The sequence below is a fragment of the Dyella sp. genome (genome assembly GCF_051954575.1).
Taxonomy (GTDB): domain Bacteria; phylum Pseudomonadota; class Gammaproteobacteria; order Xanthomonadales; family Rhodanobacteraceae; genus Dyella_B.
In genome coordinates, this window is record NZ_JBQCHP010000183.1 from 1 (window position 1) to 57,671 (window position 57,671).

The 57,671-nt window shown below is 62.9% G+C and carries 47 protein-coding genes and 1 pseudogene (1 of these 48 running past the window's edge); 32 read left to right on the forward strand and 16 right to left on the reverse strand.

The window, feature by feature from the left end; genetic code table 11:
* From ACTHNE_RS21320 to ACTHNE_RS21340, 5 genes and pseudogenes are all read left to right on the forward strand, one after another.
* Positions 1–339 (forward strand): annotated as a pseudogene (locus ACTHNE_RS21320) (FecR family protein); the annotation flags it as partial.
* Positions 340–539: 200 nt separating this feature from the next.
* A complete protein-coding gene (locus tag ACTHNE_RS21325) occupies positions 540–3,341 on the forward strand; it encodes a TonB-dependent receptor (RefSeq protein ID WP_324940020.1) in 2,802 nt (933 codons plus the stop codon).
* 224 nt (positions 3,342–3,565) lie between these two features.
* Positions 3,566–5,110, forward strand: a complete 1,545-nt coding sequence (locus tag ACTHNE_RS21330; RefSeq protein WP_324940017.1) for a CehA/McbA family metallohydrolase — start codon at positions 3,566–3,568, stop codon at positions 5,108–5,110.
* A gap of 161 nt (positions 5,111–5,271) precedes the next feature.
* On the forward strand, positions 5,272–7,512 hold the full coding sequence (locus ACTHNE_RS21335) for a sensor domain-containing diguanylate cyclase (protein WP_324940014.1): 2,241 nt from the start codon (positions 5,272–5,274) through the stop codon (positions 7,510–7,512).
* A gap of 183 nt (positions 7,513–7,695) precedes the next feature.
* Complete coding sequence (locus tag ACTHNE_RS21340; protein WP_324940011.1) at positions 7,696–7,875, forward strand: CsbD family protein; 180 nt, start codon at positions 7,696–7,698, stop codon at positions 7,873–7,875.
* A gap of 239 nt (positions 7,876–8,114) precedes the next feature.
* On the opposite strand, the gene ACTHNE_RS21345 is transcribed toward ACTHNE_RS21340, so the two are convergent.
* The 3 genes from ACTHNE_RS21345 to ACTHNE_RS21355 form a co-directional block, all read right to left on the reverse strand.
* On the reverse strand, positions 8,115–9,584 hold the full coding sequence (locus ACTHNE_RS21345; RefSeq protein WP_440270270.1) for a multicopper oxidase family protein: 1,470 nt from the start codon (positions 9,582–9,584) through the stop codon (positions 8,115–8,117).
* A gap of 15 nt (positions 9,585–9,599) precedes the next feature.
* Positions 9,600–10,220, reverse strand: a complete 621-nt coding sequence (locus ACTHNE_RS21350) for a methyltransferase (RefSeq protein WP_440270271.1) — start codon at positions 10,218–10,220, stop codon at positions 9,600–9,602.
* A 63-nt stretch (positions 10,221–10,283) separates the two neighbouring features.
* Entirely contained in the window at positions 10,284–11,066 is a 783-nt protein-coding gene (locus ACTHNE_RS21355) for a hypothetical protein (RefSeq protein ID WP_440270272.1), read from the reverse strand.
* A gap of 203 nt (positions 11,067–11,269) precedes the next feature.
* Between ACTHNE_RS21355 and ACTHNE_RS21360 the strand changes: the two genes are divergently transcribed.
* The gene (locus ACTHNE_RS21360; protein WP_440270273.1) at positions 11,270–11,896 is read left to right on the forward strand and encodes a phosphatase PAP2 family protein; all 627 of its coding nucleotides are present in this window, start codon (positions 11,270–11,272) and stop codon (positions 11,894–11,896) included.
* A 62-nt stretch (positions 11,897–11,958) separates the two neighbouring features.
* On the opposite strand, the gene ACTHNE_RS21365 is transcribed toward ACTHNE_RS21360, so the two are convergent.
* Both ACTHNE_RS21365 and ACTHNE_RS21370 read right to left on the reverse strand, forming a co-directional pair.
* Positions 11,959–13,368: a sensor histidine kinase gene (locus tag ACTHNE_RS21365; protein WP_440270274.1), complete on the reverse strand. Its 1,410-nt coding sequence runs from the start codon at positions 13,366–13,368 to the stop codon at positions 11,959–11,961.
* Between the two features lie 4 nt (positions 13,369–13,372).
* Positions 13,373–14,068 (reverse strand): response regulator transcription factor, encoded by a 696-nt coding sequence (locus tag ACTHNE_RS21370; protein WP_440270293.1) that lies wholly within the window; start codon positions 14,066–14,068, stop codon positions 13,373–13,375.
* Positions 14,069–14,296: 228 nt separating this feature from the next.
* Here ACTHNE_RS21370 and ACTHNE_RS21375 point away from each other — a divergent pair, with 228 nt between their 5' ends.
* The 3 genes from ACTHNE_RS21375 to asnB all read left to right on the forward strand — a co-directional run bounded on the left by ACTHNE_RS21375 (position 14,297) and on the right by asnB (position 19,245).
* Complete coding sequence (locus ACTHNE_RS21375; RefSeq protein ID WP_440270275.1) at positions 14,297–15,364, forward strand: glycosyltransferase family 9 protein; 1,068 nt, start codon at positions 14,297–14,299, stop codon at positions 15,362–15,364.
* A gap of 185 nt (positions 15,365–15,549) precedes the next feature.
* Positions 15,550–17,070, forward strand: a complete 1,521-nt coding sequence (locus tag ACTHNE_RS21380; RefSeq protein ID WP_440270276.1) for an ArnT family glycosyltransferase — start codon at positions 15,550–15,552, stop codon at positions 17,068–17,070.
* A gap of 279 nt (positions 17,071–17,349) precedes the next feature.
* Positions 17,350–19,245: an asparagine synthase (glutamine-hydrolyzing) gene (asnB, locus tag ACTHNE_RS21385; protein ID WP_440270277.1), complete on the forward strand. Its 1,896-nt coding sequence runs from the start codon at positions 17,350–17,352 to the stop codon at positions 19,243–19,245.
* 686 nt (positions 19,246–19,931) lie between these two features.
* Here the strand turns inward: asnB and ACTHNE_RS21390 are convergent.
* From ACTHNE_RS21390 to ACTHNE_RS21415, 6 genes are all read right to left on the reverse strand, one after another.
* A complete protein-coding gene (locus ACTHNE_RS21390) occupies positions 19,932–20,333 on the reverse strand; it encodes an RcnB family protein (RefSeq protein ID WP_324938043.1) in 402 nt (133 codons plus the stop codon).
* 189 nt (positions 20,334–20,522) lie between these two features.
* Entirely contained in the window at positions 20,523–21,611 is a 1,089-nt protein-coding gene (locus ACTHNE_RS21395) for a hypothetical protein (protein ID WP_324938046.1), read from the reverse strand.
* Between the two features lie 120 nt (positions 21,612–21,731).
* A complete protein-coding gene (locus tag ACTHNE_RS21400; RefSeq protein WP_324938048.1) occupies positions 21,732–22,409 on the reverse strand; it encodes a TorF family putative porin in 678 nt (225 codons plus the stop codon).
* 24 nt (positions 22,410–22,433) lie between these two features.
* Positions 22,434–23,672 carry a S8 family peptidase gene (locus ACTHNE_RS21405; protein WP_440270278.1) on the reverse strand — a complete coding sequence of 413 codons (1,239 nt, stop codon included), beginning with the start codon at positions 23,670–23,672 and terminating at the stop codon, positions 22,434–22,436.
* Entirely contained in the window at positions 23,669–24,292 is a 624-nt protein-coding gene (locus ACTHNE_RS21410) for a zf-HC2 domain-containing protein (RefSeq protein WP_324938052.1), read from the reverse strand. Before ACTHNE_RS21410 ends, ACTHNE_RS21405 begins: the two co-directional genes overlap by 4 nt.
* On the reverse strand, positions 24,289–24,873 hold the full coding sequence (locus ACTHNE_RS21415; RefSeq protein WP_324938054.1) for an RNA polymerase sigma factor: 585 nt from the start codon (positions 24,871–24,873) through the stop codon (positions 24,289–24,291). Before ACTHNE_RS21415 ends, ACTHNE_RS21410 begins: the two co-directional genes overlap by 4 nt.
* Positions 24,874–25,063: 190 nt before the next feature.
* On the opposite strand from ACTHNE_RS21415, the gene ACTHNE_RS21420 reads away from it, so the two are divergent.
* The 10 genes from ACTHNE_RS21420 to ACTHNE_RS21465 all read left to right on the forward strand — a co-directional run bounded on the left by ACTHNE_RS21420 (position 25,064) and on the right by ACTHNE_RS21465 (position 38,599).
* Entirely contained in the window at positions 25,064–25,516 is a 453-nt protein-coding gene (locus ACTHNE_RS21420; protein WP_324938056.1) for a helix-turn-helix transcriptional regulator, read from the forward strand.
* Positions 25,517–25,546: 30 nt separating this feature from the next.
* Positions 25,547–25,957: a VOC family protein gene (locus ACTHNE_RS21425; RefSeq protein WP_324938059.1), complete on the forward strand. Its 411-nt coding sequence runs from the start codon at positions 25,547–25,549 to the stop codon at positions 25,955–25,957.
* 181 nt (positions 25,958–26,138) lie between these two features.
* Complete coding sequence (locus ACTHNE_RS21430; protein ID WP_440270279.1) at positions 26,139–28,541, forward strand: ATP-binding cassette domain-containing protein; 2,403 nt, start codon at positions 26,139–26,141, stop codon at positions 28,539–28,541.
* A gap of 362 nt (positions 28,542–28,903) precedes the next feature.
* Positions 28,904–31,561, forward strand: coding sequence for a TonB-dependent receptor (locus tag ACTHNE_RS21435; RefSeq protein WP_440270280.1), 2,658 nt, complete (start codon positions 28,904–28,906; stop codon positions 31,559–31,561).
* Positions 31,562–31,612: 51 nt separating this feature from the next.
* Positions 31,613–32,296, forward strand: coding sequence for a response regulator transcription factor (locus ACTHNE_RS21440; RefSeq protein WP_324937020.1), 684 nt, complete (start codon positions 31,613–31,615; stop codon positions 32,294–32,296).
* The gene (locus ACTHNE_RS21445; protein WP_440270281.1) at positions 32,297–33,661 is read left to right on the forward strand and encodes a sensor histidine kinase; all 1,365 of its coding nucleotides are present in this window, start codon (positions 32,297–32,299) and stop codon (positions 33,659–33,661) included. It abuts the gene before it with no gap.
* A gap of 70 nt (positions 33,662–33,731) precedes the next feature.
* Positions 33,732–34,730 carry a YncE family protein gene (locus tag ACTHNE_RS21450; RefSeq protein WP_440270282.1) on the forward strand — a complete coding sequence of 333 codons (999 nt, stop codon included), beginning with the start codon at positions 33,732–33,734 and terminating at the stop codon, positions 34,728–34,730.
* 152 nt (positions 34,731–34,882) lie between these two features.
* Complete coding sequence (locus ACTHNE_RS21455; RefSeq protein ID WP_324937026.1) at positions 34,883–35,668, forward strand: M15 family metallopeptidase; 786 nt, start codon at positions 34,883–34,885, stop codon at positions 35,666–35,668.
* 94 nt (positions 35,669–35,762) lie between these two features.
* Positions 35,763–36,062, forward strand: coding sequence for a hypothetical protein (locus tag ACTHNE_RS21460; RefSeq protein WP_324937028.1), 300 nt, complete (start codon positions 35,763–35,765; stop codon positions 36,060–36,062).
* 542 nt (positions 36,063–36,604) lie between these two features.
* Positions 36,605–38,599, forward strand: a complete 1,995-nt coding sequence (locus ACTHNE_RS21465) for an SPFH domain-containing protein (RefSeq protein ID WP_324937030.1) — start codon at positions 36,605–36,607, stop codon at positions 38,597–38,599.
* Positions 38,600–38,640: 41 nt separating this feature from the next.
* Here ACTHNE_RS21465 and ACTHNE_RS21470 read toward each other — a convergent pair whose 3' ends face one another.
* On the reverse strand, positions 38,641–38,994 hold the full coding sequence (locus ACTHNE_RS21470) for a hypothetical protein (protein WP_324937032.1): 354 nt from the start codon (positions 38,992–38,994) through the stop codon (positions 38,641–38,643).
* Positions 38,995–39,190: 196 nt separating this feature from the next.
* Between ACTHNE_RS21470 and ACTHNE_RS21475 the strand changes: the two genes are divergently transcribed.
* Positions 39,191–42,238 (forward strand): triple tyrosine motif-containing protein, encoded by a 3,048-nt coding sequence (locus ACTHNE_RS21475; protein ID WP_324937034.1) that lies wholly within the window; start codon positions 39,191–39,193, stop codon positions 42,236–42,238.
* Positions 42,239–42,251: 13 nt separating this feature from the next.
* On the opposite strand, the gene ACTHNE_RS21480 is transcribed toward ACTHNE_RS21475, so the two are convergent.
* Positions 42,252–42,884, reverse strand: coding sequence for a response regulator transcription factor (locus tag ACTHNE_RS21480; protein ID WP_324937036.1), 633 nt, complete (start codon positions 42,882–42,884; stop codon positions 42,252–42,254).
* A 374-nt stretch (positions 42,885–43,258) separates the two neighbouring features.
* Here ACTHNE_RS21480 and ACTHNE_RS21485 point away from each other — a divergent pair, with 374 nt between their 5' ends.
* The 8 genes from ACTHNE_RS21485 to ACTHNE_RS21520 all read left to right on the forward strand — a co-directional run bounded on the left by ACTHNE_RS21485 (position 43,259) and on the right by ACTHNE_RS21520 (position 50,759).
* Positions 43,259–44,080 (forward strand): alpha/beta fold hydrolase, encoded by an 822-nt coding sequence (locus ACTHNE_RS21485; protein ID WP_440270294.1) that lies wholly within the window; start codon positions 43,259–43,261, stop codon positions 44,078–44,080.
* Positions 44,081–44,151: 71 nt separating this feature from the next.
* Positions 44,152–44,805, forward strand: a complete 654-nt coding sequence (locus tag ACTHNE_RS21490; RefSeq protein WP_440270283.1) for a hydrolase — start codon at positions 44,152–44,154, stop codon at positions 44,803–44,805.
* 34 nt (positions 44,806–44,839) lie between these two features.
* Positions 44,840–45,115 carry a XapX domain-containing protein gene (locus ACTHNE_RS21495; RefSeq protein ID WP_440270284.1) on the forward strand — a complete coding sequence of 92 codons (276 nt, stop codon included), beginning with the start codon at positions 44,840–44,842 and terminating at the stop codon, positions 45,113–45,115.
* Positions 45,112–46,995, forward strand: a complete 1,884-nt coding sequence (locus ACTHNE_RS21500) for an amidohydrolase (RefSeq protein ID WP_440270285.1) — start codon at positions 45,112–45,114, stop codon at positions 46,993–46,995. The genes ACTHNE_RS21495 and ACTHNE_RS21500 overlap by 4 nt, the downstream gene beginning before the upstream one ends.
* Before the next feature lie 2 nt (positions 46,996–46,997).
* Positions 46,998–47,450 (forward strand): DoxX family protein, encoded by a 453-nt coding sequence (locus ACTHNE_RS21505; RefSeq protein ID WP_440270286.1) that lies wholly within the window; start codon positions 46,998–47,000, stop codon positions 47,448–47,450.
* Between the two features lie 17 nt (positions 47,451–47,467).
* Entirely contained in the window at positions 47,468–48,376 is a 909-nt protein-coding gene (locus ACTHNE_RS21510) for a glyoxalase (RefSeq protein ID WP_440270287.1), read from the forward strand.
* Positions 48,377–48,694: 318 nt separating this feature from the next.
* Positions 48,695–50,071, forward strand: a complete 1,377-nt coding sequence (locus ACTHNE_RS21515) for an alginate export family protein (protein WP_440270288.1) — start codon at positions 48,695–48,697, stop codon at positions 50,069–50,071.
* A gap of 13 nt (positions 50,072–50,084) precedes the next feature.
* Positions 50,085–50,759 (forward strand): YoaK family protein, encoded by a 675-nt coding sequence (locus tag ACTHNE_RS21520; protein ID WP_324942099.1) that lies wholly within the window; start codon positions 50,085–50,087, stop codon positions 50,757–50,759.
* A 62-nt stretch (positions 50,760–50,821) separates the two neighbouring features.
* Here the strand turns inward: ACTHNE_RS21520 and ACTHNE_RS21525 are convergent, their stop codons facing one another.
* Together ACTHNE_RS21525 and ACTHNE_RS21530 are read right to left on the reverse strand one after the other, a co-directional pair.
* Complete coding sequence (locus ACTHNE_RS21525) at positions 50,822–51,025, reverse strand: hypothetical protein (protein ID WP_324942102.1); 204 nt, start codon at positions 51,023–51,025, stop codon at positions 50,822–50,824.
* A gap of 25 nt (positions 51,026–51,050) precedes the next feature.
* Complete coding sequence (locus ACTHNE_RS21530; RefSeq protein ID WP_324942105.1) at positions 51,051–51,347, reverse strand: antibiotic biosynthesis monooxygenase family protein; 297 nt, start codon at positions 51,345–51,347, stop codon at positions 51,051–51,053.
* A gap of 127 nt (positions 51,348–51,474) precedes the next feature.
* On the opposite strand from ACTHNE_RS21530, the gene ACTHNE_RS21535 reads away from it, so the two are divergent.
* The 4 genes from ACTHNE_RS21535 to ACTHNE_RS21550 all read left to right on the forward strand — a co-directional run bounded on the left by ACTHNE_RS21535 (position 51,475) and on the right by ACTHNE_RS21550 (position 56,608).
* On the forward strand, positions 51,475–52,443 hold the full coding sequence (locus ACTHNE_RS21535; protein WP_324942107.1) for a LysR family transcriptional regulator: 969 nt from the start codon (positions 51,475–51,477) through the stop codon (positions 52,441–52,443).
* Between the two features lie 214 nt (positions 52,444–52,657).
* Entirely contained in the window at positions 52,658–53,740 is a 1,083-nt protein-coding gene (locus tag ACTHNE_RS21540; protein ID WP_440270289.1) for an MBL fold metallo-hydrolase, read from the forward strand.
* Between the two features lie 155 nt (positions 53,741–53,895).
* Positions 53,896–56,226, forward strand: a complete 2,331-nt coding sequence (locus tag ACTHNE_RS21545; RefSeq protein ID WP_440270290.1) for a SpoIIE family protein phosphatase — start codon at positions 53,896–53,898, stop codon at positions 56,224–56,226.
* Positions 56,216–56,608, forward strand: coding sequence for an STAS domain-containing protein (locus ACTHNE_RS21550; protein ID WP_440270291.1), 393 nt, complete (start codon positions 56,216–56,218; stop codon positions 56,606–56,608). Before ACTHNE_RS21545 ends, ACTHNE_RS21550 begins: the two co-directional genes overlap by 11 nt.
* A 170-nt stretch (positions 56,609–56,778) precedes the next feature.
* On the opposite strand, the gene ACTHNE_RS21555 is transcribed toward ACTHNE_RS21550, so the two are convergent.
* Positions 56,779–57,671, reverse strand: partial view of a sensor domain-containing diguanylate cyclase gene (locus tag ACTHNE_RS21555; RefSeq protein WP_324942122.1) — the 3' portion only. The gene runs 859 nt beyond the window's last position; 893 of the gene's 1,752 nt are visible here — the last part of the coding sequence; its start codon lies off the right edge, out of view; the stop codon is at positions 56,779–56,781.

Sequence of the window (57,671 nt, forward strand, 5' to 3'; positions counted from 1 at the left end):
TCGGGCACCAATGCGCTGGCCGATCTTACCGCCGGTCAACAGATTCAGTTCGGCCCCGCTGGTGTAGGCCTTGTGCATCCGGTGCAACTGCCGCAAGCCACCGCCTGGCTGCCCACCGAGATCCGCTTCCAGCGCGAAACCATCGGCGACGTGGCGCGGCGCTTCAATGCTTACACCAGCAAGCCGCTGGTGATCGATGACGAAGCGATCGCCGGCAAGCGCATCAGCGGCATTTTCCATGCGAACAATCCGCAGGCGTTCGTGGCTTATCTGTCGACTTTGCCGAAGGTGCGGGTGATCGAAGGGGCCGATCGCATTCGTGTGGTGGCCTCACGGTAGGTTGGGGTGCAAAACCCAACAAGGGTCGCAATTGTGTGGACGGCGATGTTGGGGTTTGCACCCCAACCTACAAATCCCGGCAAGCTGTAAGAAAAAATTCATCCAACCGGCGGTACCCGATTCCGCGCTGGCGGACTCTTGAATGGTAAGGGCATGCGACAACGCTTGCCGCCGTTACCTATCCAAGGCTGCTTCCCCACATGCGTAATCGTCTGGCACTTCATATCGCTCTGATACTCAGCACGAGTATTCCTTTTGCGGCGTTCGCACAAACCGATGCCGCGCACACCACCGCTATCGCGCCGATGCCGCTGGCCAAGGCGTTGGAAAATTTCTCGCACGAGGCCGGCCTGCAGATTGTCTACGGCTCGGAAATCGCCGACAGCGTCCGCAGCCCGGGCGCCGAGGCTGGCATTGCGCCGGAACAGCAACTGCGCCAGCTATTGGCGGGCACGGGCTTGGGCTATCGCTTCGTAACGCCGAACACGGTGACGATCGTGCCGGGAAACGTGGCAACCAATGCGGGCAATCCGGCCTCCGCTGCGGTAGCGACGGCCGGTAGTTCAGATCCTCAAACGGTGAATGGAGGCGCGGTACAAAGCGGGCGCGACAAGAGCGCAAAGGACCTTGCGCAAGTGGTGGTCACCGCGCGTTCCGGCGTGGATGTGCGCACCCGCGCGCAAACCAGCTACTCGATCACCACCATCGACGAAGACCGCCTGCGCATGCAGGCGCCGACCAGCGTTGCCGAAGCGGTGAAATCGGTGCCGGGCTTCTGGGTGGAAGCCTCCGGCGGCGAAGCGAGCGCCAATATCCGCGTGCGCGGCATTCCGGTCGATGGCTTCGGTTCAGTGAATCTGCTCGAAGACGGCGTGCCGGTGCAGCACGATCCAGCGTTGGGGTATCTCAATGCGGACCAGGCCTTTCGCCTGGATGAAACCATCGATCGCGTCGAAGTGGTGCGCGGTGGTCCTTCGTCGATCTTCTATTCGAACGCACCGGCCGGCGCGATCAACTTCATCCCGCGCCAGGTCGATGACATGGCCGAAGGCCTGGTCAAGTACACCGCCGGCAACTATGGTCTCGGACGCCTGGATTTCTGGTACGGCACGCCGATCGGCGATGGTTGGAAGCTCAGCACCGGCGGCTTTTTCCGTATCGACCACAACGTTCGCAATCCGGGCTTCAATGGCGACAACGGCGGCCAGCTGCGCGCCACGCTGTCCAAGCAGTTCGAGAACGGCAATTTCAGTCTCGACGTGAAGCGCCTGGATGACCGGGTCTATCTGGACCTGGGCATTCCCATGTATCGCAACGCCGGCGGCGACCTGGCAGCCATTCCCGGCTTCAACGGCAATTACGGCACCGTGGCCGGCCAGGACACGGAGCACATGCAACTGCAACAGGGCAATGGCAGCTACTACAACTTTGACAACACCGTCGGTACCGACGTGAAGCGCACCCAGCTCACGCTGAAGTTCGACTACAAGCTGTGGGACGACTGGAAGATCGCCGAAGACTTGCGCTACAGCAGCACCAATACGCAGCGCAACGGCGTGTTTCCCAATGCGATCGAGACGTCGGCCGCGTTGTACGCCTCCGCGCAGGCGCGCCTGAAGCAGTACTACCCGGGCGCCGCCGGCATGCAACTGCAGTACGCGGACTCCGGTGCGGTATTCAACAACGCCAACCAGAACGGCAACGGCCTGGTGATCCTCGGTGGCCTGCGTGGCGTCACCATGCCGGTGAACGAGATCACCAGCAACACGCGCCTGCTGCGCAAGTTCGAATTCGGCGACCAGACGCACGACGTCACGCTGGGCTACTACCACGCGCACTTCAACCAGAGCTTCGACCGTTTCTCCTCCACCGTGCTGCTGGACGCGCAGGACAACGCCAAGCTGCTCAACCTGGTGGCGGTGAACGCGGCCGGCGCGCCGCTGGGCCCTTTGACCGACGATGGCATCTACAACAACGGTTACGAATGGGCGCACGCCCATGGCGTCTCCGATACCGATGCGTTTTATGCCTCGGACGAATGGCAGATCAACGACAAGCTGCGCATCGACGGCGGCGTACGCTGGGAGCGCGTGGAAACCAGCGGCTGGACCGAATTGTCCAGCTCGAAGAACCTGGGCACGCCGTGGAGCTCGTCCATCCTCACCGGCAACGGCCAATACGCCACGTATGACCACAGCTTCCACAAGCTGGGCTGGACGCTGGGCGCGAACTACCAGTTCAGCGATCACCAGGGCGTATTCGCGCGCTACACCTCCGCCTTCCGCCTGCCGAACCTGAGTTCGTACATCACCTCGCCGACCGCCACGCCGATCACGCAGACGATGATCCTGCCCGAGGTGGGCTACAAGTTCGCCAACCGCTACGTCGAAAGCTACGCGACGTTCTTCTATACCCGCTACAACAACGTCGGCTTCAGCAACTACGTGTTCAATCCGAACACCGGCGTATCGACGCCGCAGCAAGGCTATGCGAACACCGAAACCTACGGCCTGGAGCTGGAAGGCACGATCTATCCGACGAACTGGTTCGACTTGCAATACAGCGCCACGCTGCAGGATCCGCGCTACAAGGGCCTGCGCTATACCATCGTCCAGGCCGGTGCGCCGGTATTGCTCGACTACAACGACAACTACTTGGTACGCGTACCGCGCAAGAGCTTCCGCATCGTGCCAGGCGTAAACCTGCTCGACAACAAGCTGCGTTTGCAGCTCACCTACGAATACGAAGGCAAGCGCTACTCCGATACCGCCAACTCGGTGGTGCTGCCGCAGTACAACGTGATCGGCTTCAGCGCGCGCTACCAGGCCACGCCGGCGCTGTCGTTCTTCTTCTATGCCGACAACCTCAACAATTCGCTGGGTTTGACCGAGGGCAATCCGCGTGCGGGCGAATTGAAGAGCGCCGACGCAGGGGCGACGGTGTTTATTGCACGGCCGTTGCTGGGCAGGGCGTTCAGGGCGTCGGTGATGTATCGGTTTTGAGTGGGTGATGCATTGGCTGGCCGGCATGCTTGATCTGGCCTCTTCGTCATTCCGGCGAACGCCGGAATCCAGTCAAGCATGCTGTGCGCAGCACTCAACATAAGGAACGTAACGAGTGCTGCGCACGACGTGCTTAACTGGATCCCAGCTTTCGCCGGGATGACGGTGAGGTAGTGAGGGGCAATTTGGCCAGTGCGTAACCGAGAGCGAATCCAACCAAAGCCATGAAAGCACCATTCTCCTTACGCACCCTTCTGATGCAGGCGTTGATAGCCCTGTCCGCGTGCGTTGGTTTCAGCGCGTATGCAGCCGATAACAATCCTGACCTCATCCTCAAAGGCCAGATCCACCCCGCCGACAACCACACCTACCACCCCGTCACCTTCCAGGTTCCGCCCAACGTCACTCGCATCACCGTCCAGTTCGACTACACCGGCCGCGACCAGCGCACCACCATCGACCTCGGCCTGCTCGGCCCGGATGGTTTCCGCGGGCAGGATGGATTCCGCGGCTGGAGCGGCGGCAGCAAGAAGCTTTTCACCGTCAGCGCAACGGATGCCACGCCCTCGTTCCTGCCCGGCGCGATTCGTCCGGGACGCTGGACGCTGTTGCTCGGCATTCCCAACATCCGCCGGAATGCGACTGCCGATTACACGGCGAAAATCTGGTTCAACCATGCGGGCGATCCGGCGTGGTTGCCGGCGGTATTGAATCCGCCGTTGCGCAAGGAAGCAGGTTGGTATCGCGGCGACCTGCACATGCACGGCGCGCACAGCGACGGCAGCTGCACCAGCCAGAGCGGCAGCCAGCGGGTGCCGTGCCCGCTGTTTCTCACTATCGAGGCGGCCATACAGCGCGGACTCGACTTCATTGCGCTGAGCGATCACAACTCGGTATCGCAGGCGAACGACATGCGCGAGCTGCAGCCGTATTTTGATCGCCTGCTACTGATCCCGGCGCGCGAGCTCACCACCTTCTACGGCCATGCGAACTTGTTCGGTACCAACGAGCCAATCGATTTTCGCGTGGGCAGCACCGGCGTGCCGGACTGGAACGCGCTGCTGGCCGAAGCCGCCAAAGTGCATGGATTGGTTTCGATCAACCACCCGGTCCGCCCCGACGACGAAACCTGCATGGGCTGCGGCTGGGCGCCGCAAAAACCGGTCGACATGCACCGCGTGCAGGCGATCGAGGCCGTCAACGGCATGGACGCGATGCTGCCCGATACCGGCATCCCGTTCTGGCAGCACTGGCTCGATCAGGGCTACCGCCTGACCGGCATTGGCGGCAGCGATAACCACGATGCCAAGCAGGCGCTCACCACACCCGGTGGCGGCCTGGTCGGCATGCCCACCACGGTGGTGCACGCCAGCGAGCTGTCCATGCCGGCGATCCTGGCCGGTATCCGTGCCGGGCATGTGTTCATCGACGTACAAGGTACGCGCGACCGCATGCTCGACCTCACCGCGCAGGCAGGGCGGCAGTCGGCGGAAATGGGCGATGCGCTGAGCGTGCCGGCTGGTGCAAGCGTGCATTTCACGGTCAAGGTGTCGGCGCCCGAAGGCGCCAAAGTGGAAATGCTGATTGACGGCAAACCCTGGCAACCGCGCACCGACCTGACTGTCCACGGCAGCCTGGCACAATCGTTGGAGTGGATCGGTGACGGACGGCGGCACTGGGTGCGCGCGAATGTGCGCGGCGCAGCCGGGGAGCTGCTGCTGGTGGGCAATCCGATTTATATCGATTCAGGCGGCCAAACCGCGCCGTAAGGCTGCCGTAGGCAGGGATGAAATCCCAGCTTCGTACCGCGTCCATGCCGGGATTTCACCCCAGCCTAGGTCGTGCATTTGCCATGCGATGCGGTTGGCAGAACTCTTGCATTCCCTCTTTCAAGTGGACCCGCGCAGCACCGTGCGGGACGGGGGAACCTATGTTCGATAGGCGTGCCACAGACCGGTTGTGGTCGGTTTTAGCCGCCTTCGTGCTCGCGGGCGGTCTTTCCTACTATGCGCTTGCACTGGCCAGGGCCAACCACGCGCCCGTCGCGCTGTGGCTGGCCAACGGCGCGCTGATCGGCTGGCTGGTGCAAAAACCGCTGACGCGCACGTGGCCGCTGCTGGTGGCAGCGTTCCTGGGTTATGTCGCGGCCAAGCTGTCGCTGGGCGATGCGCTGCTGCAATCCGTGCTGATCGGTCCGTGCCAGGCGCTGGAAACGGTGATCGTCAGCGAATCCATCCGCCGCCGCTTTCCGCAGCTCGGCGCACAAACGCGCTTCATGGACCTGGCGCGCGTCGGCATCGTCAGTGCCTTGGTCGGCAGCGTGCTGTGCAGCCTGGGCAAGATGAGCATCCTGGAGCTATGGACGCAGCCGAACCCGTGGGTGAGTTTCAATACCCTGTTCCGCGCGCATTTCGTCGGTATGGCGATCGGTGGCAGTGCGTCGCTGGTCGCGGCCGTTCCAGCGTTGCGGCACTTCGAGCGCAGGCGCATCTGGATCGTGGCGCGCGATCTGGTACTCATGACGGCGGTCACCCTGGGCGTGTTCGTGGAATCGCGCGTGCCGATGGCGTTCCTGATCTACCCCCCGCTGCTGTTCTTGGTGTTCCGCTATCGCTTTGTCGGTATGGTGGCCGGCATGCTGATCCTGGCGCTGGTCATCAGCCTCGCCACTACCTTGAATATCGGCCCGTTCAATCTGGTGGCCGGCGTCACGCCCGCGTTCCGCGTGGTGATGGCGCAGGTGTTCATCGGTGTGTCCTGCTTCGTAGCGCTGCCCATTGCGCTGGCGCTGGCGGACCAGGAGCGCTTGCGCAACGGCATGCACGACAGCGAACTGCGCTATCGCATGCTGGCCGAACACAGCGGCGACCTGGTGATGCGCATTCGTCCCAACGGCGACCGCGTGTATGTGTCGCCCTCGGTGAAGGAATTGCTGGGCTGGGACGTGGAGGAATTCCTGCAACCGCGGCCCGACCTGATCCATCCCGACGATCGCGAACGCATCTGCGCCGAGGTGGCGAAACTGCGCGCCCAGGGCGGCACGCTTACCGCTACCTATCGGTTGCAGCATAAAGATGGCCGTTACCTGTGGATCGAAGCCTTTGCGCGCCTGGTACCGAGCCCGGACGGCCATGGCGCGATGGACATCATCTACACCGGCCGCAACGTCACCGAGCGCATGCGCATCGAGCAGGCCTTGCTGGAAAGCCGTGCCCAGTTGCGCACCATCACCGACAACATGCCGGCGATCATCGCGCGCATCGACACCACCTGGCATTACACCTACGTCAATCGCTTCGTCGAACAGATTTCCGGCCAGACACCCGTGCAGATCGTCGGCAAGACTGTGCGCCAGGTACACGGCGACGCCGTCTACGATCGTCTGAAGCATTACCTGGAACGCGCCTGTGCGGGCGAGCCCATGTTGTTCGAATACGAAGCCAAGCACGACGACAAGCTGCTGCACTTCCAGACCCACTACGTGCCCGACCGTGACGCACAAGGCATCGTGCGCGGCGTCTACGAGCTCACCACCGAGATCACCCACATCAAGAACGTGGAGCGCGAACTGATGCGCCTGGCGCACCAGGACTCGCTGACCGGACTGGCCAACCGGCGCTATTTCAGCGAACGGGTGTCGGGCTTGCTCGAACAGGCGCAGCAACACAACGTGCCGGTGCTGCTGGCGCTGGTGGATATCGACAATTTCAAAACCATCAACGACACCTACGGCCACGCCACCGGCGACATCGTGCTGGCCGAAGTCGGGCGTTGCTTGCAGAAGCTGGTGCGCGAAGGCGAACTGGTCGCGCGCATAGGCGGCGACGAATTCGTCGTGCTCAGCTGCGACATCGGCAACGCCGACCATGCCCAGGCGTTTACGCAGTCCTTGTGGGAACGCCTGCACATGACGGTCGATGCGGGCATCGGGCAGGTGGCGGTGAAAATGAGCATCGGTGCGGTTGTGTGCAAGAACGAGCTGTCCGGCGACAACCTGATGAAGCTGGCCGACGAGGCGCTGTACCAGGCCAAGGAAGCGGGCCGCGACACCTTCCGCCTGCTGAGCCGCGGCTTCGATGGCAACGGCGACGGCAATGGCAAGTCCAAGGGAAAAGGTCCTCAGCACGGTGACGGCCACGACGAGCCAGTGCCGTTGCGCAAGGCGCAATAGCCGCCGCCGTGAGCCGGATATGCAGAACGCGTGCACGCGCCGTGATGCTGCGCGCGGTGCCGGCAAACGGACTGAACATGCAGGGCGTGCTCAGCAATATCGCGGCGTTCTTCACCTGATTTGCACCGCCTCGTGCCGAAGCGATGCGCATGATGGCCCCACTACTGAAGGCAGGAGGATGTCATGGACAAGAATCGGGTCGAAGGCACCAAGCACGAAATCAAAGGTGGTATCAAAGAAGCCGCCGGCAAAGTAACCGGCAATCCCGCGCGCGAAGCATCCGGCAATCTCGAAAAGAACGCCGGAAAAATCCAGAAAGAAGTAGGCAAGGCCAACGACGAAGCGCGCAAACAACATCGGTGATATGTAGCTGGGCTGCAGGATTCAATGGAGCGACGATACGAAGCCGTGGAGGCTTCGCAAGGGAGTGAGCCAGAAGAGGGTGCATGTGGCACCCTCTTTGTTTGTGTGTTCCGGCGAACTGCTTGAGCCTCTTTCCCGAAGCGTCACGTCTCAACTGTACGAATGATGGCTCCCCCCCCTGCTTGCAGGGGAGGGGGCGCATTCCGGCACGTTTGGATTCGACGCTAATCAGGTTTCTGCTACACACACTCGAACAACGCCATAAACCCAAAATCCATATGCAACTGCGAATGGCAATGAAATAGCGAAAGCCCGCGCTGATCGGCGGTGAAGTCGACCTCCATCGTCTGGTAGCCGCCCAGCATCGCCACGTCCTTGCGGATGCCGCCGGTAGATTGTCCAGCTACGCGCGTGATCTCGAACGTGTGCCGGTGCAGATGGATCGGGTGGATGTCATCGCTGGCGTTGTGCATGCGCAGGCGATAACGCTGGCCGTAGCGAAGCTGCAGCATGGGCTTGCGGCTGTGCATGTCGAAGGCGACGTCGTTGATCGTCCAGCGGTTGAAGCCGTGCTCGGCGGCGTTCTGCTTGGCGAAGCTGAGATCGATGATCTGGTCCGGCGTCGCCGCTTTGCTGTCCGGCTGCCCAAAAAGCCGGTAATCCCAGCTCGAAGCCTTCGGCGCGCTCCATTGCGGCCTGCCGCTGTGGCCTGCGTATTCCACCACCACGCCCATGCCATGCTGGCGATCGCCGTCATCGAGATCGCCAAGTATCCACACGCCCGGATGCGTCATCTCGACGATCGCGCTGACGCGTTCGGCAGTGCCGATCCACAGCACCGGAACCTCCGCCGGATGCGCCACCGCGTTGCCGTCCAGCGCCACCACCTTGAACCGATGGCCCGGCAAAGCCAGGCTGCGTATCTCGGTAGCGCTGGCGTTGAGCACATGGAACAGCACGCGCTCGCCGGGCTTCACGCGTATCGGTTCGCCATGGCCGAGCATGCGGCCGTTGATGGCGAATGCCTGGTAGCCCACTTCATAGCCATGCCGATGGCCTTGCGCGAGCGACGCCTTCATGGCGGACTCGCCGCGTTCTTCCAATGCATGTTCGCGTTCGGCCGGCCGCAAAAAATCCATCGCCATGTCACCGCCCTGGCTGAAGAACGGATCGAATTCCTTCAACACCAGGAACACCTCGCGATCGTAATCACCCGGCTCATGCCGGGGTTCGATATAAACCGGCCCCGCCTGCGCGCCGTATTGCCCGCGCGTAAGATCATCGCCCGCTACCGCATGCGTGTGATAGAAGCGAAAGCCCGCCGGCCCCGGCACGAACGACAGCCGGCGCATGCCGTGTGCGGGAATGAATGGCGTGCCTTCTTCTGCCGCGCCGTCGACGTCCACCGGCACGGTCTGGCCGTGCCAATGCAGTTGCTCCGGCAGGTCCGTATCGTTGTAGACATCGACGACGACGCGCTGCCCTTCGCGCAGCCGAATCAGCGGACCGGGAAACTGGCCGTTGTAGGTGGTCGTGCGGATGATGCGATCCGGCGCCAGCTCGACCAGGCTGTGCGCGATGCGCAGGCTGTAGTCGGCCTTGCCTGCCGGTGGCTCAGCCGTCTGGGCCGCGCGCAACCATGCCGGCGTCTGGCTTGCCGCGGCCATCCATGCGCCCAGTTGCAGGAATTGGCGGCGGCCGATCGGCATGGCGTATCTCCTGTTTCATTCGCGCCGGCGCAGGCGCAGATAGGTGAAGGCCTGGATCGAACCCCATGGCGTCACGTGCATGTCGCGCGCGGTCGCCATGCGCTCGAATTCGCTGCCAAATAGCGCATTCAACGTGTTCGCATCGTAACGCGTCACCTTGAGGCCGCTGCATTGCGTGGGGCCGTCGGTGGCGAAGGTGGCCACGATCACCGTGCCGCCGGGCGCGACGCTGCGGCGCAGCGCTGTCAGGTAGGCCGACCTGGCCGCCTCGTCGGTCAGGAAATGAAACACCGCGCGGTCGTGCCATAACGCGTAGGGTTGCGGCGGCACGAAGCGCGTCACGTCCTGCACCAGCCAATGCACGCGCCGTGCCCTGGCCGCACCGAGCCGCGCCTTGGCCTGCGCAAGCGCCTGCGCGGAAATATCCAGCACGCTCAGGTTCGTGTAGCCCAGGTCCAGCAGATGGTCCACGAGCGTGGACGCGCCGCCGCCGACGTCGATCACCGGCGCATCGGGCGACAATCCGCTATCGGCGATGAAGGCCAGCGAGGTGTTGGGGCGTGCCTGGAACCAGCTCACCGCATCGGCGGTTTTGGTTTCGTAGACTTGTTCCCAGTGGCGGCGGGGGTCGACCATGGCTCATGCGCTCCGATGGTGTCGCCGGCCATTATCCTCCGCAGCAGGCAGCTGGACGAGCGCTCAAATCGGTATTTCGAATATCGCCTTCACCGTCCACTTGTCGCTGGCGTCGCTCAAGCCGCGACCGATGCCGAAGTTGAACGGAACGAGCCCGCGCGTCACATCGATGGCGGCGAACAGCTGCTGGTTTTGCCTGCGGGATGGATCGAACTGGCCGATACGGCCGAAATCGTTGTAGTACTCCACGCCCACGGCGGTGCCGGCCCACACGGTCCTCGCTACCTTCAGCGCGGGCGCAAAATTGGAACTGCTGCTGCCGTAGCGCGGCCGGAATGCGGCATCCACCACCGGGTTGAACGCGATCAGCCACAGCGGGCTGCGATAGCCGATGATCGGCCGCAGCTCGATCGCCGGGCGCCCTTGCTCCAGGCGCCCGTTTACCGCCGATAGTTCCACGTTCAAGCCCAGGAACGGGCCGGCGCCGCCTTCCGCCGGCTTCAGCGGTATCCACTTCAGGCGTACGCGCGGCCCGGCGAAATAGTTGGTGCCCGCCGCATCGTGCAGAAAGGGCAGGTAAAGCCCTGCTTCCAGGGTGTCGGTGATGCCGTAGGACCATTCCATCGTGGTGCGAAAACCGCGATCCGGCGGAATTTCGCCGGGATACGCGGGTGTCGAGCGACCCTGGAGCGTGCTGTTCACATGCAGTTCCAGCCCCCACTGGCCGCGGTGATTGATGCTGTCGTCGTACACCTGGATTTCGTCGGTGAGATCGGCGTGGGCAAGCGGCGCCGCCAGCGATGCGGCCACGGACAGGGCGAACAGCAGTAGACGGCGAGGTGGCATGGGGGAAGCCGAAGCGGGATATAGGCATGAGCATCGCACTGGTCGCTGAGTATTCGCTTACGCGTCCAGCCCGCACGCTTCACTCGCGCCAGCTATGCGTCACATAGCGCAAATTTCATCTCGCACTAAGTCAAACCAAAGGCTGCGGGCTTAGTGTCGCCAGTACCTGCAAGATAAGGGCCTGCATACGCGGAAGCGGCGTGATGCGCGCGTTACGTTCCATGGTCTTAGTGCTGCTGGCATGCCTGGTTCCCGGGTATGCGCGGGCAGGCGGCGGCTTTCTCGGCATTGACCACCGCGTGGCCTACAGCAATACGGGCGTGTGGAACCGCAGCATCCAGAGCGGCCTCCTGTACGGCACCGTCGCCGGCGTCGGCCTGGGTGCACTGGCGTTCGGTGATCAGGACAGCTTCGGCAATACGCTGTGGCGTTCGGTGGATGCGATGGTCTTCACCGGCGTCACCACGCAGGCGATGAAGTACACCTTCCAGCGCGAACGACCCTCGCAGACCTCCGATCCCAACCGGTTCTTCCAGGGCACGCACGCGCAAAGTTTTCCCAGCGGTGAAGTGGCGGCGATTTCCGCCGCGGTGACGCCGTTCATGGCGCGCTACGGTGACGATCATCCGGCGGTGTACGCGCTGGCCCTGCTGCCCGCGTATGACGCCGTGGCGCGGGTGAAAACGCGCGGCCATTGGCAAAGCGACGTGCTGGTCGGCGCGGCGGTGGGCGTGGGCTTCGGCATTTATGCGGCGCGGCGGCAATCGCCATTGATCATCAGCTGGTTGCCGGGTGGATTTCAGGTGGGTTTTATCCACCATTTCAAATAGTGCGGAATGCTGCCTGTAGATGTCTCGCAAAAATACGTTGGGTTACGCTGCGCTAACCCAACCTACGAAAACCGCACGAGCACGCGCGCCAGCAAGTTTCCTTCGTGCAGCACTAGCTCCATCCGCAACGATTGCGCGCGCGCCGCCGAAGCCGCCAACGACAATCCAAGCCCCGTATGCACGCCGGCTTCCTTGCCCTTGCGCCAGAAGCGCTGCTGCATGCGTGCGATGTCTTCCGCGGTGAGGTCCGGCGCGGCATTGCTGACGGACCAGCCGTTCGCCGTGCATTGCAGCTGGATCGTGCTGCCGGCCGGCGCGTAGGCGATGGCGTTGCCCAGCAGATTGCCGAGCACCACGTCCAGCAGCGTGGGATCGGCCATCCAGGTGACCTGCGCATCGATCTGCGCCGCCAGCTTCAAGCTGCGCTCCTGCAGGCGAAGCCGATGCCGCCCGATCAGCGTTTTCGTCAGCGCGCTTACGTCCACGCGTTGCAAGGCCAATCGCTCGATGCCCGCTTCGACACGCGTGAGCAATAGCAGCGCGGTCACCATGCGTTCCATGTTCTGGCCGATCTCGCCGATATCGGCAAGCAGTTCGTTGACGTCGCGGCCGCTGGGATAGCGCATCTCCACTTCGATCGCGGTGCGCAGTTCGGACAGCGGCGTGCGCAGTTCGTGCGCCGCGCTGCTGGCGAACTGGCGTTCGCGCAGCAGGCCTTCCTCCATGCGCGAGAGCACTTCGTTGAAGTGCGTGATCAGCGGAACGAGCTCGCGGATGCGAGTGTCGGCCAGCCGCATGCTCGGCGTATCCGGACCAATCGTCTCCATCGCCCTGGCCAGGCCGGACAGCGGATGCAGGCTGCGCGTCACCAGCAGCGGCGTCAGCACGGCCACCGCCAGGAAGCCCAGCACGACCGCGCCGAACTCGATGCGGTCCATGGATTGCTGGAAATCCACCACTTCGCTGCGATCGACCGCCAGGCCGAGCACGCATTCCGGTGCGCCGAGCGCGCTGGCGACGTCGGCATTGGTGTCGCCAACGCCATGTGGCGCATTGGCGTTCGCCGAAAAGCGCAACGCAATGGCACGCAGCGCCGTGCCCTGGCGATCGGCCATGTCCACAAAGGCCATGGATTGGGCCGGTTGCAGCGCCGGCCACGCCAGCAGTGCAGCCTGGCTCGAAGACACCACGCGCCGGCCGCCGCAGTCGATCTGGAAATAAACCGTACCGTCGTCGGCCAGGAATGAAGGGATCCAATAGGAGGGCAGCGCCTGGGTCGAGGCCTGCGTCTGCGAGTTGTAGATGTCCGCCAGCGCCTGCGCACGTTCCAGCAGGTTGGTATCGGCACGCTGCGCGACTTCATTATCGACGCGGATGTCGATCGCCAGCGTGGCGGTACCCAGCACCAGCACGATCGCTGCGATCACCAGCAAGGTGGTGCGAAAGCGCAGCGAGGTGGCGCGTCCAAACATGGAGTCACTGTTTCGCAATCAGATAGCCGAAGCCGCGGCGTGTCTGCACCAGCTCGCCGATGCCGGCGTGTTCGAGCTTGCGCCGCAGGCCGAACACGAGCACTTCCACACTGCGGTCGGACGCATTGGATTCGCAACCGGCCAGCCGTTCGAGAATCTCGCCGCGCGAAAAGGCGCGACCGCGATGCCGCAACAACAGCTCCAGCAGGGAAAATTCGCGTGGCGTAAGCAGCAAGGGCTCGCCATGCACGTGCACGGAGCGCGTGACGGGATCAAGGCTCAATTCGCCGATCGTCAGCTGCGGCGTCTGCGCATCCTTGGAGCGTCGCGCGAGGGCGTGCAGCCGTGCGACCAGTTCGTCGAACGAAAACGGCTTGACCAGATAGTCGTCGGCGCCACGGTTGAGCGCATCGATGCGGTCGGCGGTCTGGTCGCGCGCCGACAGCACCAGCACGCGCGGACGCGACGTGCGGCCCTGGATATGCCGCAGTACGGACAGGCCGTCCATGCCGGGCAGTCCCAGGTCGAGCACCACCAGCTCGTACTCATAGGTGTCCAGGTGCTGGCAGGCGATGATGCCGTTGGCGGCGGTATCCACGGCGAAACCCGACGCGCCGAGGCCACGCCCGAGCGATTCGCGCAAACGCAGGGAATCTTCAACGATCAGAACGTTCAGGTCGGCCTCTCCGGTCGGGAATATGAGCTATGGACGCGCCGTGCGAGCGCGTTGCGACAGCGTGCAGCGAGCCGGCTTTCACCAGCCTGACAGATTCCTTGAACGAATGACGAAAACCTAACACGCCGGTAAGTGTGGGGTAAGGTCATCCGCACACACTCCCTGATGCGTGCCCGCCAAGGACGTGCCGTTGCGTGATGAATCCATTACGCCGAAACACGCATTCAACGCAGCCAGCCTGCCAGGTGTCCTTTGAGCGCATTGTCCGATTTCTCCAGCAATGGCATTCCACGCCAGGGCATCCATCGCATCCTGGTATGCCGGCCCAATCACCGGCTCGGCAACATGCTGTTGATGACGCCGCTGATCGCGGAGCTGGAACGGTTGTACAAGGGCGCGGAGATCGACATCGTCGCCGAAGGTCCGCTCGCCGGCGATGTGTTCGCCACGTTCTTCAGCGTGCGCAACGTGTACTGCCTGCCGCGCCGCGGTTTCAAACATCCGGGGAGCTTTCTTGCGCTGGTCGCGCGGATTCGCAAGAACCGCTACGACCTGGTGATCGATCCCTGCGTGGGTTCGGGTTTCAGCCGCACGCTGGCGCGTATTTTCCGCGGGTGCTACAAGCTCGGTTTCGGCGATGCGGAAAAACCATCGCGCGGTCTCACCCATGTGGTGCCCGCCACGCAGGCGCCACGGCACATGGCGCAGCGACCGGTGGCGCTGGTGCGCGAATGTGATGTGTCTGCGCCTGACAAAGGCGCGGGGTTTCCGCCCATGGACATCCGCCTTACCGAGGAGGAGCGCGCCAGCGGCAAGGCGGTGATCCGCGAGTTGCTCAAGGACACGCCCTCGACACGTACCGGCCTCACCATCGGCATTTTCGCCGACGCCACCGGCAACAAGTGCTATGCCACCGCATGGTGGAACGACTTCCTGACCACGCTGCAGGTGCTTTCGCCGCATTGCCGCTTCGTGGAGATCGTGCCCATGCACGGCCGCTCCATGCTCGGTGCGCGCTGGCCGAGCTATTACTCCAGCCATATCCGCCGCATGGCCGCGGTGATGTCGGCGGTGGACCTGGTGATCAGCGCCGACTGCGGCGTGATGCATCTGGCCGCCGCTTCGCAGGTACCGACGCTTGGCATGTTTTGCGTGACCGACGAGCAGGTCTACGGGCCGTATGGCACGCGCAGCGGTTCGTTGTTGACCCGCGAGCTTTCCGCCGAGGATGCCGCCCGCAGCGCGGTGAAGGCATTCCCCGATCTGTTCGACACGCCGCCGAAGGAACCTGCCGTCGTCAGAATGGTGCGGCAGCCTTGAGTTTCGGTTGGGATAAGGCGCAGCCGCATCCCAGCATCGCCATCTACATCACTGCGCTGGGGTTCGCCCCGGACCAAGTCCGGGGCTCAGCCCAACCTACGGGGAGCTTCATAGGGGCCTGGCAAAGTACAATTGCCGGCTGAGCTTGCGCCGCCTGGGCGCGGCGCCCTGCCCGGAATTTCCCCATGCCGAACGACCGCATCACGCAGCACCACTTGCGGCCCGATACCACGCACGCCACGCGCTGGTCGTTGCTGTTCGTGATCGCCTTCGGGCTGCTGCTGGGCTTTGCGTTCCAGGGCACGCGCGGCTTGTGGAGCCCGGACGAAGGGCGCTACACGGTGGCGGCGCTGCAGATGCTCGATACCGGCAACTACCTGGCTCCTGCCTACAGCCCGGACGAAGTCAATTTCTCCAAGCCGCCGACCACCTACTGGGTGATCGCCGCCTCGATGAAGGTGTTCGGCCGCAATACCTGGGCGGTGCGCATTCCCTATGCGCTGGCGTTCCTGCTGACGCTGCTGGTGCTGCATGCGATGGGGCGCCGGCTGATGCCGGAAAAACCCTGGCTGCCCAGCGTGGTGTACGGCTGCGCGGCGGCGCCGTTCCTGGCCGGCAATATCGTCAGTACCGATGCGTTTCTCACCTTGTGCGAAGCGCTGGCCATGCTGGGCTTTCTGTGCGCGGCGTTCGACGAGAACGAGCGCGGGCGCAAGCGCTACGTGATGCTGATGTGGCTGGGCTGGGGCCTGGCGTTCCTTACCAAGGGGCCGCCGGGGCTGATGCCGTTGCTGGCGGTGATTCCGTTCATCGTGCGCCGCGACGGCTGGCGTGGCCTGGGCCGTTTCTTCCCGTTGGGCGGCATCGTGCTGTTCCTGCTGGTGGGCTTGTCCTGGTACCTGGTGGTGGTGCTGCGTTACGCCGGCCTGCTGGACTACTTCCTGCACCAGGAGGTCTACAACCGCGTGTTCACCGCCGCGCACAAGCGCAACGCGGGCTGGTTCGGCTGGATCAAGATCTACCTGCCGGTGCTGGCGATCGGCCTGTTGCCGTGGTGGCCGGCGATGGGGCGGGTGATCCGTCGCTGGGCATCCGCCGAGCGGTGGAGCGCCAAGGGCAGTCCGAACGTGGAGCTGTTCCTGGCGTTGTGGTTCCTGGTGCCGTTCGTGGTGTTCTGCCTGGTGCAGTCGCGCCTACCGCTGTACATGCTGCCGCTGTTCGTGCCGTTGGCGTTGCTGCTGGCACTGGAGTTGCGCGATCGCTTCGACCTGCGCCAGCGCAAGCAGCAGCTGTTGCTGGCCGCGTGGGTAGTGGTGCTGCTGGCGGCCAAGGGCATTGCCGCATACGACTGGCATTCAGTGAACGACAACCGCCAGGCCGCCGCCGAGCTGCGCGCGGCCACGCCGGTCGAGCGCTACCAGGCGATCGTCTTCGTCGAGAACACCGCGGTGGGCTACACCATCGAAGAGGCCACGCCGTGGGGCCTGCGCCTGTACCTGGGCAAGGTGATCTACGGCATCCCCTGGCTGGCGCCGCACGGTGGCGAGGCGCTGTGCCATGCGCTGCATAACGAGGGCAGGGCGCTGGTGGTGATCGATCCGGACCTGGGGCCGAAGGCGATCGAGCCGGCGCTGGCACAGTGTCCCGGCAAGGTGACCGAGCTGGGGACGTGGCGGAAGGATGTGTTGAAGCTGGTTGAGCTTTGAAACAGGCCTTGGGTTAGCGCTCACCCACCGTTTGGCTAAAGCGGCTCCCTCCCCCGCGAAGTAGGGAGGGCTGGGGTGGGTTGCCGCGCAGCTGGAATTCACCGCGAGGTTGTTTACCCCACCCTAACCCTCCCTTACTTCGCAGGGGAGGGGACAGATGGCGGCGACGGGCGATATCGGGCCCCGGCTTCACGTCCCGTCGAGCCCCGTCTTCACCCCTTCCTTTACAATCGGCCAACTGGGCGGCCTGCCCGCCAAATCGATCAGAGCATCCTCCAAATGTGTGGAATTTGCGGAATCTTGAGTCGGGATGCAGGACATCCGCTGCCACACCTGGAACAGAAGGCGCAGGTTATGCTGCAGGCCCTGGCGCATCGCGGGCCGCACGGCGATGCGCATATTTCACGGCCGGGCCTGGCCATGGCCACCAACCGCCTGGCCATCCGCGGCGTGGACCGGCACCAGCCGCCGCTGCTGGAATATGAAGCGGGCGTGGTCGTCGCGTGCAACGGCGAAATCGACAATCATCGCGAACTGCGCCGCTCGTTCGCCGAGGCCGGGCACGACATCACCGCCACCACCGACGTCGCCGTGCTGGCGCCGCTGTATCTGGAGCAAGGCCTGTCGTTCCTGGAGCACGTGCAGGGCGTGTTCGCGCTGGCGCTGTGGGACGGCCGCCACCAGCGGCTGATCCTGGCACGCGATCGCGCCGGCGAGCGGCACCTGTACTACGCGCTGATCGGCCAGACGGTGTATTTCGCCTCCGAACTGGCCGCGCTGGTAAAAGCCTGCCAGCCGGACGTGCAAATCGATCCGGCCGGCCTCGCGCATTACCTGCGCTCGGGCTACTGCCCTGCGCCGACCAGCCCGCTCAGGCACATCCACAAGGTGGCGCCGGGCGAGATGGTCGTGATCGAGCCGGGCAGCGTCCGCCATCAGCGCTATTGGCATTTTCCAGCGGAAAAGGCCACCACCGCGCCATCGACGCAGGCATTCGATCCAATCTTCCGCGAAGCGGTGCGGCGGCAAAGCGACATCGATGTGGATTATGGCGTGCTGCTCAGCGGCGGCATCGATTCGGCGCTGATGACCGCGGTGGCGCGCAGCGTGCGCCCGGAGCAGAAGGTTTCCGCCTATTGCATCCGCTTCGCCGAAGAGTCCTTCGACGAAGGCCAGTACGCGGGGCAACTCGCGCGCGAACTGGGCTGCAATTTCGTCGAAGTGACCGTTTCCGCGCAGGACGTGCCGCGCACTCTGCGCGAACTGATCCGCGCCAACGGCGAACCGCTGGCCGATCCGGCGTGGATTCCCTTGTCGCTGGTGACCAAGCGCGCCGCGCAGGACGTGCGCCTGTTGCTGGCGGGCGAGGGCGCGGATGAATTGTTCGGCGGCTATCCCACCTATCTCGGCGCACGCTGGGCCAGCCATTACGCCAACCTGCCGCCGCCGGTGAAGGCGTTGGCGCAACGCGCGATCGAGTCGCTGCCGACCAGCGACAAGAAGGTCACGCTCTCGTTCCTGCTCAAGCGCTTCATTCGCGGGCAGGAGCTGGACGGCCTGGCGCGGCATCTGTTGTGGACAGCGAGCATTCCGCCGATATGGCAGCAGCGGCTCGGCATCGCGCCGCCCATCGATGACACGCAGCACGATGCAACACGCCTGATCGATACCATCCAGCACTACGATTTCGGCCATTCCCTGCCGGACGCGCTGATGGCCAAGGCCGATCGCGGCGCGATGCTGCACGGCGTGGAAATCCGCGCGCCGTTCCTGGACCAGAGCGTGATCGAATTCGCCGCCACGCTACCGCTGGAAGCGCGCGTGCGCGGGCTTACCACCAAGGTGTTCCTCAAGCAGTACGCGTTGAATTATCTGCCCAAGCAGGTGGTGACGCGGCGCAAACGTGGTTTGTCGGTGCCGCTGGCTTCATGGTTGCGCGGCCCCTTGCGCGACTGGGCGCAGGCGCATCTTTCAAATGGCGTGCTACAGGAAGTGGGCATCGATCTGCGCGAAACGCAGGCGCTGTTCGCCGAGCATCAGTCGCGCGTGAGCGATCATGCGCGCGCAATCTGGACGTTGGTGGTGCTGAGCGAATGGCTGCAGTGGCTGGACAGCGAGCGCGTGGCGGTGTCGGTCGCGCAGCAGGAAGAAATGCTGGCGCAGCAGTCGCTGTAGTCGCCGCGGAAGAGTCGCGTAGGTTGGGGTGCGAACCTTGACGTACCCCCACGTTTTTGCAGGTTGAGTGCAGATGATCCCGCAAGGAAGTTAGCCGCGCGTGATCGTGAACGATTGCCTGCGGCGCTTTCGATCGCCGCAGGCGCTCGAGTCACTTTTCTTTGCTGGCCCAAAGAAAAGTAACCAAAAGAAACGGCCTGAAGAGCTCATGGCGCTATGCAGGTTTCAAGCCTGAAAGCTTGAGGCATTGCGATGAGAGTTGGCCCGCCCGCTTCCATCCGGTCGCGATACCGCGAGGCGTCCTAGCGCTGAGGGCTTAAAGCGAGCCCGCCAAACGTCGAGGTCTGCTTTAAGCCCTCAGTGCCTCGACGCCTCGCGGAATAGCCGGGACGTATAACCTTGGGCGAGCAACTTTCGTATCGATGGAAAGGTTCAGGCTTGTATCCCTCCCATGCTGTGAGCCTTTGAGGCCATTTCTTTGGGTTACTTTTCTTTGGGCCAGCAAAGAAAAGTGACTCGGTCCCTTTAGGGACCGAAAGCGCCGCAGGCAATGGTCCACGTCCGCGCGCGGTTCCGTTTCTCCAGCAAATTGTGGGGATAGATCAGGGTGCGAACCCCAACATTGCCATGCGCACATACACCCTAGGTTGGGGTTTGCACCCCAACCTACGCAGGGGAGCGTGTGCTTACTGCCCCAACAACTCCTGCACGATCAACCCGGTCGCAATCGCCACCAGCACGTACTCGCCATCGTCGCTGCGATACCAGCCATAACCCGGCGGCGGCGGGCGCAGGCGGTAACGGCCGTAATCCTCGACGTAGTACTCGCGTACCCGGTAACGCTCCGGCAGGTATTCGCCGCGGCGGTAATGCTTGTCCCAGCCAAGGTGGCGGCCGTGGTCGTGATGGTCGTCGTCGTGCCAGCCGCGATCGTCGCGGTCGTGCCCGTGGCCGTGACCATGGCCGTGATCATCATCCTGCCAGCCTTGGTCGTGGTCGTGACCACGCCCTTGCGCAACGGCAGCCGTGCTAACCATCACCATGGGCACAGCGGAAAGCAAAGCCAGCGCAAGCAGATGTCGTTTCATAATGGTTTCCCTGTAGGCGCCTGATGGTTGGTGCCGTCGATACGGCCTATTGCCGTGCAGGTGAGACTAACCAAACCACCTGAACGGCATCCGTCCCGAAGCTTGCGGCGAGTGTGCGCTGTTTTGCATCCTTCAGAAAGAAGCCCCGCCATGGGGCGGGGCTTCGTTTGGCCGTCCATGCATGAACCGTCAATCCGGGTCGAACGGCGGCGTCAGGCCGGTGAAGTCGCCGATCTGCTTGGCGTCGTAAGGGCCATTCAGATCGTTGAAGCCATCGCCGGGCATGTTCAGATCACCTTGCTGGAACACGATGTGCCCCGCCTTGTCGACCTCGATCACGCGATCGTTGAACTGGTCGCTGATCAGCGTATCACCGTTGTGCAGGCGCACCGCGCGCGTCGGCGCCGGCGAAGGATTGCTGCCCGCCTGCAAGTTGGTGACGTACTGCCACACCACCTGATCGTTGCCGTTCACCTCCACGATGCGGTTGTTGTTGGAATCGCTGATCAGCGTGTCGCCGTTCGGCAGGCGACTGGCAAACGCCGCGCCGCTCACCGTGCCGCCTGCGGTGAACGTCTTGACCAATGTGCCGTTGGGCCGGATCTCGATCACGCGATCGTTGCTCTCGTCCGCAATCAGGATATGTCCGTTCTCCAGCACCTCGCCGCTGTTGGGATTATTGAGCTGGTTCGGCCCCATGCCGCTTACGCCGGTGGTGCCGTACTGCCACACGATCCGGTGATGCAGGTTGACCAGAATGACGCGCTGGTTGGCCTGGTCGGCAATCAGCACATGCGGTCCCGGATGATATGGAAAGTTGATCAGGAATAGCGCCTGCACCGGCGTATTCAACTGGTTTGGCCCCGCGCCGCTGACGCCGGCCTGGCCGTATTGCCAGATGATGGTGCCGTTGGGGTCGACGATGAACACGCGATTGTCCGGGCAGCCGTTGACCGTGTCAGAGCACCCGGGCAAGCCCGGCGGCGTGCCGGTGCCGGAGATCAGCGTGAACGGTCCGAACCGCTCGGCATCGTTCACGCCCACCACGCTGTGCGGGCCGGGCAAGTCCGAACCGTTGCCGAAATGCCACACCACCTTATGCGTCTTGCGATCCACCTCGATCACGCGGTTGTTGAACTGGTCGGCGATCAGCACGTGGCCGGTATCGCTCTGCGCCGCCGCGGCCCTGGAGTACAAAACACCCGCCGCCACCCCCGCAACGACCAGGCCTGTAACGACGGAATGAACGAGTTTGTGTTTGAACAGCATGCGTCTCATGACAGATCCCTCCTTAAGGGATGAACGTAAAATCCCCCTTGCTCCCCGTGCCGTACATGGGAAGTTCGTGCGTCGTCTTGCTTCGGTCTTCAGATCAGACGGATGCCCACGCCCATAGCATCACCACGCATACGAGAGGCTCAGCACCCAGGCGTTGCGGGTGGTGCCTGCAGCAGAGGGATAGCCAAGCACGGCATCGGAAGCGCCGCGCGTCGTCGTCCAGCTCAACTGGACATTGCAAGGCGCCAGGTTCACGCCGATGCCAGCCCGGACATCGGCACGAAAGCGACTGGCGTGATAGTCCGCCACGTCGCCGCTGCGCCGCAGATAGCCTGCATGCGCAAACACATACCATCGCCCCGACAAAACATGGTTGCCGTCGAGTTCGCCGTACCACGCCGGATAACCGGCGTTGAAGTAATTGGGCGCGTAGTAAAGACGTCCCATCAGTTGGCGATAGGCCAATCCCGTGTAAACCTCGGCATACGCATACGACTCGTGGCCGGTAAAGCGCGAGTAACGCACGCCGGCTTCCCAGCTCAGATCCGTGCGCACGCGATGCGCATAGCCCGCATCGACCAGGGCTTGCACGGCATCACGCGCATCAAGTCGTACGCTGGACATCATGCCTCCTGCATACCAGCCGCTTGCGGCCCAGTCGTAGTCGAACGCCAGTTGCGCAGCCGGACGATCATCGCTGAGCGAAGCCCCGCGAAAACGGTAGTCGGAAACCAAGGTGGCGCTGCCCGTCATCTGCGCACGGGCCTGCACGGCGAACAGGACGACAAGAACTGCCACGACGGTTCGTAACACGAGGCATGCTCATCGGCGCGGCACTCCCAGGGACGCATGCGTGGCGGCGCAGCCGCACGTGCAACGATGGCTCAGCTGCGCCACGGCGGCGCACGCGTCGATCGTCATGGGCCGCAGTGACGCGAAGCCTAGCGCAGATCTCGCATGCAAGGCGTCACGCAGCTGCGCCGGCGTGAGATCCGGTGACAGCTCATGCAACAGCGCCACCAGTCCGCTGACTTCCGCCGCCGCAAACGACGAACCGTTGACCAGGCTCCAGCGCGCGCCGGGCTGGGTAGTGGGAATGTCCTCGGCCGGCGCGAGCCATGCATCGCCGCGCCGCACATTGGCATGCTCGCCCGCCACCGCCAGCACGCCCGGGTAGGACGCCGGAAAGCCGCCGTCGGCAGCCATGTTGTCCACCGCGCCCACCACCGTGACGTGCCCGGCCAGCGCCGCATCCAGCAGGCGCCGCAGCAGGCGATCGTCCGGTCCGGTCAGGCTGAGGTTGATGATGCGTACGTGCTTTTCCAGCGCATATTGCAAGGCCTTGGCCAAGGTGAAGCTGTCGCAAGCGGCGCTGGCGCTGCCGTCCGCCAGTTGCCAGCACGCGCGCAGTGCGAGCAATCGCGCCCGCGGCGCCACGCCGACGATACCCACGCCATTGCCTTCGCGCGCGACGATGATGCCGGCCACTTCGGTGCCATGCAGTTCCGCGCGATAGGTGCCGTCGTCCACGAAATTGCGTTGTTCGACGATCTGCCCGGCCAGGTCGGGTTGCGCAGCGTCCACGCCGCTATCCACTTCAGCGATGGCGATGTTCTTGCCGGTGGCCAATGCATGCAGTTCGGCGATATGCCAATGCGTGGCGACCGGTTGCAGCGCATACAGCGGATCGTTGCTGGCCAGCGTGTGGAAGGTTTGCCTGGGTTCGGCCGATTCCACTCGCGCATCGTGTGATAGCGCCTGTGCCATATCGCTTGCCGAGCTGCCGGCGCCGACACGCATCACGAAGCAATCCACGCCCAGCGCCGGCATCGGCCAGTTGTCGATCAATTGCAAACCGTACTGCCGGGCAAGTTCGCGCGCGACGTGCATGCGCGCCGTTTCATCGGGCGATGCGACATAAGCCGCCGCGTAGCCGTCCGCGGCATGCAGATGAGGCGGCGCAGCGCGCAACATCACCAGCACCTGCGGCGGCGCTTGTGCGTGAGCTGCGGCGCAAAGCCCCGCCGCCAGCGCAACGATAAGCGCGTGCAGTCGCTTCATGGATGGCCGCCCGCACTCAGGTCTTCCACCAGGGTCACCTGCGGCGAACCGAGCAACATCTTGCGCGTGGCTGCGCTGCGCGCCTCGGGCACGCGCAGCACGTAAGCACCCGTTTCGGTAGGTCCACCGACAATGCGTGCATGACTGCTGCGCACCAGCTCGCGCATCTGCGCTTCGCGTGTGTGCGGATCGAACATCACCACCAGCAGGGCATCCTGGCTGCCCGCTGCGCTCAGCGTGCGATAGCTGTCGTGCTGCGGATGAAGCACGATCACGCTCAAGCCGAGGATCACCGCCGCCTGCACCGCCGCAAGCCAGGCCAGCGTCTTTTCGCGGCGATGCCAGGTGGAAGAAGTGCGCGGCGCGCCGTGCAACCTGGCGACGCGCCGGTGCAGGCGCCGCAGCTTCGGCGACACCTCGTCTTTGTCCGCCTGCTCGACGAACTGCTCCTGCACCGCACGCAGCCACGCGGCTTCCTGCCGGCACGGCGCGCACTCGGCCAGATGATGTTCCACCTGCGCGCGCTCGTCGTCATCCAGCGTGCCGTTCACGTACCAGGGCAGCAGCCGGTCGGCCTGCGCATGCACCGGGCCTTCGAACTTGATCACCCGACCATTCATATGGCCTCCCGGCGCGATGCCAGCGATGCCTTGAGCTTGCGCCGCGCATAGAACATGCGCGTCTTCACCGTATCGACCGGGCAACCCATGATCTGGGCGATTTCGCGGCAGGCGTAGCCGAAGTAGTAGGTGAGCTCCATCACTGCCCGCTGCTCGGGCGACAGGGTGTGCAACGCATCGTCCAGATGCTTGCGCACTTCTTGCTGCTGCAGGGCGTCGTCGGGGCCGGGTGCCGATGTCTCGGTGCGCTCGTCCAGATCGGTTTCTTCCGGTGCGCCAAGCCGTTTCAGCGCTTTCAAGGATTGGCGGTAAGCGATCGCGAAAATCCAGGTCGACACTTTCGATTGATGGTTGAAGGTATAGGCTTTGCGCCAGACCACCATCATGGTGTCGTCCAGAATCTCCTCCACCAGCGCCGTCTGCTTGATCATGCCGCGCACGAAGCGCTGCAGGCGTGGGCTGTACAGGCGATAGAGCACTTCGAACGCATCCCTTTCTTCCGCTGCCACACGCGCCAGCAGGGCGGCTTCCTCATCCACGGAAACGCCGTCCCCTGCCGAACCTGCCCGCCTGCTGCGCACGGTTGCTCTCCACGCGTGGCTGTATGGTGATTCATACGCCTTTGCGGTGGGTTGGTTCAATCAGGCTACATATCTTGAAATGCCTATCGCCCCTCAGCGTCATTCCGGCTTTCGCCGGAATGACGCTGAGGGGCAGCCATGCGTTTTGGGAGATTGAGCCCGCCCCGCCCGGCATGCCACGATCCCGCCGATGAGCAACCCCGCCACACCGCACTACCTGCGCGACCTCGCCCGCCTGCGCCGCGTACGCGACCGGATCGATCGCCAATACCAGCAGCCGCTCGACGTGGAAGCGTTGGCGCATGGCATCGGCATGTCGGCCGGGCATCTCAGCCGCCAGTTCCGGCGCGCGTATGGCGAATCGCCGTATGCCTACCTGATGACCCGGCGGATCGAGCGCGCGATGGCCTTGCTGCGCCGCGGCGACCTCAGCGTCACCGAGGTGTGTTTCGCGGTCGGCTGCGCCTCGCTGGGCACCTTCAGCACGCGCTTCACCGAACTGGTCGGCATTTCGCCCAGCGCTTATCTGCGTCGCGAAAGGGAGGCGCGCGCGATCGAGGGCATGCCCTCCTGCGTGGCCCGGCAGGTCACCAAACCGATCAGGAATCGAGAAGCGCCGGTCGACGAGCCGCAACTAGACTGACCGCGTCTTCACTCAACCAGACGGACCGCCATGGACATCACCATTCACGCCAGCTTCCTCCCGCACAACGACCCGGACGCCTCCCTGGCCTTCTACCGCGACACCCTCGGCTTCGAGGTGCGCAACGACGTCGGCTACGGCGGCATGCGCTGGATCACGGTCGGCCCGCCCAACCAGCCGGGCACCTCGATCGTGCTGGCGCCGCCGGCGGCCTATCCCGGCATCACCGACGAAGAGCGCCGCACTATCGCCGAGATGATGGCCAAGGGCACCTACGCTACTTTGCTGCTGGCGACCAGGGATCTGGCCGGCACCTTCGAGCGGGTGCAGCGCCGCGAGGTGGAAATCGTGCAGGAGCCCACCGACCAGCCGTACGGCGTGCGCGATTGCGCCATTCGCGACCCGGCGGGCAACCTCATCCGTATCCAGCAGTTGCGCTGAGCCCGATGCTGCTCCCTCCCCTGCGTACAGGGGAGGGTCGGGGTGGGGTTGCACGAGCTTGCCGCGCTATTCAAATTCACGGCGAGACAGCTTCACCCCACCCTAACCCTCTCCTACTACACGTAAGGGAGGGGACGGTATGTGGCGAGTTGAAGTTCGATGTTGATCAAGAGGACACTCGATGAGCAAGACCGCACGGAAGAGCACTCCATCGCCCGCGTCGCACACCGCCGACAGCCACGACCTGATCCGCGTGCACGGCGCACGCGAAAACAACCTCAAGAACATCAGCATCGCCATCCCCAAGCGCCGCCTGACAGTGTTCACCGGCGTTTCCGGTTCCGGCAAAAGTTCGCTGGTGTTCGACACCATCGCCGCCGAATCGCAGCGGCTGATCAACGAAACCTACAGCGCGTTCGTGCAAGGTTTCATGCCGACCTTGGCACGACCGGAGGTGGACGTGCTGGAAGGCTTGACCGCCGCGATCATCGTCGACCAGGAGCGCATCGGCGCGAACGCGCGCTCCACCGTTGGCACGGTGACCGACGCCAACGCGATGTTGCGCATCCTGTTCAGCCGGCTCGGCAAACCGCATATTGGTCCGCCCAGCGCATTCGCCTTCAACGTACCGTCGGTGAAGGCGGTGGGCGCAATCACGGTCGAGCGCGGCAACAGCAAGGCGGTAAAGCAGACTTTCTCGCGCACCGGCGGCATGTGCCCGCGCTGCGAAGGCATGGGCTCGGTCAGCGACATCGACCTGGCACAGCTCTACGACGACAGCAAATCGCTCAACGAAGGCGCGCTCACCATTCCCGGCTACCAGGCCGGTGGCTGGAATTATCGGCTCTACGCCGCATCGGGCTTCTACGATCCGGACAAGCCGATCGGCAAGTTCAGCAAGAAAGAGCTGCAGGATTTTCTCCATCGCGAACCGACCCGCATGAAGATCGCGGGCATCAACATGACTTACGAGGGACTGATTCCGCGCATCCAGAAATCGATGCTGTCCAAGGACAAGGAGGCGATGCAACCGCATATCCGTGCGTTCGTGGATAGGGCGGTTACCTTCACGACGTGTCCTGATTGTGGCGGCACGCGGCTCGCCGAAGCGGCGCGATCCTCGAAGATCAAGAAGATCAACATCGCCGATGCCTGCGCGATGCAGATCAGCGATCTGGCCGCATGGGCGCGCGCGCTCGACGAACCATCAGTGGCGCCATTGCTGAAGGCGTTGCAGCACACGCTCGACTCGTTCGTGGAAATCGGGCTGGGTTATCTCTCGCTCGACCGGCCATCGGGCACGTTGTCGGGCGGCGAGGCGCAGCGCGTGAAGATGATCGGCCATCTCGGTTCCGCGCTCACCGACGTCACCTATGTGTTCGATGAGCCCACCACCGGCCTGCATCCGCACGACATCCAGCGCATGAACGAACTGCTGCTGCGGTTGCGCGACAAGGGCAATACCGTGCTGGTGGTGGAACACAAGCCGCAGGTCATCGCGATCGCCGATCACGTTGTCGATCTGGGCCCCGGCGCGGGCAGCGCGGGCGGGGAAGTAGTGTTCGAGGGCAGCGTCGAGGGGTTGCGCGCCAGCGGCACGCTTACCGGCGGGCATCTGGATGATCGCGTTCGCTTGAAAGCATCGGTGCGCGCCTCATCCGCTGCATTGAAGGTGCGTGGCGCCGATACGCACAACCTCAAGCGCGTCAACGTCGACATTCCGCTAGGCGTATTGGTGGTGATCACCGGCGTGGCCGGATCGGGCAAGAGCTCGCTGATTCACGGTTCGGTATCCGGACAGGGCGGCGTGGTATCGATCGATCAGGCACCCATCAAGGGCTCGCGCCGCAGCAACCCGGCAACGTATACGGGCCTGCTCGATCCGGTCCGCAACGCGTTTGCGAAAGCCAACAACGTCAAACCCGCACTGTTCAGTGCCAACTCCGAAGGCGCATGCCCCACCTGCGATGGTGCCGGCGTGATCTATACCGACCTGGCGATGATGGCCGGCGTCGCCACGCCCTGCGAGGAATGCGAAGGCAAACGCTTCCAGCCGTCGGTGCTCAAGTACAAGCTCGGCGGACGCGACATCAGCGAAGTGCTGGCGATGCCGGTGAGCGAAGCCGAAGCGTTCTTTGGCGCAGGGAAAGCGAAGAATCCGGCTGCGCACGCGACCCTCGAACGTCTCGCTGGCGTCGGCCTCGGCTACCTCAGCCTGGGCCAGCCGCTCACCACGCTATCCGGCGGCGAGCGCCAGCGCTTGAAACTGGCCACGCATATGGCGGAAAAGGGCGGCGTTTACGTGCTCGACGAACCCACCGCCGGCCTGCATCTTGCCGATGTCGAACAACTGCTCGGCCTGCTCGACAAGCTGGTCGATGCCGGCAAGTCGGTGATCGTGATCGAGCATCACCCGGCGGTGATGGCGCATGCGGACTGGATCATCGATCTCGGCCCCGGCGCCGGGCATGAAGGTGGACGCGTCGTGTTCGAAGGCACACCCGCCGAGCTGGTCGCGGCACGTTCCACGCTGACCGGTGAGCATCTCGCCGCTTATGTCGGCGCGCGCGCCCGTGCAAGATAAAACGAGCTGTTTGACGTCGAGCCTTGGTGTGCCGCATCTGTCCCCTCTCCTGCGCAAGTAGGGGAGGGCTAAGGTGGGGTTATGCAACCTCGCGACAGATATCAACAATGCGGCAAGCCCAAACAACCCCACCCCAACCCTCCCCTACTTGCGCAGGGGAGGGAGCAATCATCGCGTAGCTGGGGTTCAACGGAGATGATGCGGACGCACGCACCCCAATGCTTCCTTACCGCATCGTCAATCGACAGCAACACAACCGTCATACGCGACGCCTAGTTTGAAACGGCTATCCCTGCACCACCCGCCGACGCATGTCCGCATGCGCCGCCAGGGAGCTTTTTCACAAATTTGAGGCTCGCTCCATGCAATCTTCAGCTTTACGCAAGGCTTTGCTCAGTTACGCCGTTTCCATGAGCCTGGCTGCGCTCTGCGCGCCAGCCAGCGTATGGGCCCAAAGCGCGCCCGCAAGCGGCGACCACGGCCCGGCCGCAAACACCTCCACGACGGCGACGGATGCGGACAGCGACGATGCCGGCAAGAGCGACAAGAAAAAAGTGAAGGATCTGCAGGGCGTGCACGTGGTGGCGCCGCGCACCACCGAGGAAATGGCGCGCGCGACCCAGCAGAACGCGCCGAACCTGATCAACATCCGTACCGGCGACGAAATCCGCGCGCTACCGGACGTCAACACCGCCGAAGCGGTGCGGCGCATTCCAGGCATCTCGATGGAAACCGACGAAGGCGAAGGCCGCTACGTCAACATTCGCGGCTTCGACGCCGACTTGAACAGCACCACCTACGCCGGCGTGCGCCTGCTGCCCACCAACAACGCATCGCCATTCGGCGGCTATCGCGGCATGGCGCTCGATTCCATTCCCACCGGCTTCATCGGCGCGATCAAGGTCACCAAGTCCAACCTGCCCAGCCAGGATGCCGAAGCGCTGGGCGGTACCATCGAAGTGCTGCCCAAGACGGCGCCGGAAGAACAGGGCGGCTTTTTCGAGGGCGACGTGGGCGGCGGTTACGAGCCCCTGCGGAGCACCGGCGTGACCAATTTCTCGCTCACCGGCGGCGGCCGCTTCAACAATTTCTGGATCACCGTGACCGCGTCCAAGCACAACGACGGGCGCGGCATCGACGACGTGGAACCGGCCTATTTCAACGACAGCGCCCACCCGTATCAGGCGGTGAACGACATCGAGCAGCGCGACTACGAACTGCATCGTCGCCGCCATGGTTACGCGCTGGACATGGGCTACCAGATCGACGATGAAAACCAGTGGTACTTCCGCGCATTCGAGGCGGGCTACACGGAAGTCTACGAGCGCCAGTACTTCGACGTGATCCCGGACGGCAACACCACGGTGCTGCCGAATGGCCAGCTGCAGGATACCTTGACCTTTCCCGGCGCGATCACTAAAGCGCTGCGCGATGAGCGGGAAACCTCCACCGAGCGCTTCTACATGCTTGGCGGCCAGAACGAGCTGGGCGGTACCAACATCGACTATCACGTGGCCTATGTGGAAGGCACGTACAAGAAGCCGTACGACTACAACTCCACCTTTACCTACAATGCGCCCGATGGTGCGCAAGGCCTGGTCACCTATAACAACTCAGGCCCGGGGCACGTCCCGGTGTACACCATCAGCGGCGCGCCCGGTTACCTGGATCCGGCCAATTACACGCTGACGGGCATCAACAACGACACGGCGTACAACTTCGACCGTGAAATGACCTATGCCATCAATTCCAAGACGCCGGTGAATTGGGGCAGCCTGACCGACCAGTCGCTCAACTTTGGCGTGAGCGTGCGCCAGCGTCACAAGCAGACCAATTCGCAGCCGTATAACGTGGCCTTCAACCCGATCTCGATGTCGCAAGTGGCCAGCGGCAGCAACGAAACCTATTACGACGGCATCTACCAGAACGGCGTGGACATCGCGCCGGGCGCACTGCAGCGCATCTTCGGCTACGGCACGATCGGCGCAAACGAAATACTGGCCGCGCAGCAGCAGTTCCTGGACGAGCACGAAGACATCTACGCCGGCTACGGCGAATACCTGGGCACCTACGGCAACCTCGGCATCCTCGGCGGCGTGCGTTACGAAGAGACGCGCGACCGCAGCCATGCCTACTCGGCCGGCGTGGATGCCTCGGGCAACCCGTTCGCCAACCCGGTCAACAGCCGGCACAACTACCACAACGTTTTCCCCAGCCTGCAGTTCCGCTATGACCTGGGCGAAAACATGCTGGTGCGCGTGGCCTATTCATCGACCATCGCACGCCCCGGCTTCAACCAGTCCAATCCGTCCTTGTCGGTCGATCTGGGCTCGGGCACCGTGCAGACCGGCAACCCCAACCTCAAGCCGGCCACCGCCAACAGTGTCGATGCGAGTTTCGAGAAATACCTGCCGAACGCCGGCATCGTCTCGGTGGGCGTGTTCGACAAGGAAATCTCCAACTACATCGTTCCCGTGCAGACCACGCAGGCATTCGATAGCAGCCTGTTTCCGGGCAGCTCCCAACCGCTGCGTGTATACACGTACAAGAATGCCGGCTCGTCCTACGCACGCGGCCTGGAACTGAACTGGAACCAGCAGTTCCAGAATCTTCCCGACTGGCTGATGGGCCTGGGCGCCGGCGCCAACTACACCTGGGTCGATTCGCGTTTTGAAATCCGTCCGGGCGAGTACTCGCTGCTGCCGTCCACCTCGAAGAACACCTGGAACGCGTCGATCTTCTACAAGCGCGCGGGGCTGTCGTTGAATCTTGCGGCTTATTCGGTCTCGGCCGACCTGTTCGCCATCGGCACCGATCGCAGCAGCGACGTGTTCAATGCTTCGCGCACCTCGATGGATTTCAGCGCCAGCTACGATTTTCCGGAAAACTGGAGCATCTACTTCGCCGTCAAGAATCTGCTCAATACGCCGCACGCGTTCTACCAGGGCACGCCCGATCGCCCGATTCAGCGCGAGTTCTATGACGTGACGTACCTGGCAGGTGTGCGCTTTCACTTTTGACCGCGCGGGGCGAGTGCTCTAGCCTCGCCCCAATCCGGATCGCATGACGCCATGAAAATTCTGCTGGTCGAAGACGATATCGACACGAGGACCTATGTGTCCTCGGGTTTGCGCGCGAAGGGACACGCCGTGGACGAGAGCGGCGACGGCAACGAAGGCCTGCTGCGTGCCTGCGCGCACGACTACGACGTGATCGTGCTCGACCGCATGCTGCCCGCGCTCGACGGCATGAGCATCTTGAAGAAGCTCCGCGGCTGCGGCACGCAGGCGCGCGTGCTCATGCTCACCGCGCTCGGCGATGTGGACGCGCGCATCGACGGCATGGAAGCCGGCGCCGACGACTATCTCGGCAAGCCGTTCGCCTTGAACGAATTGATCGCCAGGCTCAACGCGATTTCCCGCCGCAGCGCCCATGCGAACAGCATGACGCTGCTGCGCGTGGGCGAGCTGGAACTGGACCTGGCCATGCAGCGCGTGCATCGTGCCGGAAAGCAAATCCACCTGCAGCCGCGTGAGTGGGATCTGCTGAAATATTTCGCGCTGCACGCCGATGAAGTGGTCACGCGTAGCATGCTGCTCGAACATGTATGGGGCTTTCAATCCTCGCCGCATACCAACCTGGTCGATACGCACGTCTGCCGCCTGCGCAGCAAGATCGAGCGCGAGGTCGGCCCGCGCATCCTGCGCACGGTGCGCGGCGAAGGCTACATGCTGTCCGTCAAGCAGGGGCATTGAATGCCCCTGAAAGTGAACGTGCATGTGGGCGCACGGCTGCGCAGCGCAGCGTTCCGCCTGGCGGTGCTGCAGGCACTGCTGTTCGCATTGATCGCCTTGACGCTGTTCCTCGTCTCCTGGTTCGCCGCGCGCCACTACATCGAAAACCAGTTGCGGCAAACCATCGCCGACGAATTCGCGGAAGTGATCGCGCATCCGGCCGCCCAGCGTGCAGGCTCGATACGGCGTTCTCTCGCCCAGGTGCCCAGAGGCGCCTACGACTACAGTTTGTTCGACGCACACCACAAGCTGATCGTCGGCGATATCCTGAAAGAACCGACGCCAGGCTGGAGCACGATCGAGCAGGACGAAGGACCGCGGGACGGCAAAGATCTAGTGCGTCGGATACTGGTCTTCGGCGCCGTGCAGGACGACGGCAACACGGTGGTGGTCGGGCGCGACCTGGCCAGCGTCGACCAGTTGGACGCACTGCTGAAAAGCGTCTTTACCTGGGCGGGACTGGCCGCCGTGGTGCTCGCGCTAGTGGGCGGCATGGTGACTGCGGGCAGCTACCTGCGCCGCGTGGAAGCGATCGCCGATGCAGCCTCGCGCATCGCGGCAGGCGACCTCGCCGCGCGTGTCGCGGTGACCGGCCGCGGCGATGAATTTGATCGGCTGGCGTTCTCCTTGAACAGCATGCTCGAGCGCATTCAGAGCCTGGTGGAAGGCCTGCGCCAGGTGTCGAACGACATCGCGCACGACTTGCGTACGCCGCTCACGCATATGCGCCAGCGCCTGGAAGCGGCGATGGAAGAAGCCACGAGTGTGGAGGCCTACGGTAAGGCCTGCGAGCGCGCCGTGGCCGACGTCGACAGTGTGCTGGATACGTTTGCCGCCTTGTTGCGCATCGCCAAGGTCGAAAGCCGGCAGCGGCGCGAAGGTTTTGCGGACGTGGCCTTGTCTGCATTGCTCGAGCGGTTGGTCGATGATTATCGTCCAGTGATGGAAGACGAGGAGCGTCCGTTCACGGCCGCGATTGCCACCGGCGTGCACGTTCATGGCGATGCCTTGCTGCTTACACAAATGCTGGTGAACCTGCTTGAGAATGGGTTGCACCATACGCCGTTGGGAACACCCGTCAGCGTCAAACTCGACACCACCGAGCACGGCTGCCGGCTGGTTATCGAAGACGCGGGCGCCGGCATCCCGTCGGAGGAACGAAGCCGGGTACTGAAGCGATTCGTGCGCCTCGATGCCGCGCGCAGTTCGCCCGGCAGCGGCCTGGGCCTGTCGCTGGTAGCCGCCGTGGCCGACCTGCATGGCATTGCGCTCGCGCTCGGCGACGCCAACCCGGGCTTGCGCGTGCAACTGGACTTTCCCTCATAGCAAAAGCGCGTAGCCCACACCATGCTGCGCCGAATTTACCCATTCGCAAAAACCGTCAAGGGGCAACACTATGAAAAAAATCGCATGGACTTTGATCGTGGCCGGCCTGCTCAGTGCTTCGGCCTGGAGTGCCGAGCCGGGCGCGAGCGCCTATAAGCTGGCGCAGCAACATGTGCTTGGCGGCGCCGGCAGCTGGGATTACGTGACGCTGGATGCTCCCACGCACCGTCTTTTCATCGCGCGCGATGATCGCGTCATGGTCGTCGATGCGAACAGCGGCAGGTTGGTGCAGGAAATTCCCGGCATGAAACACGTGCACGGCGTGGCACTGGTGTCGGAGCTGCATCGCGCCTACGCGAGCAATGGTCACGGCAACGACATCAGCGTGATCGACCTGGATACGCTCAAGGTGCTCAGCCATATCCCCGTAAGCGGCAAGGATCCGGACGCCATCATCTATGAACCGGCCACTCGGTACGTGCTGGCGATGAACGGCGACAGCAACAACGTCAGCACCATCGACCCGGTAAAGAACAGGGAGCTGGCCACCATCGCGCTCGACGGCAATCCGGAATTTGCGACCAGCGATGGCCAGGGCAACGTCTACGTCAATATCGAAGACAAGGGCGAGCTCGCGCATATCGACATCAAGGCCGGCAAAGTCCTGCACACCTGGCCGCTCGCGCCGTGCGAAGGTCCGACCGGCCTGGCGCTGGATAGTGCGAACAAACGGTTGTTTTCCGTGTGCGCCAACGGCTGGATGATCGTCACCGATGCCACCGACGGCCATCAGGTGGCCAAGATCGCCGTCGGTAAGGAACCCGATGCAGCCACTTACGACTCACAAACGCACACCGTGTTCAGCTCCAGCCGCGAAGGCGTGTTGAACGTCATCCACCAGGATTCGGCCGATAAGTACACCAAGCTTGCCGACGTGCCCACCATGAAGAGCGCGCGCACCATGGCGCTCGATACAGCAGCCGATAAGATTTATCTCGTCGGCGCCAAAGTGGCTCAGAAGGGCAAGCCGGTAAGAGGCTTCACATTGCTGGTGGTCGCCGGCCATTAAAATCGGAGTGCGACCTGCTCCCTCCCCTACGTGTAGTAGGGGAGGGTTGGGGGGTGAAGCAATCTTGCGATGAATTCAAACCATGCGGCCAACCCACCCACGCGCGTCCGCCTTTGTGCTATCAAACGGGGAGCTTCATTCCAGGGGGCAGCATGAAAAACAAAAACCACTTCGCTGCGCCCCTCATTGCGCTCTACTGCGTATCGACCTTTGCAGCTCCCGCTACCGACGATACGAAGCGCGAACCGCGACGCCCGCAAGATATCGTCGACCTCAGCCGCGTCATCCCGACCATGCAGTTCGACATACGCTACTTCTCCAACCACAACTTCGTCGGCCGCCGTATCCACGGCTACGACGAACCCGCATGCCTGCTCACTGAAGGCGCCGCTTCCGCGCTGAAGAACGTCGAAGCCAAGCTGCTGCCGCTGGGCCTCACCTTGAAAGCCTACGACTGCTACCGCCCGCAAAGCGCCGTCGACGATTTCGTGCACTGGGCCGCCGATCCGCATGCCACGAAGATGAAAGCCGAGTTCTACGTATCGGTACCTAAGGATCGCCTGTTCGACGAAGGCTATATCGCCGCCCATTCCGGCCACAGCCGCGGCAGCACGATCGACCTGACCATCGTGCCGCTAGGCAGCAGCATTTCGCACGTAGACGACCAGACAAAGCTGGCCGATTGCACCGCGCCCGCTGCAGCGCGCGTTCCCGACAACAGCCTGGATTTCGGCACCGGCTACGACTGTTTCAACGAAGCATCGCATCCATCGTTCCAAAACATCACCGCGCAAGCGAAGGCCAATCGGCTTCTGCTTCAATCGCTGATGGTCGATGCGGGCTTTGTACCGCTCGATACAGAATGGTGGCACTTTACGCTGAAGAACGAACCGTATCCCAGCACGTACTTCAATTTCCCGGTCCGGCATATCCCGTAGGTTGGAGTGCAAACTCCAACATCGCCGTGCCTATAAAAACGTTGGAGTCTGTACCCCGGCCTACGTGCTGATTGCACTTTTTTGGTGATGTCGAATGAAATCGATCGTCGTTATCGCAGCCATCTTGATTAACGGATCTTGTTTTGCGCAGACAAATAACTGCCACGACATGAGTCGACGTTTCTTTTCCGATAGGCTTCCGGAAGTGCGCGAGTTTTTCCGGAAGTCCGGAAGATTCCGTCTGGACAGGGTGAACGTTTCGCCTGGATTCGACTGCGGCGATACGGCGGATTTCTTATTTGAAGCAAAGCCGGAATTCAACAATCCGGGATTTCACTGGATCGTCGAGTTGACGAAGTCGACCGGAAAGATGGTGATCATCGACGGCATTTGATCCGTAGGTTGGGTTAGCGAAGCGTAACCCAACGTGTCTATGCGGCATTGTTGGGTTACGCTGCGCTAACCCAACCGACAGATGTTTTGTGGTGCACGTTATAACGTCACACCACCCTCAAAAAATCAGGCGTAGAATGCGCGCATCCAAGGTCAACCGACCGGCCAACATGATCCGCATCTTTCAGTGTCCTGCTCGTTTCGGTGCGCCAAGAAAGACAGCCGCAGCTTAGCCTCTCTCCAGCGAGCGCACCTTTCCCCAAACCTCATTCGAACCATGAACGACTCCGAGCGCATGTTCGCTCCTGGTCATCGCCATGCGCCGACTATCCATTGCGTTTTCCACGTCTTACCGATTCGGCTCGCTTGATGGAGCCATCGACCGACGACGTCGATAGCGCGTAACCACTCAACCGTTTTTTCAACCTTCAGCCCGAGCGCAAGCACGGGTTGCGGCCAGGCTCGGCCCAAATCCGGCCTGGCGTCTTTTGCATAACGGCCCTGACTGCGCGTCAGGCACATTTCTCACAGGGACTTACAACCATGTTTGTACTTATTGCGTCTGCAGTAACTGTAGCCGTGCTGGTGGCGTTGACGTTCGCGTCCAACGCCATCGTCTACATTCCCAACGATCGCGTCGGCATCGTCGAGCGGCTGTGGGGTGCGGCGTCGCTTACGCGCGGCCTGATCGCCTTGAACGGTGAAGTCGGTTTTCAGCCGCAGGTGTTGCGCGGCGGTATTCATTATTTCTTTCCGTTCCAGTTCCGTGTGCACAAGGTGGATCTGGTGACGATTCCGCAGGGCGAGATCGGGTACATCTTTGCGCGCGACGGAAACGAGCTGGTGGACGGCCAGACGCTCGGTGCGCTGGTCGACGCCGGGGTGGAGGATGTGGCCGCGTTCCTGCGCGCCGGCGGCCAGAAGGGTCCGCAGCGCGCGATTCTTCGCGAGGGTACGCATGCCATCAACGTGGCGCAGTTTGCGATCATCACGGCGGCGCGCGTGCATGGCTTGCTGCTGTCGGATGAAGAGAAAGACACCGTCGACAAGATGGGCCGCGTGCTGGGCGAGCGCAATGGCTTCATGCCGGTGGTGATCGGTGGCGTCGCCTCCACCGCCGGCGTGATGGACAGATCCGAGCGCGCCGATGAAGACCCTCGCGACGTGCTGGGCGTGGTGACCATCCATGATGGCCCGGTGCTGCCGCCGGATGAAATCGTGGCCCCGCGTGTGGGCGAAGACCCGGCCAACAAGGCCACCTTCCACAACAACTTCCAGAACATCAATGCGTTCCTGCGCGCCGGTGGCCGCCGCGGTCGCCAGCATCAAGTATTGGTGGAAGGTACGTATTACTTGAATCGCCTGTTCGCCACGGTGGAATTCATCCGCAAGACCGTGGTGCCGGTAGGCAGCGTGGGCGTAGTGGTGTCGTATTTCGGCAAGACCGGCGCGGATCGTTCCGGCGATGGCTATTCGCATGGCGAGCTGGTCGACAACGGTTGCCGCGGTGTATGGAAGGAGCCGTTGCTGCCGGGCAAGTACGCCTTCAATACCTACGCTGGCAAGATCCAGCTGGTGCCGACCACCAACTTCATCCTGAAATGGTCCAAGGAAGTGACCAACGCGCACAAGTACGACGAGAACCTCTCGGAAGTGGCGCTGATCACCAAGGACGCGTTCGAACCGCTGATGCCGCTCTCCGTGGTAGTGCACATCGACTACCGCAAGGCACCGCTGGTTGTGCAACGTTTCGGTGACATCAAGCGCCTGGTCGACCAGACGCTCGATCCGATGGTCTCGGCGTATTTCAAGAACACCGGACAGACCAAGACCTTGCTGGAACTGCTGCACGAACGTGCGGAAATCCAGCAGAAGGCGAGCGTCGACATGCAGGAACGTTTCGCCGCCTACAACCTCGAGTTGCAGGAAGTGCTGATCGGCACGCCGCATGGTAGCGCTGGCGATGCCTCGGGCCAGCGCATCGACACCATTCTCAATCAGTTGCGCGATCGCCAGGTGGCGAAGGAGCAGATGGATACCTATCAACAGCAGCAGGAAGCCGCAATCAAGGAACGCACCCTGCGCGAGGCACAGGCTCGCACGCAGATCCAGACCGAGCTCACCAAGTCCGAGATCAACGTCAAGATCAAAACCAACGAAGGCGACGCCGCGATCGCCGCCGCCACCAAGGAAGCGCAGGTGATCAACATCAATGCGGAAGCCGAGCGCAGGCGCCAGATCGCAGTGGGCGAAGGCAAGGCCGCCGCGACCGAATCGGTCGGTAAAGCCGAAGCCAATGCGATCCGCGCCAAGGCCGAAGCCCTCACCGGCGAAGGTGCACGCATGCAGTTGATCAACGATCTCGGCCGGCAGTTCGCAGACGCCTTGCGCGAAGGCCAGATCGCGATTGTGCCGAAGATCGCGGTGGGCACCGAAGGCGGCAATGCGCTTGCCACGCTGGCGCAGTTGGCGAATGTGTTCATGGCGGAAAAACTGGAATCCGCCGACGCCGGTGCCAATCACACCAGCCAATCGTAACGAGCAACAGCCACCGCGCCGCCAAGTGCGCGGTGGCTGCTTCAGCGCTTGTCCGGCAGGGTAAGCACCCGGTGCCCATACAGGCGCGCGTCCACCGAATAGGCGCCAGGCCCGAGCAACACCAGGGCGACCGCGTTCAATGCCAGCGGCACCATGTGCACCAGCAAGGGATGCGCCGGGGTAATCGCTTCAAGGCCGGCCAGAACGATGCAAAGCCCGCACGCCACCGGCGTAAGCAGGCCGAGCAGCAACGCCAGCGCTGTGCCGATCACGGCCCAGAACATCACTTGGCCCGGCGGCGAACACAATGCGCTGCCAAGGAACGGCCATAATGATGCGGCCAGGCACAGCCGCAGCAGCACCAGGCCTATCCCAGGCGCTCCGAGCGGGAACATGGAATAGGTTCGTTGCATAAGCGGCCCGTGCCGGTCGATATCAGGAAGCTATTAATCCGGTTCCAGAAACGAGATGCCCCCCTCCGGTGGGGGATGCGTGCCGGCAGGCAGGTGGTTAGAGCATCCCTAGATGAAAGTTCGGCAGTAAGGGGGAAATGGGTTGGCCAAGAAAAAATACGTTGCGTGGATCACGGCCATGAGCCTGCTGCTGGCGTCGTCGGCATGGTGCGCGCCGAAAGCGCCGCCATCCGGCATCGCGCAGATGAATCATCGCGCCTGGGTGATCCAGGATGGCGCGCCGGCCGACATCTGGGCGATGGTGCAAGGCAAGGACGGCTTCGTCTGGCTCGGCACCGGCAGTGGTCTGTTCCGCTTCGACGGCGTGCAGTTCGAGCGTTATGCACCATCGGCCAACCTGGATCTGCCGGCCACCGACATCACCGCCCTGATGCAGTCTGCCAGCGGCGACATGTGGATGGGTTTTCTCACCGGCGAGATCAGCCGCATCGAGCACGGGCGGTTGATCAATTACACCGCCAGCGACGGCCTGCCCGACGGCACCGTGTTCTGCTTTGGACAGACCGGGGACGGCGCCGTCTGGGCGGCCACTACCAATGGCTTGGTGCGCTACGCGCAAGGGCGCTGGGAAAAGATCGGCGCCGACTGGAATTATCCCTACCATCGTGCAACGTGGATCCTGGTCGATCACACGGGAACGATGTGGGTCGCCACCGGCAGCGAGCTGATGTCCCTGCACAAGGGCGCGCATCGATTCGAACACACCGGCATCGCGGTAGGCGCCGATGCGGTCCTGGCCGAGTCGCCGGACGGAACCTTGTGGCTGTCCGATGAACTGCACGGCACGCGCGCCTTGCCGGGCCTGTCGGCGGAGCATGTTCCGCCGGCGCTGACGGCACCGCTTCCACGCACGGATTTCGCGCGCTCCAAGCGCATGCTGTTCGATCGCAGCGGTGCCTTGTGGGGCACTCTGTGGGCAGGCAAGGGACGCGGCGGCGTCTATCGCATTGCCGATCCGGCGCGCTTCGCCACGGGCCAGTCGCTGCAGCCGGACCAGGTGGGCGATATCTACGATACGTCCGACGGCCTCACCTCGGTGATCGCCGTGCCTTTGCTGCAGGATCAGGAAGGCAACGTCTGGGTCGGTACCAATTTCGGCCTGAACCGCTTTCACGCCACCGACTTCCACGTCGTATCGCCGGTGCCGGGCGAATCCCCGGCCAATGCGGTATTGGCGGCAAGCGGCCATGGAACGGTGTGGATCGTGCAGGCCGGCGACGTGTACCAGGTTCAGCACGGCGTGCCGGTCTTGATGGCTACGGGCTTGCCGGTGGTCGACAAGGCACTGGCCGATAGCCACGGCGTGTGGCTGGTGGCCGGCGACGGTTTTCACCGGGTGGACGGGAAGGCCGCACCGCAACGGATACCGATGCCGGAGCAGGCCGATCGGGGCGTCGTCTATGCCATGGCTGTGGATCAGGCGGATCATCTATGGATCAGCGCCGAAAACAGGGGGCTGCTGGTATGGTCCGGTACCGCCTGGCAAAGCGTTCGCATCAGTGCGGACAAGCGCTGGTCGGAACCGCGCGCCATAACCATCGCGACCGACGGCAGCATGTGGTTCGGCTACCAGGACAACCGGGTGGCGCATTGGCGCAACGGTCAATTGCGTCCATATACCGCACAAGACGGATTGGACGTAGGCAATGTGCTGACCATCGACGCCGACGGCTCGTCCATCCTGGTCGGCGGCGAGCGTGGCCTTGCACGTTTGCAGGGCGAGCGCTTCCAGTCCATGTCGATGGACCGTAACGCGATCCTGAGCGGCATCTCCGGCATCGTCAGGGCAGCGCAGGACGACATCTGGATCAATGGCAGCGCTGGCATCGTGCGCATCAAAGCAGAAGAAATGCAGCGTGCCTTCGGCGATCCTGCCTACGATTTTCAATACAAGCTGTTCGATTGCGATGACGGCGTGCCGGGCATCGCCATCCAGCAGCAACCGGTACCCAGCATCACGCCGGCCGATGACGGCAAGCTGTGGTTCTTCACCAACCAGGGGGTAAGCTGGATCGAGCCTGCGCAGGTCAAGCTCAATACGGTGCCGCCGAAGGTGGCGGCGCAGTGGCTGCTCGCGGATGGCAAGCGTTATCTTCCCGGCGGCTCGCTGGTGCTGCCGCCGCATACGACGACGGTGACGCTGGGCTATACCGCGGCCAGCTATCTCGCCCCGCAGCGTGTGAATTTCCGCTACCGGCTGCGCGGCGTCGATGCCGGCTGGCAGGATGCCGGACATCAACGCGAAGCAATCTATGCCAACCTCGCGCCCGGGCATTACCGCTTCGACGTCACCGCCGCCAACGACGACGGATTCTGGAGCAAGGAAGGCGCCAGCATGTCGTTCCAGATCCAGCCGGCGTTTTACCAGACGCGCTGGTTCCTGTTGCTGTGCGCGCTGGCGGCGCTGTTTGCTGCATTGAGCATGTTCCGGGCGAAGCTGCGCCAGGTGGAAATGCGCCTGAAGGAACGGCTGGAAGTGCGCCATGCCGAGCGCGAACGCATCGCCCGCGAACTGCATGACACGTTGCTGCAGGGCTTCCAGGGACTGATCCTGCGCTTCCATGCGATCACGCAGAAGATGCTGCCGAACGACCCGGTGCGCGGCCAGATCGAGCAGGCGCTCGACCGCGCCGATGAAGTGTTGGTGGAGGGACGCGACAAGGTAAAGGATCTGCGCCTGGGTGCCGGCATCACCAAGGATCTGGGCGGCGCTTTCATCGCGCTCGGCGAGGAGCTGTTTGAGAATGCTCCGGTGAAGTTCCGCGTGATCACCACCGGCAAGGAACAGCAGGCGGACCCCGCCATCCGCGAAGAGGTTTACCTGATCGGACGCGAAGCGATGCTCAATGCCTTCCATCATGCGCAAGCGCTGGCGGTGGAGGTGCAGATCGATTTCGAGCTCAGGCAATTGCGCATGTGCGTGCGCGACGACGGCATCGGCATCGATGCGCAAACGCTCGATGCCGGGCACCGGCCGGGCCACTGGGGGCTGGTCGGCATGCGCGAGCGCGCGCGATGCATGGGCGGCCAATTGCACGTCTGGTCGGCGCAAGGCTCCGGCACCGAGGTCGAGCTGACCGTGCCCGGCTCGATCGCCTATGCGCACAAGCGCAAGGCATCGGCCATCTGGATGAAACGCCTGCTCGGTGCCGGTCGCTCGGGTTGATACGCAAAGCGCTTTAGGCGTCGATGATGCCGCGGCGCATCGCGATCACCACCGCTTCGGTGCGATCCCTGGCGTTGACCTTGGCCAGGATGCTTTTCATGTGCGTCTTGACGGTTTCCACCGAAATGCCCATGTGCGTGGCGATGCGCTTGTTGGAAAAACCGCTTGCAACATAGTTGAGCACCTGCAGCTCGCGCATGCTCAGCGTGTCGTCGCCCACGTGCTCGGCGATCACGCGCGCCACCTCGCCAGGAACGTGGCGATGGCCTTGGTGAACCTGGCGGATGGTGTGCAACAGTTCCTTGCGCAGCGTGCTCTTGAGCAGATAGCCCACGGCGCCGGCCTTGAGCGCGCGCGTGGCCTGCATGTCGCCGCGGTAGGTGGTGAGCACCACGATGCGCGCCTGCGGGAATTCGCCGACGATGCTGCGGATCGCATCGAACCCGCCCATGCCGGCCATCTGCAGATCCATCAGGGTGACGTCGGGACGATGCTTGCGGAAGCAGGCGATGGCTTCCTCGCCGTTGACGGCCTCGGCAACCAGTGTCATGTCCTCTTGTGCTTCCAGCACTGCTGCGACGCCTTCGCGAAACAGTGGGTGGTCGTCGACCACCATCACGCGGATAGGCGGTGTTTCGCTGCTCATGTGCTGCTCCCGATCACTCGTTCCAGCGTTCGTGTCATCCGCGCTGCTGAGCGTTGCTAGTCAAGCACAAGCCTCCGGTTCCGGCAATCGTCATGGGTCTCACCCTTCAGGGTGAGTAGACCCTACCTTCATCAGGGCTTTGGGCGAGCGCCATGCGATGACACGCTTACATCGCAGACCGCGCCGCTCCGTTTGCCAGCCCACCGCCTCGAGACCGCACCATGACCGACGACACCGCTTCGATGATCGACGAACGCCGCCGTGCGCTGCTGATCGGCGCTGCCACCGCCGCGGCCGCCCTGGCTTTGCCGGCCGCGGTGGGACACGCCACCGCTTCCACGCCTACTTCCTCCACCCCGCACCGGAGTCAAACCATGAGCAGCATCAAGACCAAAGACGGCACCGAGATCTACTATAAAGATTGGGGCCACGGGCAACCCATCGTGTTTTCCCATGGCTGGCCGCTCAGTGCCGACGCGTGGGACGGGCAGATGCTGTTCCTCAGCATGCATGGCTATCGCGTGATCGCGCATGACCGCCGCGGCCATGGCCGTTCGGCGCAGCCATCGCAAGGCAACGACATGGATACCTATGCCGACGACCTGGCCGAGCTGATCGAAAAGCTGGACCTGAAGGACATGGTGATGATTGGCCATTCCACCGGCGGCGGCGAAGTGGCGCGCTATATCGGCCGGCATGGTTCCAAGCGCGTGGCCAAGGCGGTGCTGGTCGGCGCAGTGCCGCCGGTGATGGCAAACACGGCCAATTATCCGAACGGCCTGCCGATCTCCGTGTTCGACGACATCCGCAAGGGCGTGCAGGCCGATCGCGCGCAGTACTACAAGGATCTTTCCGGACCGTTCTTCGGCGCCAACCGTCCCGGCGCGAAGGTAAGCCAAGGCCTGCGCGATGGTTTCTGGTTGCAGAGCATGGCCGGTGGCGTGAAGGGCCACTACGAGTGCATCAAGCAGTTTTCCGAAACCGACTTCACCGAAGACCTGAAGAAGATCGACGTGCCGACCCTCCTCGTGCATGGCGATGACGATCAGATCGTACCGATCGATCACTCCTCCAAGCTCACCGCCAAGATCGTCAAGCACGCCACGCTCAAGGTGTATCCGGGTGCGCCGCACGGCCTCACCGCCACGCACCAGGAGCAGTTCAACGACGACTTGCTGGCTTTCATCAAAGCCTGATCGTCACGCGCTCGCCCGGCGTCGCTGCCGGGCGATTGCTATTCACTCCATACGTTGCCAGAGATTTCGCCATGACGCCCACCGCCAAAGCCGTTCCCGGCTCCAAGCTGCTTTCGCCCGACAATCACGCGCTGATCCTGATCGACTACCAGTCGCAGATGTCCTTTGCGACGCACTCGATCGACGCGATCACGCTGCGCAACAACGCCGGCCTGATCGCGCGCGCCGCCGCCAGCTTCAAGGTGCCGACGATACTCACTACGGTGGCAGAGAAAAGCTTTTCCGGCCCGATGTTCGAGGAGGTCACCGCGGCGTTTCCGGGCCAGGCCTTGCTCGATCGCACCAGCATGAACACCTGGGAAGACGCCGCCGTGATCAAGCAGGTCAATGCGATCGGCAAGCCGCGGCTGGTGTTCGGCGGGCTGTGGACGTCGGTGTGCATCGTCGGTCCCGTGCTGTCGGCGATCGAGCAGGGTTACGAGGCTTATGTCATTACCGATGCCTGCGGCGACGTATCTGCGGAAGCGCACCATCGCGCCATGGAGCGCATGCTTCAGGCCGGCGCCGTGCCGATGACGTCGCTGCAATACCTGCTGGAACTGCAGCGCGATTGGGCGCGCACCGAAACCTACGAAAGCACCACCGGTATCGCCAAGGTCTACGGTGGTGCGTATGGCCTGGGCATCATCTACGCCAAGACCATGTTCCACGCGCAGGGCGGCTGAGCCGAACGTATCGCGACCTATTGGAGACGCGCTCATGAAGCCTTATTTGTTGTCGCTTGCCGCGGGCCTGCTGGTGGGCGTGATCTACAGCCTGGTCCACGTACGTTCGCCGGCGCCGCCGGTGATTGCGCTGGTCGGATTGCTGGGCATCCTGGTCGGCGAACAGATACCGCCGTTGGTCAAGCAGCTTATCGCCAAGGAGACCACGGTCGCGTGGATCGGCCAGCAGGTGAAGCCCCATGTGTTCGGCGAGCTGCCGCGCGGCACGCTTGCGCCGCGTGCGAAAGCGGACGAACAGGTGAAGTCATGAGCCCGTCCAGCGCCACGCCCGAGCTGATCCTGCGCGGCGGCCGCTTTACCACGCTCGATAGCGGCAAGCCGACCGCCAGCGCAGTGGCGATCACAGCCGGGCGTTTCAGTGCGGTCGGCAGCGATCAGGAGATCATGGCGCTGGCCGGTTTCGACACGCGCGTGATCGATCTGCACGGCCGCCTCGTGCTGCCGGGTTTGATCGACAATCACCTGCACATCATCCGCGGCGGCCTGAACTTCAATATGGAGTTGCGCTGGGACGGCGTGCGCTCGCTGGCCGACGCGATGGACATGTTGCGGCGGCAGGTGGCGATCACCCCAGCACCGCAATGGGTACGCGTGGTGGGCGGCTTTACCGAGCACCAATTTGTGGAGAAACGCCTGCCGACGCTGGCGGAACTCAACGCGGTGGCGCCGGAGACGCCGGTGTTCCTGCTGCACCTGTACGATCGCGCGCTGTTGAACGCCGCCGCGCTCAAGGCCGTCGGCTATACGAAAGACACGCCCGAGCCGCCCGGTGGCCACATCGAACGCGACAGCGCGGGCAACCCTACCGGGCTGCTGCTGGCCAAACCCAACGCCGCCATTCTGTACGCAACCCTGGCGAAGGGGCCGAAGCTTCCGTTCGATTACCAGCTCAACTCCACGCGCCATTTCATGCGCGAACTCAATCGCCTGGGCGTCACCGGCGCGATCGACGCGGGCGGCGGCTTCCAGAACTATCCGGACGACTACGAAGTGATCCGCAAGCTGTCGCAGGAAGGGCAGCTCACCATTCGCCTGGCGTACAACCTGTTCACGCAAAAGCCCAAGGCCGAGAAGGACGATTTCCTCAACTGGACGCAGTCCTCCCGCTACAAGCAGGGCGACGACTATTTCCGCCACAACGGCGCCGGCGAGATGCTGGTGTTTTCCGCCGCGGATTTCGAGGACTTCCGCCAGCCGCGCCCGGACCTGCCGTCGAGCATGGAAGGCGAACTGGAAGACGTAGTGCGCATCCTGGCGGAAAACCGCTGGCCATGGCGCCTGCACGCCACCTATGACGAAACCATTCATCGCGCGCTCAATGTATTCGAGCGGGTCAATCGGGATATTCCGCTCAAGGGCCTGAACTGGTTCTTCGATCACGCCGAAACCATTTCCGACCGCTCCATCGATCGCATTGCAGCCCTGGGCGGCGGCATTGCCGTGCAGCATCGCATGGCCTACCAGGGCGAATATTTCGTGGAACGCTACGGCGCCGAAGCGGCAGCGATCACGCCGCCGGTGGCGCGCATGCTGGAAAAAGGCGTGCGCGTTTCGGCCGGCACGGATGCCACGCGCGTGGCGTCCTACAACCCGTGGGTGTCGTTGTCGTGGCTGGTCACCGGCAAGACGGTCGGCGGTATGCGCATCTATCCGCAGCGCAATTGCCTGGATCGCGAAACCGCATTGCGCATGTGGACGCAATACGTGACGTGGTTTTCCGACGAGGAAGGCAAGAAAGGGCAGATCAAGGTCGGGCAGCTTGCGGACCTGATCGTGCCCAGCCGCGATTACTTCGCCTGCGCGGAGCAGGACATCGCCGATATGTCCTCGCATCTGACCATGGTGGGCGGCAAGGTCGTGTACGCGGCGGACGTCTTCAAGCACCTGGATGAAGCGCCGCCACCGCCGGCGATGCCGAACTGGTCGCCGGTGCGCATGTTCGGCGGTTACGGCGGGTGGGACGATCCCAAGCCGGTCGCGGCCAAAACGCGGCATGCCTGCGGTTGCGCGAACGGCTGCGCCGTCCACGGGCATGAGCACATCCATGCCTGGTCGAAGCAACTGCCGGTGCGCGAGGCGGATCTGAAATCGTTCTGGGGCGCGCTCGGCTGCGCCTGCTGGGCGGTGTAGCCATGGCTGTCGCACACCGTCATGCCGATACGCCGGCGTTGATCGGCGCCATGCTCGCTTCGCCTTGCACGCTGGTGCTGGCACGCATCGCCCTCACGCTGCCGTATTGGTGGAGCGGCACCGACAAGCTTCTCCATCCCGCCGCCGCGCTGGCGGAAATGCACGGCATGGGCTTTCCCGCATCGTGGTGGTTGTACGGCTTGCTGCTGATGGTGCAGCTCGGCGGCTCGCTGTCGATCATCGCCAATCGCTACGCGTGGCTTGGCGCCGGCGTGCTCGGGGGATTCACGGCTTTCGTGACCTGCGTGGCACACGCGTTCTGGAAGCTGGAAGGCGCGCAACGCTTTGCGGAAATGAACATTTTCATGGAACACACGGCGCTGATCGGCGGCATGGCGTTTGCCGCCATGCATGGCTACACCATCAAGCAACGCGCCCGGGCACTTCGTCTTTGAATCGGTAAGGAGTTCACATGATCGGCGCAACACGCAACACACTCAGGTCGGGCTGGCTTGCGGCATCGCTGCTGGCGCTGCTTTCCAGCTCCGGCGCTTTCGCCAGGCAGGCGCCGGGCATTGCGGTCGGCGCGCAATACGACACCACGCACGTGTATGTGGCGCCGGCCGATTTCGATGCCTTCGTCAACAGCTTCATCGCCACCTTCGGCGGCAAGCCCTCGCCGCGCGGCACCTTCAACGTGCTGCCCGTTCCGAGCAACACGCAAGCGCAATATGTATGGACGCCGGTCGGCACCTTGTCGAGCTTCGCCTTCCTCACGCCGATTCCCTATCCGTTCGGCCAGGAGCGCACAGGCTACCTGGTGACCGACATGGATGAGGCGTTGAAGCAGGCCCGCGCGGCGGGTGCCGAAGTGGTCGTGGACAAGTTCAAGGATCCGATCGGCTACGACGCGGTGATCCAGTGGCCGGGCGGCGTAAAGATGCAGCTGTATTGGCACTTCACCGCGCCGCATTACGATGCGTTGGACACCGTGCCGGACAATCGCGTCTACGTCTCGGCGGACGCCGCCGATACCTTCGTGCGCGACTTCCTGCGCTTCTCGCACGGCAAGGTGGTTGCCGACGATCGTCATGCGGATGCCGGCGAACTGGGCAAGCCGGGGCAGACGTATCGCCGCATTCGCATCGAATCCGGATTCGGAAAGATGCAGGTCAACGTGACCGATGGGCACCTGCCGTATCCGTTCGGACATGAGATCAGCGGTTATGAGGTGAAGGATCTCGACGCGACGGTGGCGAAGGCCACGGCGGCAGGGGCGAAGGTGTTGTCGCCGGTGTATGCGTCCGCTGATCGCAGGTCGGTCGTGGTGGAGTTTCCGGGTGGGTATGTTGCGGAGATTCATGCGTTGAAGGCGCACTGATAGCGGGCTGGCCATGACGCTCGATCAACCCTCACCGTCATTCCGGCGAACGCCGGAATCCAGTCTAAATGCGGTGTGCGAAGCACTCGAAATCGGCTTTTTGTGTCCTTCGGACGCGTGTTTGAACTGGATTCCTCGCTCCTCAGAGCCGAGCACATCCATGTGCTCTCCCCGCGTGCCGGCGTTCGCCGGAATGACGGTGAGGCGTGACCGAGCTATTTCGAAAAGTCATGCAGCTGCCTGATTAGACGTAGCGAGGAATCCATGCGCAGCAACTGCCTCACTACGAATCGCTATTCAATCATCCTGACGTTATTGATGGGCGCTCTCTCCCATTCTGCGGCTGCCGAAGCGCAAGAAGCCATCGACCAGACCGCACCCCAACGCCCCGCCATCAACTTCTATCGCTGGCAGGAAGACTGGTCCGCGCTGGCCGATCCACGCGTGCGTCGCGAGTGGGGCGATGCACTGAAATACATCCCGCTTTCCAAAACCGATCCCAAGCAATATCTATCTTTCGGCTTCACGCTGAGGGAACGCGCCGTCAGCGTGGACCCGGCGCAGCTCGGCGTGCGGCACGGACAGCATCAGACATATCTGTTGCATCGCCTGGAACTCCACGCCGATGCACACCTCACCGACAACACGCGCATCTTCGTGCAGTTGGAAAACGCGCTTGCTCCGAATCTCGCCCGACCTGGCCCGGTCGACGCCAACCGCCTCGATCTTCGCCTGGCGTTCCTGGATAACCAGCATGAGGTCGACGGCGGCCTGTTCAAATGGCGCATCGGCCGCCAGGAAATCGCTTTCGACCTGCAGCGTTTCGTGTCCGTCCGCGATGGTCCCAACGTGCGCCAGGCGTACGATGCCATCTGGGCCGACTACGAACGAAACGGCTGGCGCATCAGCAGCTTCGCCAGCCAGCCGGTGCACTATCGCAACGACCGCAACTTCGACGATTACAGCAACCGCCATCTGTTGTTCGGTGGCGTTCGCGTGCAACGACGCGTGACGGCAAACAGCGAAGTCAGCCTGAGTTTTTCCGACTTTCGCCAAAGTGACGTGCACATCCTGGCCGGCGCCGGCGATGAAGAACGCAAGAACCTGGACGTGCACTACGACGGCCAGGCCGGCGTGGTGGATTGGGATGTGGAAGGCATGAAGCAGGGCGGCAGCATCGGCCGCAGGGATGTGGATGCATGGGCGTTTGGATCGTTGGCCGGCATCACCTTCAAGGACACGGCGTGGAGCCCACGCGTCGGCATGCAGTTCGATGCGGCGTCCGGAGATCGCCATCTGGGCGACCAGCACGTCGGCACGTTCAATCCGCTCTTTCCCAACGGCTATTACGTCACCTTGTCCGGCTATACCGGCTACAGCAACTTCATCCATCTGAAGCCGTCGCTTGCACTGGCGCCGGCGACGGGCGTGAAGCTGGTGGCGGCCATCGGCATGCTATGGCGGCAAACAACGCAGGATGCCGTATACGTGCAACCGAATATCCCCATACCGGGAACGGCGGGAAGGCCGGGCCGGCGCACCGGCAGCTATGCGCAGTTGCAATTCAATTGGGTTGCCGCGCGCAATCTCACGTTCGGACTGGAAGCCGATCGTTATTTCATCGCCCAGGCCGTGCGTGGCGCGGGCGGGCACGATTCCAGCTATTTTGGCGCGGACGTGCGCTGGGGCTGGTAACGGAGACGCCGACATGCAACGACCATCGCTCGCGACCTTGCTCAGCTTCAACGCGGGGTATGTGGATACCGCCGGCTTCCTCGCACTGCACGGCCTGTTCACCGCGCACGTCACCGGCAACTTCGTCACGCTCGGTGCGGCGCTTGTGCTGGGCACCGGCGGAGTGATCGCCAAGCTGCTGGCGCTGCCGGTCTTCTGCGCCGTGGTGATGGCCGCACGTTTGCTCCATTACGTACTGGTGGATCGTGATGTTCGCGTGCTGCGCGCCATCCTGCTGGTGCAGACGCTGTTGCTGCTGCTCGGTGCGGCGTTGGCGTGGCGCTACGGGCCGTTCGCCGATGGCGACAGCCGCACCGCGATAGCGACCGGCCTGGTACTGGTCGCCGCCATGGCGATGCAGAACGCAGCGCAGCGTGTGCACCTGGCGAAGATGCCGCCGACCACGCTGATGACCGGCACGACCACGCAGATCATGCTGGATCTTGCGGACAAGCTGCATGGCGTCGACGGCGAACAGAAGGCCACGGTCGACCAGCGGCTGTCGCGCATGGTTACGAGTGTCGGCGCATTTGCATTGGGGTGTGCGGCGGGCGCGATCTGCTATCACCTGTTCGACGTCAAATGCTTCCTGCTGCTGCCCGTGGTAGCGTTGCTCGGGTTTTGGCATCGCGATGCCGCGATCGATTGAGTGAGCGGCCTACGGCGCTCAATCGCGTGCATGCTTGGCAAATTCCTCCGCCGCCTAATTCACTACTCCAGCGCATCGGCATGGATCGCGGCCAGATAAGCTTCGAGGCGGTCTCCCAGGCCCCTTTCAAGCAGTTCGCATGGCTTGAGGCCGCCCAAGGCCACAAGCGCTTCGCTGTACCACCATTCCCACACGCGCTCCTCGTCGGGTTCGATGGCGCAAGCCAATTGCCAAATGCGATTGATCTGCAGCTCGGATGGATTCATGGATGCAAAAAGGTCTGGTGCAGGGCTAATCCTTCGAGAGCACCTCGTAATGCCGCATCTCTTCGATCTGTTGAACGTAAGGTCTGACCAGCGCAAAGAAACGTTGGAACACGGCGCTGCTGCGAAAGCCCCGCATATGCCCATCGATCGAATCCCACTCGATGCGAACGACGTAGCTGACCGGTTCATCCACGCAACGCGACAGCTCGTAACGCAGGCAGTGGGGCGATGTAGCAAGCACCGCGCCGGCGTTGGCGTAATCTTGCTCGAAGGCCTCGGCTCCGGTAGCCGCAACCTTGTAACGGATATACTCGACCACCATCACAGTCTCCCGTACTGAAAACCAGCCATCCCGTTAAGTTCCCCGTGCCATCGCGCTGATTCTGGGCACGCTTGCGATAAGCGTCTATGCCGGCCAGCGTCGAAACTGTTGTGAACTACAGGAACAAATGAATACCGCCAGCAATGATCCCATCGATCTGTTCAAGGTCCTAAAGTGGTTTGCCACGGTGTATGAGCTTGGTAGTTTCTCCGCTGCAGCGCGCGTGCTGAGCGTCACGCCCGGTGCGGTCAGCAAACAGATCGGCGTGTTTGAAGATTCGCTCGGCTGCAGGCTGTTTCAGCGCACTACGCGCTCGCTTTCGGTCACCGAAGAAGGGCGGCGCTTGTACGCGCTGACCCAGCAGCCCGCGCAGCAGATCGAAGAAGCCCTGGCCAGCCTGTCTTCGGAGAAAGGCCAACTCAGGGGCACCGTGAAGGTATCGCTGCCGATTGCCTTCAGTCGCACTGTCCTGCTGCCCGCGCTCAAGCGGTTTCAGGAGCGTTTTCCCGAAATCAGCCTCGATCTGCATTTCGAGAACCGGCATGTTGACCTGATATCCGAAGGCTACGACTGCGCGATCGGACAGCAGCGCGATACCGATTCCAGCATCATCGCCAGGCCGCTTGCGCCGTTGGTGCTGATCCTGTGTGCGTCGCCCGCTTATCTCGCAAAGCATGGCAAAACCCTTGCTGCCGAAAATCTGGAAAGGCATGCCTTGATCGCGTTTCGCTCGCCCACCAAAGGGCGGGTCGAAGCATGGACGTTGCAAGGCGCAGGCAAGGAGCTGGTCATCCAGCCGCGCTCGCGTCTAATGGTGACGGATACTGAAGCGCAGACCGAGTTTGCAGCGGCAGGTTGCGGCATCACCTTGCTGGGCGCACACCACGCGTTGCCGCTGATCGAGCAAGGCAAGCTGGAACGTGTGCTTCCGCAGTTCTCCGCTCAGCGCGGGGATATCTGCATCTACTACCCTGCGCGCAAGAACCTGCCGCGCCGTGTGTCGAGTTTCGTTGAATTCGTGATCGCCGAAGCGCGCGGCAGCGGCGTGGTCAAGCACATGAAGGCGATCGTCGACAAAAAGGCGCCGGCTGGCTGAACCGGGGTTCTTCGCCCACGCGGGCCGGCTTGCATAACTCTACTTCTAGCCGGGATCAGGTTAGGTATTTCGCGGCCACGTGGTATCCGGTTCTTCGCATTACCCAACGAAAGACACATGGCGCCTTGGATAATGTCGCTGGAGGACACATAGAGGCTGGCAGCTGCGGCATGCAAGCCCAAGCACAAGTCTCAAAACGCCTCAGAGGTATCCCATGCCACGCTCCCGCCAATCGTTCCAAGGACTTCGCCTGGAGCGCATGCGCGCTTCAAGGCAATACGCCGATGGCGGGTTCATCAATACCTATCCGGCAAGCACGTTGCGCGATCTGCAACAGAAGACCTCGCTGGTCGACTTCATGTTTCGCGACAAGGAACATCGCGTGCCTTCGCGCCCGTTGCCCTCGCTCGATCCGCGCGCGGCATGGACGCGCCGCGTGCAATCGGGTTTGCGCACGACCTGGCTCGGCCATTCCACCGTGCTGCTGGAAATCGACGGGCGGCGCGTGCTGACCGATCCGGTGTGGGGCGATCGCGCATCGCCGTTTTCGTTCCTGGGGCCCAAGCGCTTCCAGCCGGTGCCGGTGGCGATCGACGCATTGCCGCCGCTGGATGCGATCGTGATCTCGCACGATCATTACGATCATCTGGATTACGTGAGCATTCGCGCGCTTGCCGCGTTGAACGTGCCTTTCATTACATCGCTGGGTGTGGGCGCGCATCTGGAAACCTGGGGCGTGCCGCCGGACCGCATCATCGAACTCGATTGGTGGGAAAGCACCACGATCGTCGACGGGCTGACCATCACCGCCGCACCGTCGCATCACTTTTCCGGGCGCGGCTTGAAGGATCGCAACACCACGCTGTGGTCTTCGTTCGTGATGCGTGGCGATCGGCATGCGGTGTTCTTCAGCGGTGACACTGGCCTCTCGCCATTGTTTACGGAAATCGGCCAGCGGCTGGGGCCGTTCGACCTGGTGATGATCGAAGTCGGCGCGTTCCATCCTTCCTGGGGCAGCATTCATCTCGGCCCGGAAAACGCACTGCAGGCGTGGGCGCAACTGGGCAGCGGACGGTTCCTGCCGGTGCACTGGGCCACCTTCAACCTGGCGATGCATCCGTGGGCGGAACCGGCCGAAGTGCTGTATGCCCAATCGCCGGAAGGCCTGGTGATGCCGCTGCTCGGCGAGCCGTTCGAGCCGGATCACGCCGAAGCCGTGCAGCCGTGGTGGCGCAAGCTGGTGCAGGAACCTCGCAAGCATGCACCGCTGCAGATGGCGTCGAAGCCGTCCCGCTAATAGCGCAACACTGCCGTCCGTGCTGTGACGGCGTGCGCGCATTGATCGTGATGGCTTGATCTACCATCGATCCAAAGGGGCTTGCTGGCGCCCCCGTTCGTAGCCGTCCCGCTCCAAACAGCTCGGACGACGGTTATGACCTCGTTGGGGGAATCATGGTATTGCGTAGCCTTGCTTCGCGGTTGGCCGTGTGGGTGCTCTCTGGCGCAACGGTGGTCTTCGTTGCGAGCGGATTCCTGTTGTTCCGCATGGTGGGTCAGCAGCTTTTGCAGCAGGCGCACCGCGAAACCGAGGCGCTTGCCAGCCAGGGCGGCAGCCTGATCCAGGAACGCATGGACAAGGTCACCAATACCGCGCGGGTATTGGCGGCGATCATCGGGCCGCGTCCGCTGGATGCCGAGCCGCTGATCCACGATGCGATGACCAACAACCCCGACCTGGCAGGCCTGGCGGCCGCTTTCATTCCGGACACGCCCGCAGCCAGGAACGCCGATCAGTCACCTTTCGTCAGCCGCCAGTATGACGGATCGCTGGTTCGCCGCGATCTGCTCAAAGATCCCAAGCCGTATTGGGAGGCGCCGTGGTTCAAGCAGGGCGTCGACTGCGATCGTGGCTGCTGGCACGCGCCATTCCTGTCGCAGTCGCGACATCGGCGGCTGGTCAGTTATTCCTCGACCATGCAGGTGGATGGCAAGGTCATCGGCGTGGTCAATGCGGATGTCACGCTCGACTGGCTGCAAAGCGTATTGCTGTCGATGGATATTCCACTGGGCACGCGTGCGTTCGTGGTCGACCAGCAGGGCACGTACCTGGCCAACGACACGCCCGGCCTGGTGGGGAAACAGGCCGACGCGACGCTGTTGCGTGCGTTGCAGGCGGATGGTTCCGATGGTTGGTCGAGCACGCAATGGCCCGGCCAGCAGGACGGAAAGATGTGGATTTATGCCCAGCCGATCCGCGGCACGGATTGGAACCTGGTGCTGGTCGTGCCCGATGAGCTCATTTATGCGCAGGTGCGGCACGCCTTCCTGTCGGCGTTTGCCATCGGCGCATTGACGCTGCTGTTGCTCGCGCTGCTTACCATGATGATCATCGGCCGCCTGCTGACGCCGCTCGGCGTGCTGGCGGAGCGCGCGGAATTCGTCGCGCGCGGCGCATTGGATTTCGCCTTGCCGAAGGTACGCAGGGCGGACGAAGTCGGCCGGCTCACCCTTGCCTTCGACAAGATGCGCCAGGAACTGGCAGCGCACTTGGTCGAGCTCACACGCATTGCGCGCGAGCAGGCGCGCTTGTCCAGCGAGCTGGAAATCGCCCAGCAGATCCAGACCGCGTTGCTGCCGGGCTCGCATTACCTGGATGCGCGCTGCCAGAACTTCGAGCTGTACGCTGCCCTGAAACCGGCGCGGAGCGTGGGCGGTGATCTCTATAGTTATTTCATGCTGCCCGGCCAGCGTTTCTGCGTGATCATCGGCGACGTAGCCGACAAGGGCATTCCCGCCGCCTTGTTCATGGCGCGTACCATCACGCTGGCCAAGGCGCTGTCGTCCCGCGCGCAATCGCCCCAGCATCTGCTGCAACTGCTCAACCGGGAGCTGTGCAAGAACAACGACAATTGCATGTTCGTCACCTTGCTGTGCGGCTTTCTGGATGCGGTGAGCGGAAACATGGCCCTGGCCAGTGCAGGTCACGATCCGCCGGTGCTTTGGGGCAGCGCTTCGCCGCCGCAACTGCTATCGCTCGCCTCGGGTCCTGCGCTGGGCCTGGAAGAAGACGCCGCGTACCCCATCCAGCGCATTCGCCTGCGGCCGGGCGATACCTTGCTGATGTATACCGATGGCGTCACCGAAGCGGCCAACGCCGCGCTGCTTCCCTATGGCAGCGAGCGGATCGTCGCCCGCATCGGGCAGCATCACGACGAGGGCGGCGGCGACCCGGTGAAATTCCTGGTCGAGGACATCGAACAGTATTCGGCCGGCCAGGGCCAGGCGGACGACATCGCGATACTTGCATTACGCTGGAACCACGTTGGCCTGGAAAAGGGGGCGTCGATGCTCGACCTGGTCTTTCCCGCCTCGCTGCATGACGTGTTCGATACATTGGTACGTTGCGACGAAACCCTGCGCATGGCCGGCGTGCGCGACGATGTACGCGCCGACGTGCGCCTGGTGCTCGAAGAGCTGATGGTCAACATGGTGCAACACGGGCGCACCGAACAACGCGAAGGAACCGTCGGGCTGCGCCTCACCGTGGCGGAAGAGGCCATCCTGCTGGAACTCAATCACGATGGCGAGCCCTTCGATCCCCTGCAATTTGGTACCCCCAGCCTGACCGGCGATCTTGCCGACAAGGAAGAGCTCGGCGGCCTGGGCATCCACCTCGTGCGCGCGATGGCCAGCGACTTGAATTACACGCACGACGAATACGGCAACCATCTGCAACTGCGGTTTGCCTGTACTCATCTCACGGAGCACGACCATGACCTTTAACCTGCACATCCATGCCCTGGACCCGCACAAATCCACGCTGCAGCTGGAAGGGCGCCTGGACGCCATGACCTTCGGCGAGTTCGACAGGGAAGCGGAAAAAGTGCTGCAGCAGATGGCAACCGGCAGCACCCTGGTGCTGGATCTGTCATCGCTCGAATACATCAGCAGCGCCGGCCTGCGCAGCATCGCCAAGGCCCGGAAACACATGCGCGCCCGCGATGGCCACACGCTGCTGCTCAATCCGCAGCTGCAGGTGCGCAAGGTGTTCGACATCGTCAAAGCGGTGCCGATCAAGGAAATCTTCCAGAACATGCAGGAGCTGGATGAATATCTGGATCAGATCCAGCGCAGGATGTTGGGTGAGGGGGAAGAAGTGGAGTGAATGCGAATCGTCATTCCGGCGAACGCCGGAATCCAGTTTGAATGCGTCGTGCACAGCACACAAAACATTTTTATGTGTGCTGCGCACGGTATGTTTGACTGGATTCCGGCGTTCGCCGGAATGACGCAAGGCAATTAAGCTCCTTATGCGTGAGCTCAAAGTTGCTGGGATCACACCTGCGCCAAATTCCCATTCCCCACATCGGCAATGACCCGATTGCGCCCGGTACGCTTGGCCCGATAAAGCGCCGCATCCGCTTCCCTGCACAAGCGCTGCAAGTCGTAACCGCACATATCCGTGCATGCCAAACCAAGGCTGGCGGAAAACGACACACGGCAGCCATCGACATCGATCGGCGTGGCGCCGATCGCCATGCAGATGCGATCGGCGATCGCCATGCCCTGGTCGCGCGAGCAATCCACCAGCAATATGCCGAATTCCTCGCCGCCGAGGCGGCCAAACAAGTCGCAGGCGCGCAGATGCTGCTTGCAGATGGTAACGGTGTGCTTGAGCACCGCATCGCCGATCGCGTGTCCGTGGGTGTCGTTGACTTGCTTGAAGTAGTCCAGGTCGATCGACACCAGACAGGCGCTGCCGGATTTCTTCTCCTGCAAACGCAGCGAGCGCTCGGCCTCGCCGACGAAATGCTGGTGGTTGAGTATGCCGGTGAGACCGTCCAAGCAGGAAAGCTGCTTGAAGCGAAGCTGCGAGCGTTTGAGGCGGAACAGCCAGAACACGATCGATACCAGCACCACGAGCAGCAGTGCGATGTAGAGGCGGCTGGTTTCGACGGCTTTGGTGGCCAGCGCTTGCTGTAGACGCAGGATGTTGTTCTGCTTGCTGAGGCTTTCGGTTTCGAGCTTTTGGACAAGCGTGTGTTGCTGCGTTACATCATAAGCAAGCGTTTTGGCGCTGATGTCGTTCAGATGTCCCTTGTCCTGTGCAACATAGCGCTCGTAGTAATAGAGCGCAGCGGCATTGTCCCCTTGCTTCTTTTCAATCGAGTACAGCACTTCATAAGCATCTTTCAGCCAATCGCTGATGTCGCTGGGGTTGCCCATGG

Bases quoted from the DNA above. Each gene is read 5' to 3' on its own strand.
- ACTHNE_RS21325 (WP_324940020.1), top strand. From the start codon at position 540: ATGCGTAATCGTCTGGCACTTCATATCGCTCTGATACTCAGCACGAGT.
- ACTHNE_RS21330 (WP_324940017.1), top strand. From the start codon at position 3,566: ATGAAAGCACCATTCTCCTTACGCACCCTTCTGATGCAGGCGTTGATA.
- ACTHNE_RS21335 (WP_324940014.1), top strand. From the start codon at position 5,272: ATGTTCGATAGGCGTGCCACAGACCGGTTGTGGTCGGTTTTAGCCGCC.
- ACTHNE_RS21340 (WP_324940011.1), top strand. From the start codon at position 7,696: ATGGACAAGAATCGGGTCGAAGGCACCAAGCACGAAATCAAAGGTGGT.
- ACTHNE_RS21345 (WP_440270270.1), bottom strand. From the start codon at position 9,584: ATGCCGATCGGCCGCCGCCAATTCCTGCAACTGGGCGCATGGATGGCC.
- ACTHNE_RS21350 (WP_440270271.1), bottom strand. From the start codon at position 10,220: ATGGTCGACCCCCGCCGCCACTGGGAACAAGTCTACGAAACCAAAACC.
- ACTHNE_RS21355 (WP_440270272.1), bottom strand. From the start codon at position 11,066: ATGCCACCTCGCCGTCTACTGCTGTTCGCCCTGTCCGTGGCCGCATCG.
- ACTHNE_RS21360 (WP_440270273.1), top strand. From the start codon at position 11,270: ATGCGCGCGTTACGTTCCATGGTCTTAGTGCTGCTGGCATGCCTGGTT.
- ACTHNE_RS21365 (WP_440270274.1), bottom strand. From the start codon at position 13,368: ATGTTTGGACGCGCCACCTCGCTGCGCTTTCGCACCACCTTGCTGGTG.
- ACTHNE_RS21380 (WP_440270276.1), top strand. From the start codon at position 15,550: ATGCCGAACGACCGCATCACGCAGCACCACTTGCGGCCCGATACCACG.
- asnB (WP_440270277.1), top strand. From the start codon at position 17,350: ATGTGTGGAATTTGCGGAATCTTGAGTCGGGATGCAGGACATCCGCTG.
- ACTHNE_RS21390 (WP_324938043.1), bottom strand. From the start codon at position 20,333: ATGAAACGACATCTGCTTGCGCTGGCTTTGCTTTCCGCTGTGCCCATG.
- ACTHNE_RS21395 (WP_324938046.1), bottom strand. From the start codon at position 21,611: ATGAGACGCATGCTGTTCAAACACAAACTCGTTCATTCCGTCGTTACA.
- ACTHNE_RS21405 (WP_440270278.1), bottom strand. From the start codon at position 23,672: ATGAAGCGACTGCACGCGCTTATCGTTGCGCTGGCGGCGGGGCTTTGC.
- ACTHNE_RS21410 (WP_324938052.1), bottom strand. From the start codon at position 24,292: ATGAATGGTCGGGTGATCAAGTTCGAAGGCCCGGTGCATGCGCAGGCC.
- ACTHNE_RS21420 (WP_324938056.1), top strand. From the start codon at position 25,064: ATGAGCAACCCCGCCACACCGCACTACCTGCGCGACCTCGCCCGCCTG.
- ACTHNE_RS21425 (WP_324938059.1), top strand. From the start codon at position 25,547: ATGGACATCACCATTCACGCCAGCTTCCTCCCGCACAACGACCCGGAC.
- ACTHNE_RS21430 (WP_440270279.1), top strand. From the start codon at position 26,139: ATGAGCAAGACCGCACGGAAGAGCACTCCATCGCCCGCGTCGCACACC.
- ACTHNE_RS21435 (WP_440270280.1), top strand. From the start codon at position 28,904: ATGCAATCTTCAGCTTTACGCAAGGCTTTGCTCAGTTACGCCGTTTCC.
- ACTHNE_RS21440 (WP_324937020.1), top strand. From the start codon at position 31,613: ATGAAAATTCTGCTGGTCGAAGACGATATCGACACGAGGACCTATGTG.
- ACTHNE_RS21445 (WP_440270281.1), top strand. From the start codon at position 32,297: ATGCCCCTGAAAGTGAACGTGCATGTGGGCGCACGGCTGCGCAGCGCA.
- ACTHNE_RS21450 (WP_440270282.1), top strand. From the start codon at position 33,732: ATGAAAAAAATCGCATGGACTTTGATCGTGGCCGGCCTGCTCAGTGCT.
- ACTHNE_RS21455 (WP_324937026.1), top strand. From the start codon at position 34,883: ATGAAAAACAAAAACCACTTCGCTGCGCCCCTCATTGCGCTCTACTGC.
- ACTHNE_RS21460 (WP_324937028.1), top strand. From the start codon at position 35,763: ATGAAATCGATCGTCGTTATCGCAGCCATCTTGATTAACGGATCTTGT.
- ACTHNE_RS21465 (WP_324937030.1), top strand. From the start codon at position 36,605: ATGTTTGTACTTATTGCGTCTGCAGTAACTGTAGCCGTGCTGGTGGCG.
- ACTHNE_RS21470 (WP_324937032.1), bottom strand. From the start codon at position 38,994: ATGTTCCCGCTCGGAGCGCCTGGGATAGGCCTGGTGCTGCTGCGGCTG.
- ACTHNE_RS21475 (WP_324937034.1), top strand. From the start codon at position 39,191: ATGAGCCTGCTGCTGGCGTCGTCGGCATGGTGCGCGCCGAAAGCGCCG.
- ACTHNE_RS21480 (WP_324937036.1), bottom strand. From the start codon at position 42,884: ATGAGCAGCGAAACACCGCCTATCCGCGTGATGGTGGTCGACGACCAC.
- ACTHNE_RS21485 (WP_440270294.1), top strand. From the start codon at position 43,259: ATGAGCAGCATCAAGACCAAAGACGGCACCGAGATCTACTATAAAGAT.
- ACTHNE_RS21490 (WP_440270283.1), top strand. From the start codon at position 44,152: ATGACGCCCACCGCCAAAGCCGTTCCCGGCTCCAAGCTGCTTTCGCCC.
- ACTHNE_RS21495 (WP_440270284.1), top strand. From the start codon at position 44,840: ATGAAGCCTTATTTGTTGTCGCTTGCCGCGGGCCTGCTGGTGGGCGTG.
- ACTHNE_RS21500 (WP_440270285.1), top strand. From the start codon at position 45,112: ATGAGCCCGTCCAGCGCCACGCCCGAGCTGATCCTGCGCGGCGGCCGC.
- ACTHNE_RS21505 (WP_440270286.1), top strand. From the start codon at position 46,998: ATGGCTGTCGCACACCGTCATGCCGATACGCCGGCGTTGATCGGCGCC.
- ACTHNE_RS21510 (WP_440270287.1), top strand. From the start codon at position 47,468: ATGATCGGCGCAACACGCAACACACTCAGGTCGGGCTGGCTTGCGGCA.
- ACTHNE_RS21515 (WP_440270288.1), top strand. From the start codon at position 48,695: ATGGGCGCTCTCTCCCATTCTGCGGCTGCCGAAGCGCAAGAAGCCATC.
- ACTHNE_RS21520 (WP_324942099.1), top strand. From the start codon at position 50,085: ATGCAACGACCATCGCTCGCGACCTTGCTCAGCTTCAACGCGGGGTAT.
- ACTHNE_RS21525 (WP_324942102.1), bottom strand. From the start codon at position 51,025: ATGAATCCATCCGAGCTGCAGATCAATCGCATTTGGCAATTGGCTTGC.
- ACTHNE_RS21530 (WP_324942105.1), bottom strand. From the start codon at position 51,347: ATGGTGGTCGAGTATATCCGTTACAAGGTTGCGGCTACCGGAGCCGAG.
- ACTHNE_RS21535 (WP_324942107.1), top strand. From the start codon at position 51,475: ATGAATACCGCCAGCAATGATCCCATCGATCTGTTCAAGGTCCTAAAG.
- ACTHNE_RS21540 (WP_440270289.1), top strand. From the start codon at position 52,658: ATGCCACGCTCCCGCCAATCGTTCCAAGGACTTCGCCTGGAGCGCATG.
- ACTHNE_RS21545 (WP_440270290.1), top strand. From the start codon at position 53,896: ATGGTATTGCGTAGCCTTGCTTCGCGGTTGGCCGTGTGGGTGCTCTCT.
- ACTHNE_RS21550 (WP_440270291.1), top strand. From the start codon at position 56,216: ATGACCTTTAACCTGCACATCCATGCCCTGGACCCGCACAAATCCACG.